At 40.9% G+C, this 57,671-nt stretch carries 39 protein-coding genes and 1 pseudogene (2 of these 40 running past the window's edge); 17 read left to right on the top strand and 23 right to left on the bottom strand.

Annotated features, from left to right (window positions below; translation table 11 throughout):
* The 17 genes and pseudogenes from bglX to HW278_RS07365 all read right to left on the bottom strand — a co-directional run.
* Window positions 1–82, bottom strand: partial view of a beta-glucosidase BglX gene (bglX, locus tag HW278_RS07440; protein ID WP_317166216.1) — the beginning only. The gene continues 2,204 nt to the left of window position 1, outside the view; only the first 82 of its 2,286 coding nucleotides appear in the window; the start codon lies at window positions 80–82; its stop codon lies beyond the left edge, outside the window.
* Between the two features lie 10 nt (window positions 83–92).
* Window positions 93–1,736, bottom strand: a complete 1,644-nt coding sequence (locus HW278_RS07435; protein WP_178977441.1) for a family 16 glycosylhydrolase — start codon at window positions 1,734–1,736, stop codon at window positions 93–95.
* Between the two features lie 36 nt (window positions 1,737–1,772).
* Window positions 1,773–3,317 carry a PKD domain protein gene (locus HW278_RS07430; protein ID WP_178977440.1) on the bottom strand — a complete coding sequence of 515 codons (1,545 nt, stop codon included), beginning with the start codon at window positions 3,315–3,317 and terminating at the stop codon, window positions 1,773–1,775.
* 21 nt (window positions 3,318–3,338) lie between these two features.
* Window positions 3,339–4,820, bottom strand: coding sequence for a RagB/SusD family nutrient uptake outer membrane protein (locus tag HW278_RS07425; protein ID WP_178977439.1), 1,482 nt, complete (start codon window positions 4,818–4,820; stop codon window positions 3,339–3,341).
* A gap of 15 nt (window positions 4,821–4,835) precedes the next feature.
* Complete coding sequence (locus tag HW278_RS07420) at window positions 4,836–7,850, bottom strand: SusC/RagA family TonB-linked outer membrane protein (RefSeq protein ID WP_178977438.1); 3,015 nt, start codon at window positions 7,848–7,850, stop codon at window positions 4,836–4,838.
* An 807-nt stretch (window positions 7,851–8,657) separates the two neighbouring features.
* Entirely contained in the window at window positions 8,658–11,462 is a 2,805-nt protein-coding gene (locus tag HW278_RS07415) for a triple tyrosine motif-containing protein (RefSeq protein WP_178977437.1), read from the bottom strand.
* Window positions 11,463–11,581: 119 nt separating this feature from the next.
* A complete protein-coding gene (locus HW278_RS07410) occupies window positions 11,582–12,427 on the bottom strand; it encodes a hypothetical protein (protein WP_178977436.1) in 846 nt (281 codons plus the stop codon).
* On the bottom strand, window positions 12,408–13,967 hold the full coding sequence (locus HW278_RS07405; protein ID WP_178977435.1) for a hypothetical protein: 1,560 nt from the start codon (window positions 13,965–13,967) through the stop codon (window positions 12,408–12,410). Before HW278_RS07405 ends, HW278_RS07410 begins: the two co-directional genes overlap by 20 nt.
* A gap of 11 nt (window positions 13,968–13,978) precedes the next feature.
* Window positions 13,979–14,467 (bottom strand): hypothetical protein, encoded by a 489-nt coding sequence (locus tag HW278_RS07400; RefSeq protein ID WP_178977434.1) that lies wholly within the window; start codon window positions 14,465–14,467, stop codon window positions 13,979–13,981.
* Between the two features lie 116 nt (window positions 14,468–14,583).
* The gene (locus tag HW278_RS07395; RefSeq protein WP_178977433.1) at window positions 14,584–14,742 is read right to left on the bottom strand and encodes a hypothetical protein; all 159 of its coding nucleotides are present in this window, start codon (window positions 14,740–14,742) and stop codon (window positions 14,584–14,586) included.
* Between the two features lie 333 nt (window positions 14,743–15,075).
* Window positions 15,076–16,458 carry a glucoamylase family protein gene (locus HW278_RS07390; RefSeq protein WP_178977432.1) on the bottom strand — a complete coding sequence of 461 codons (1,383 nt, stop codon included), beginning with the start codon at window positions 16,456–16,458 and terminating at the stop codon, window positions 15,076–15,078.
* A gap of 150 nt (window positions 16,459–16,608) precedes the next feature.
* Window positions 16,609–16,753, bottom strand: a pseudogene (locus HW278_RS12830) (phosphinothricin acetyltransferase).
* Window positions 16,754–17,209: 456 nt separating this feature from the next.
* Window positions 17,210–18,073, bottom strand: coding sequence for an alpha/beta hydrolase-fold protein (locus tag HW278_RS07385; RefSeq protein WP_255493556.1), 864 nt, complete (start codon window positions 18,071–18,073; stop codon window positions 17,210–17,212).
* Window positions 18,066–18,890 (bottom strand): LamG domain-containing protein, encoded by an 825-nt coding sequence (locus HW278_RS07380; RefSeq protein WP_178977431.1) that lies wholly within the window; start codon window positions 18,888–18,890, stop codon window positions 18,066–18,068. Before HW278_RS07380 ends, HW278_RS07385 begins: the two co-directional genes overlap by 8 nt.
* Before the next feature lie 87 nt (window positions 18,891–18,977).
* A complete protein-coding gene (locus HW278_RS07375) occupies window positions 18,978–20,516 on the bottom strand; it encodes a RagB/SusD family nutrient uptake outer membrane protein (protein ID WP_178977430.1) in 1,539 nt (512 codons plus the stop codon).
* 23 nt (window positions 20,517–20,539) lie between these two features.
* Window positions 20,540–23,554 carry a SusC/RagA family TonB-linked outer membrane protein gene (locus tag HW278_RS07370; RefSeq protein WP_178977429.1) on the bottom strand — a complete coding sequence of 1,005 codons (3,015 nt, stop codon included), beginning with the start codon at window positions 23,552–23,554 and terminating at the stop codon, window positions 20,540–20,542.
* Window positions 23,555–24,294: 740 nt separating this feature from the next.
* Window positions 24,295–25,692 carry an alginate export family protein gene (locus HW278_RS07365; RefSeq protein WP_178977428.1) on the bottom strand — a complete coding sequence of 466 codons (1,398 nt, stop codon included), beginning with the start codon at window positions 25,690–25,692 and terminating at the stop codon, window positions 24,295–24,297.
* A 186-nt stretch (window positions 25,693–25,878) separates the two neighbouring features.
* On the opposite strand from HW278_RS07365, the gene nrfH reads away from it, so the two are divergent.
* The 13 genes from nrfH to HW278_RS07300 all read left to right on the top strand — a co-directional run bounded on the left by nrfH (window position 25,879) and on the right by HW278_RS07300 (window position 41,206).
* Window positions 25,879–26,496 (top strand): cytochrome c nitrite reductase small subunit, encoded by a 618-nt coding sequence (gene nrfH / locus HW278_RS07360; RefSeq protein WP_009409942.1) that lies wholly within the window; start codon window positions 25,879–25,881, stop codon window positions 26,494–26,496.
* Window positions 26,497–26,522: 26 nt separating this feature from the next.
* Window positions 26,523–27,989, top strand: a complete 1,467-nt coding sequence (gene nrfA / locus HW278_RS07355) for an ammonia-forming cytochrome c nitrite reductase (protein ID WP_178977427.1) — start codon at window positions 26,523–26,525, stop codon at window positions 27,987–27,989.
* Between the two features lie 83 nt (window positions 27,990–28,072).
* The gene (locus HW278_RS07350; protein ID WP_178977991.1) at window positions 28,073–29,287 is read left to right on the top strand and encodes a cytochrome c biogenesis protein ResB; all 1,215 of its coding nucleotides are present in this window, start codon (window positions 28,073–28,075) and stop codon (window positions 29,285–29,287) included.
* 46 nt (window positions 29,288–29,333) lie between these two features.
* Window positions 29,334–30,128, top strand: a complete 795-nt coding sequence (gene ccsA, locus HW278_RS07345; RefSeq protein ID WP_178977426.1) for a cytochrome c biogenesis protein CcsA — start codon at window positions 29,334–29,336, stop codon at window positions 30,126–30,128.
* Window positions 30,129–30,898: 770 nt separating this feature from the next.
* Window positions 30,899–31,363, top strand: a complete 465-nt coding sequence (locus HW278_RS07340; RefSeq protein WP_410493730.1) for a glycosyltransferase — start codon at window positions 30,899–30,901, stop codon at window positions 31,361–31,363.
* A gap of 43 nt (window positions 31,364–31,406) precedes the next feature.
* Window positions 31,407–33,647, top strand: coding sequence for a GH92 family glycosyl hydrolase (locus HW278_RS07335; protein WP_178977425.1), 2,241 nt, complete (start codon window positions 31,407–31,409; stop codon window positions 33,645–33,647).
* 201 nt (window positions 33,648–33,848) lie between these two features.
* Window positions 33,849–34,628: a hypothetical protein gene (locus HW278_RS07330; protein ID WP_178977424.1), complete on the top strand. Its 780-nt coding sequence runs from the start codon at window positions 33,849–33,851 to the stop codon at window positions 34,626–34,628.
* A gap of 66 nt (window positions 34,629–34,694) precedes the next feature.
* Window positions 34,695–35,930 carry a WG repeat-containing protein gene (locus HW278_RS07325; protein WP_178977423.1) on the top strand — a complete coding sequence of 412 codons (1,236 nt, stop codon included), beginning with the start codon at window positions 34,695–34,697 and terminating at the stop codon, window positions 35,928–35,930.
* Window positions 35,931–36,029: 99 nt separating this feature from the next.
* The gene (locus HW278_RS07320; RefSeq protein WP_178977422.1) at window positions 36,030–38,186 is read left to right on the top strand and encodes a PepSY domain-containing protein; all 2,157 of its coding nucleotides are present in this window, start codon (window positions 36,030–36,032) and stop codon (window positions 38,184–38,186) included.
* A gap of 19 nt (window positions 38,187–38,205) precedes the next feature.
* Window positions 38,206–38,853, top strand: a complete 648-nt coding sequence (locus tag HW278_RS07315; RefSeq protein WP_178958215.1) for a CBS domain-containing protein — start codon at window positions 38,206–38,208, stop codon at window positions 38,851–38,853.
* Between the two features lie 31 nt (window positions 38,854–38,884).
* The gene (locus HW278_RS07310) at window positions 38,885–39,673 is read left to right on the top strand and encodes a porin family protein (protein WP_178977421.1); all 789 of its coding nucleotides are present in this window, start codon (window positions 38,885–38,887) and stop codon (window positions 39,671–39,673) included.
* An 18-nt stretch (window positions 39,674–39,691) separates the two neighbouring features.
* Window positions 39,692–40,423 carry a porin family protein gene (locus HW278_RS07305; protein WP_178977420.1) on the top strand — a complete coding sequence of 244 codons (732 nt, stop codon included), beginning with the start codon at window positions 39,692–39,694 and terminating at the stop codon, window positions 40,421–40,423.
* Between the two features lie 18 nt (window positions 40,424–40,441).
* The gene (locus HW278_RS07300; RefSeq protein WP_178977419.1) at window positions 40,442–41,206 is read left to right on the top strand and encodes a porin family protein; all 765 of its coding nucleotides are present in this window, start codon (window positions 40,442–40,444) and stop codon (window positions 41,204–41,206) included.
* 80 nt (window positions 41,207–41,286) lie between these two features.
* Here HW278_RS07300 and HW278_RS07295 read toward each other — a convergent pair whose 3' ends face one another.
* The 3 genes from HW278_RS07295 to HW278_RS07285 form a co-directional block, all read right to left on the bottom strand.
* Window positions 41,287–42,333, bottom strand: a complete 1,047-nt coding sequence (locus HW278_RS07295; RefSeq protein ID WP_009419258.1) for an endonuclease/exonuclease/phosphatase family protein — start codon at window positions 42,331–42,333, stop codon at window positions 41,287–41,289.
* Window positions 42,334–42,472: 139 nt separating this feature from the next.
* A complete protein-coding gene (locus HW278_RS07290) occupies window positions 42,473–45,196 on the bottom strand; it encodes a penicillin-binding protein 1A (protein ID WP_178977418.1) in 2,724 nt (907 codons plus the stop codon).
* A gap of 109 nt (window positions 45,197–45,305) precedes the next feature.
* Window positions 45,306–46,265, bottom strand: a complete 960-nt coding sequence (locus tag HW278_RS07285) for an IS30 family transposase (protein WP_255493554.1) — start codon at window positions 46,263–46,265, stop codon at window positions 45,306–45,308.
* A gap of 364 nt (window positions 46,266–46,629) precedes the next feature.
* On the opposite strand from HW278_RS07285, the gene HW278_RS07280 reads away from it, so the two are divergent.
* Window positions 46,630–47,451: a leucine-rich repeat domain-containing protein gene (locus HW278_RS07280; RefSeq protein ID WP_178977416.1), complete on the top strand. Its 822-nt coding sequence runs from the start codon at window positions 46,630–46,632 to the stop codon at window positions 47,449–47,451.
* Window positions 47,452–47,693: 242 nt separating this feature from the next.
* On the opposite strand, the gene HW278_RS07275 is transcribed toward HW278_RS07280, so the two are convergent.
* From HW278_RS07275 to HW278_RS07265, 3 genes are read right to left on the bottom strand one after another with little or no spacing between them, the layout of a single operon-like run.
* Window positions 47,694–49,865, bottom strand: a complete 2,172-nt coding sequence (locus tag HW278_RS07275) for a glutamine synthetase III (RefSeq protein WP_178977415.1) — start codon at window positions 49,863–49,865, stop codon at window positions 47,694–47,696.
* 25 nt (window positions 49,866–49,890) lie between these two features.
* Window positions 49,891–50,754, bottom strand: a complete 864-nt coding sequence (gene dinD, locus HW278_RS07270; RefSeq protein WP_178977414.1) for a DNA damage-inducible protein D — start codon at window positions 50,752–50,754, stop codon at window positions 49,891–49,893.
* A 49-nt stretch (window positions 50,755–50,803) separates the two neighbouring features.
* Window positions 50,804–51,226, bottom strand: coding sequence for a hypothetical protein (locus HW278_RS07265; protein ID WP_178977413.1), 423 nt, complete (start codon window positions 51,224–51,226; stop codon window positions 50,804–50,806).
* Window positions 51,227–51,513: 287 nt separating this feature from the next.
* Between HW278_RS07265 and HW278_RS07260 the strand changes: the two genes are divergently transcribed.
* The 3 genes from HW278_RS07260 to leuS all read left to right on the top strand — a co-directional run.
* The gene (locus tag HW278_RS07260; protein WP_178977412.1) at window positions 51,514–52,749 is read left to right on the top strand and encodes a hypothetical protein; all 1,236 of its coding nucleotides are present in this window, start codon (window positions 51,514–51,516) and stop codon (window positions 52,747–52,749) included.
* 872 nt (window positions 52,750–53,621) lie between these two features.
* The gene (locus tag HW278_RS07255) at window positions 53,622–54,272 is read left to right on the top strand and encodes a hypothetical protein (RefSeq protein WP_009411537.1); all 651 of its coding nucleotides are present in this window, start codon (window positions 53,622–53,624) and stop codon (window positions 54,270–54,272) included.
* 190 nt (window positions 54,273–54,462) lie between these two features.
* Window positions 54,463–57,671: the 5' portion of a leucine--tRNA ligase gene (leuS, locus tag HW278_RS07250; protein ID WP_178977411.1), read on the top strand. The gene runs 151 nt beyond the window's last position; the window shows 3,209 of its 3,360 coding nt (coding positions 1–3,209); the start codon lies at window positions 54,463–54,465; its stop codon lies off the right edge, out of view.

Here is a 57,671-nt window from a genome sequence, read left to right as displayed (position 1 = left end):
GGGTTTTATCGTCGGTTTTTGACGAATTGTTACAAGCTACTACAGCTAATGCCATAGCGATACAATACGTTATTTTCTTCATAATAATTAATTTACTGATAAATTCTTACATAATCGATTTCAAGGCTATCTTCGGTGAAATTATTAGCTACCTGACCTCCCAATGTTCCTCCTATCGCGACGTTTAGGATAAGGAAGAATTTTTGGTTGAATGGCAATTTAGCGTTGTTGTCCATTTCGAAATAGTTCTTATTATCGACTGCAAAGATAATCTTTTTTTCTGTCCACGTCATCGTATAGATATGAAAATCTACAGAAGTGTTTGCAAATTCAGTTTCTTTGTCGTAATCGCCCTGATGGTTGCTATCGGTGTCGTACCAATGACAAGCGCCGAGAATATGAGTCTTTTTATTACCTTTTTGCTCGAGCATATCTATTTCGCCACATTTAGGCCAGCCATCGGTAGCGAAGTTATTGCCCAAGAACCACATTGCAGGCCAGGTACCTTTGGCAGCAGGTAATTTAGCTTTGATTTCCACTTTGCCGTATTTGAAACCGTACAAACCTTCAGTTTTGAGTCGTGCAGAAGTATACCCTCCACTGCCATCGGCTTTGGCTGTAATCTTGAGCACACCATTTTCCACTTTCACATTTTCGGGGTCTTTGGTGTATGTTTGCAACTCGTTATTACCCCAACCATTGCTACCTTTGCCCAAATCATACGTCCATTTTGTCGTATCGGGGGTGCCCGCTTTATTGAACTCATCAGACCACACAAGGTTCGTAAAGCTATTTTCGGAAGGTTTGGTAGTAGTGAAAATGTGATACCAAGCAAACTGACTATTAGGTTGCATCACGCGCACGACAAGTTGTGTATCGGTAAGGCTGATGATATCATAAGTGCTTGCTCCTACCCACCAGCCGAGCATACCACCATTGGAGAGCTCGATAGCTGTACCGCGATAGGCTTTGTTGTCGTACTTACCTTGGGTAGCGGCTTTAGAAGTAGAAGGCACGAAGGACACTTGTTTCTCACCTGTAATCGTAGGTACTACATCGGTGCCGTGACATTGGTCTTTAGCTACACCTAACACCTCAGCATAAGCTCCTGGTATGAACACGTGGTTGGCAGTTTGTTTATAGGTAATACCATTAGCTGTACGGGTGAAGATAAAGGAATTTTCGAACATACAAGTACGAGTAGGGTCAAACGGTGTTGCTTGCCACCAAGCGGGGTAGCCATATTCGCCATTATCGCCACTTTCTTGAGGGCCTAAGCCTGCATATCCCGCTACATTTGCAGCCCAATACCAAGTTTTAATATCGCCTACATTCTTACCAGCAAGCATATTTTCAGCTTCAGCATCGGAGAAGGAACTATATACTTCCAATTCTAAAGACACAGAACTCATAGAGCCTCCTGCACCTACAGCACTTACTACCGCTGTGAATTTGTTGGTACCTACTTTGGTATAGCGGTGTTGGATTTTACCAGAAGGAGCCATTTCGGTCTTGCCATCGCCAAAATCGACACGGTAAGAAATGGCGTTTTGGGCGGTTACTACAAAGTTCACCAAGCCCGTGCCGTCGCCGTGAGGATGAGAGTTATCAGCCCCCATGATACTGAATGAGGCATTTACATTAGAAGGAGGTGTAAGGTCTCCAAACTCGTGCTTATCTTTACAACTTATAAAGACAAAAGCTACTAATAGGGTTAAAAGATTTAAGGTTTTCATTTTAATTTGTCAATTTAGTGCGAGCCGCACGGGTAATTAATTAAGTGTTATTTCATCATAGTAATAAGTGGTGCCATCTCCTTTTTCACCAAAGTCGAAGAAGACGACTACTTTGGTATAGGTAGCGCTGGTATCGATACCAGTAAAGTCAAACGAAAGTTCTTCCCAAGTGTTCTTTTTGGTGATACGAGCATCTACTTCTTTAGCTTCATCGCTAGTAGCTCCTTCTAATTTCACTTTTACGGTAATACCTGCCTTAGGAGAAAAGGCTTTTAGCTTCAATACCTTGTGACTTTTCATATCCAAACTTTCGGAAGTAAAGAACGCACCTGCCCATGTTTCACAACCTTTAGTACGTACCATTTTGGCTACTTTAGCAGAAGTATTGCCTGTAGTATTAGGGTTGGCTACTACTTCAACATCTGCCATATTGCCAAAGGTAGTAAACTCGGGAGCTGTACCCTCAAAGTTTTCGATTATCACGGTATTCGATTTTTTGTAGAAATACAAGTTGTCGATAAATACCGTGCCTTGTCCTACTAATTTGATTTGGTGTACATCGGTGATTACAAATCCTTGTTTGGTGTAGTCGCTTAGCGGAATATCGATGCTTGTCCACTTATCGGCAGTGAGGGTCTTTTTGACGAACTTCTCACCGTCAGCGCCTTTGCTTTTGCTAATCAAATAGATATCTAAAGCTGTAGCATCGGCAGTCCAAACGTCTAAATGTAAGAACTCCATCGCTGATAGGTCGATTTCTCGGGCAAATTGGATACCTTGATAATTGAGGTGAGCGTATTGCAAGATTTCATCGGTGCCCAACTTAAAGAGGTTGTAAGCAGTGGCTTGACCCCAATTAGGGTTGAAATCAGTGCCTGCCACATTGGTATATCGTCCGCTGAAAAGCGAAACGACCTCTTGTGCTTTGCGGATTGGAGGTTGAGGAGCTACAGTAGTAGGCTGTTGCAAAGCAATTACTCGTACCGATTTTTGTACTTTGGTAGTTTGTTTACCAGCACCTTTCACCTCTATCGTAAGGGTGTAATTACCTGTTTGTTTATAAATGTGTGAAACAACTTCACCTATATTACCAGATACCGGTTTTTCATCGGCGCTTTCACCGAAATACACATCATAGGTAATCGCAAAATCGGCTTTAGCAGTTACATTCACTTTCTTAGAAACCGATTGGTCGTTAGCTACGGTTACTTCTACATTCTCAGGGGCGCGGAAAGACACCTCTAAAGGCAAAGTCGCTTCAGCTTCCTTGCCTGCAATGTTCACGGCTACTATTTTCACTTGGTAACTACCTTCAGCATAAGTGTGTGTTACCGAACCTCCTGCTTTTACCACAGTGGGGGTTGCAGTGCTATCGCCAAAGTAGACCTTATAAGTGGCGACCCCCGTAGCTAAAGGTGTGATGGTTACTATTCCCGTGTTATCGGTGCTCACCTGAAATTTAGCTGAGACATCGGTAGGTGCAGTGGCATTTTGGACGAAACTGAGGTCGTCCTTATCTTTTTCGCAAGCTACCATTCCAATGAGGAGCAGTAGTGCTATTAGGTTTTTGAGTGTTTTCATTTTAATTTAGATAAGAGGTAATTAGTATCCTTGGTTTTGTTGCCAATTACCATTAGCAAAGCGTATTTCTTCGTAGGGTACGGGAAACACTTCGTTTTTATTAGCAGTAAAGCCTTGTATTTCGGTACCTTTACCCGTGCGGACTAAGTCGAAAAAGCGCAAGCCTTCGCCTAAGAACTCTACACGGCGTTCTTTCCATATCGCTTCGGTAAGAGCAGAGCCTGACACCGTAATGTTATGATTTTCATCGCCAAAGGCACGTTTGCGCACTTGGTTGAGATAGTCACGAGCACGTTCATCGCTGATATTACCACGGTTAAGCGCTTCGGCAGCCATTAAGAGCACATCGGCATAACGAATAGCACGATAGTTATTAGGGTTGGTAAGGTTGGGGTCGGGGCTATTGAGATCGCCTTTGCGAGCAATATATTTTCTATTGAAATAGCCCGTATGTTTGTAACCTTCGGCATAAGTAGCGTTGTTCGCTGCTGCCCACGCTACGATATCCAAGATAGCTACATCTTTGCGGAGGTCGCCTGCTTCGAAAGCATCGACTGCCTCTTGTACGGGTACGTTAAAACTATAGCCAGAATCGAACACAGGACCATTGTAGTTGCGGATACTGTTAAACCCTACCGCTACATTTCCTTTGCTACATTGCAAACAGTCAAAACTAGCACCTTCAGCATCGGTGTATTGTATCTCGAATACCGATTCAGCACCATTTTCACCTTCTTTTTCAAAGATAGACGCATAGTCGGTTACAAGTGAATAGGTATTGCTGTGTATCACGGTTTCTAATACTTGAGCTGCTTCGGCAAATTTGTTTTGGTATAAATACACCTTGCCGAGTAGTGCTTGAGCGGTGCCTTTGGTAGCACGCCCTACTTGTCCGTCGGGTGGTGTTGTAGGCAAGTGAGGAATGGCTGTCAAAAGGTCTTTCTCAATAGAAGCATATACCTCACTCACAGGGGAACGGGGTATTTTTTGTTCGTCGCCACGTTCAAAGCGTTTGTTTTCTTTGAGTGGAATTGCCCCAAACCATTTCACGAGTTCAAAATTGTAATAAGCGTGAAGGAAATGCGCTTCGGCAATAATCATTTCTTTGCCCTCAAAAGCTGTTTTGTCTTGGAATTCCAAGATATAAGCCGAGCGGTTTACACCGGCAAACATCCAGTCCCACAAGTTTTTGAGTTGGCTGTTGATAGGCGTGTGAATCATCTGGTCTATTTGTTGAAAACCAGGTACATCGGAAGCACTTTCACCTCCGCAAAGGGTATTATCGGAGGCAATTTCGCCCATAAGCACATTTATATACGTAGAATGTAACAAATTGTAAGCTGCAATCAGCGCATTTTGGTAGTCTTCCTTTGAATTGAAATAGGTCTCCGAATTGATTTCGTACTGTTTAGTCTTGTCGAGAAAATCGTCGGAACAAGCAAAGGCAAAGACAAAAAGCATAAGCCCTATTGTCCATTTCTGTATGTTATATATCGTTTTCATTTGTTTGTATGGGTTTTAGAATGATGTATTAAATCCTAAGATAAACTGACGAGCTTGTGGATAGAAGCCGTAATCAATACCTCCACCAATGGCATCACCAGAGGTAGCTGAAGGGTCATAACCTTTGTACTTAGTAAACGTAAAGGCGTTGTTTACTGAAAAATACACGCGGAAGCTTTTCATCTTCACACTCTCCAATACCGATGCAGGAATCGAATAGCCCAACTGTATATTCTGAACGCGCAAGAATGAGGCGTCTTCTACAAAGAAACTTGAGAATAAATTATTGGTAGTTGCGCCTGTGGTTACACGAGGCACGCTATTGCTGGTGCCCTCACCACGCCAACGGTCAAGATATAAACGCTGACGGTTTACGTTAGGTTGTGAACGCTCGTAGTTGCGCACCATCTCTTTGTCTAACTCGGCATACATATAGGTCGAGAAATCAAAGTTTTTATACTTAGCATTGAGGTTCAAGCCCATATAGTAAGTGGCGGTAGGCTTACCCAAATAAGTACGGTCTTTAAAATCGATTACTCCGTCGCCATTCACATCTTTATACCTGATATCGCCAGGTTTGGCAGGAGCCCCTAAGGCGAGTTGTGAAGGGTGTGCATCTACCTCAGCTTGGTTTTGAAAGATTCCATCGGCTTGCAAACCGTAGAAGTAACCAATAGGTTGACCCACTTCCATACGTGCAGGCGCTAACTGACCTACGCTGAAAGCCCCTCCCTCAGGAATCACATCACCATTGATTGATACTACTTTGCCGTCTAAACGAGTAATATTGTAGTTAAAGCCCCAAGAAAAAGGTTTTGTTACATCACTTCTATAACCTAAGGCTACCTCAAAGCCCTTATTTTGAGTATTACCAGCGTTCACGGTGGGGTTTGATGCTCCTGGTGCAGCTGTTCCTATAATACCTGAGACAGGAAAATTAGAAATGAGCAAATCGTTGCGGTTTTCTATAAAGTAATCGAATACTAACGACAAACGGTTCTTCAAGGTATTGAAATCAAAACCAACGTCTAACTTTTCAGCTACTTCCCATTTGGCACTTGGGTTGGGCAATTTGCCTACAGCTTTTCCACGCACTATCTGTCCGTTGAACACGTACACAGCTTCCCCGTTTAAAATCGCCTTATAAAGGTTTTTACCGGCATTGTTACCTAGCGTACCGTAACTACCGCGCAATTTGAGAAAGTCTATCCATTTGCTGTCTTTCAAGAAGCCTTCATCGGATACTTTCCAACCTGCTGTTACTGATGAAAACAAGTCGGCACGGTTGTCTTTCGGGAAGTCTGAAGAAGCATCACGCCTAAGCATCGCCGATAGCAAGTATTTACTCTTATAGTCGTATTGTAATCTACCAAAGAAAGAGGTAAGACGCGAATCGTTCATATACGAGTTATCAGTTTTGCTGTTGTTAGTACCTGTAGTGAGACCTATATCGGCAAAATCCCAAGAGTTGTTAGGCACATCGTAACCCGTAGCACTGAGTCCACTGCCCCAGTTCCGTTGCGCACTGGTTCCCACAGTGAGTGAAGTGTTGTGGTTTTTCCAGAAAGTTTTGTTATAAGTAGCAAAAGTCTCCCACGTATAAGCGTGTGTTTCATTCTTTTCCTGAGTTACCGTACTGCGACTGCGGTTAAAGATTTTGCCCGTACCAAAGAAGCTCAGAGGTTGAAAATCTTTCTTCTCATCACTATAAGTCTTAAACCCAATACGCGAAGTGAGGTCTAAGCCTTCTATGAGATTATAGCTCAACTGGAAATTCCCCTCCAATCCATTACCATCGTACTGATTATAGGTATTGTCTATTTGTGCCAAAGGGTTAATCACCTCATTACCCAAAAAGCCCGTTAAATCCTCATCGTGCAAGCCGTAAGTAGGCGAGAAGTTCAAAGCGTTGAAAAGCACTGCTCCCAAGCCGTTTTCCTCAATGGTTTTGCGCTTGTTGTTGTAATAATTGGCAGTGAAGTTCATCTTAAGTTTTGGTGAAATATCAGCTCCCAAACTCACTTTCACGTTATTGCGTTTGAAGTTGGACTTTTCGGGGGCTACAATACCGTCTTGGGTAAGATGTGATGCCCCTAAGTAATAACTAAATTTCTCACCTCCACCCGAGATACTAGCTGTCATATCTGAAATAACAGAATTCTTAAACACCTCGTCTTGCCAATCAATGCCTTTGCCCAAAGAAGCCAAATTGCCAAAAGGCAACGCCTGTCCGTTGGCAGCATAACTCTCGTTGAGTAAGGCAGCATACTCGGTAGCGTTCATATAATCCAACTTTTTGGTAGTTTGCTGAATACCGGTATAAGAGCTAATTTTCACTTCCAAAGGTGTGTTTTTGCGTCCACCCTTAGTAGTTACGAGTACTACCCCATTCGCGCCTTTAATACCGTAGATAGCCGCTTGAGCGTCTTTTAGTACGGTAAGACTCTCGATGTCCTCAGGGTTGATACTGTTCAGTGCCCCTTCGTAACCGTCGATAATTACCAAAGGCTCGTTGCTACCGTTAGAACTCACTCCGCGAATGAGAATGTTTATCTTCCCTCCAGGTGAGCCCGAAGCCTTGTTTACGCTCACCCCTGAGGTAGTACCTTGTAGGGCAGTAGCCGCATCCACAGGCTTTAGTTCGGTAATGGTTTTAGCATCAACTACTGATACCGAACCTGTTACGTCCTTTACCTTTTGAGTTCCATACCCGATAACTACCACTTCACCGAGGGTTTGGGTATCTTCTTTCAAGGTAACGTTCAGCGCATTGCCATTGTTCACAGTGATTTCTTGAGTGATGTAACCCACATACGAAAACACCAGAACCTGACCTTTCTTCACGTTGTCTAAGGCAAAATTTCCCTCGAAATCGGTAGAGACGCCGTGGGTAGTGCCTTTTACAACCACCGAAACCCCCATCATCGGACTGTTAGGAGCTTCTTTCACATTTCCTTTTATGTTATAAGTTTGTGCCACTGCCAAACTCGTACATAAAAATAGCAACATTGGTAAAATAAATACTTTCATCTGAATTGCTCTTTTTAAATGGTATGTTAATGTATTATATTAGGTTTAAACTGTTTCTAACTTGCTCTTTTCTTTCCTTTACTTTCGCCTCACTACCTATTACTGATATTACTGGCATTGTTGTATTGTATTATTAATCAACTATTTATACACCCTTTCTATACCAATCGTCCAAGATTCGTATAAGCTTCCTATAAGCTCTCTATAAGCTAAGTCCATCATTCATCTAGTAAAAATCCCTCTCTTTTTTTGGATAAAGTTAAGAATAATTTTCGTGCGCTTTCGTTCTTTCTTTCCCCGTGGTAACTTTTGATAAGTTTTATCTCAAAAAGGATAAATTACAGCCTTAATTTCAAAACAACAAATCACCTTTTTCAGTTGGTTTTTCCTACTCTCTCTAAATTTATACTTTTCAATCAGTATTATTGGCATTATTGGTATTAACTCAGTATTACTTTCTCTTTCCTTTATTTCTCTTTCAATCACGCAACAAAGATAAACGCAATTATTCAACACACAAAATATTTTACCTATACAAAAAATATACAAGGAGTATTTTTAATGTAAACGTATAGTTGCTATTAACGAGAATTACAAAACAAACTATTGTAAATCTTACATTTAAACTTATATACAAAAAATCTATGTAAAGGTAACAACAAATAAAAAACACCTCTTAAAAAGAGGTGTTGTATAGGTAATGTATATATTTTTTTAAGAAAATCAATTTATGTTTTCTACTCGCTCGTACAACTCACATCTGCTTGTGCGGCTCGCACCATTAATCATTAACCATTAATCATTAATTTAGAGCTTTAGAATATAGTCAGTAAGGTTCTGGTTGCGCTCTAAACGCATCTTTTTGCGCAAGCGGTAGCGTTTTATCTCTATACTTTGGGTAGAGATGTTCAGTAGTGGAGCAATTTCTTTACTCGAAAGGTTCAAACGCAGGTAAATACACAGTTTAATGTCATTAGGAGTAAGGTCGGGGTGAAGTGATTTAAGCCGATTAAGGAAGTCGCGGTCAGTTTGATTAAAGATTTCTTGAAAATGCTCCCAGTCACCTTCGCTGTTTATGTTATCTTCCACAATGTGTAACACTTCTTTGCTATTGCCTCTATTCAAAAGAGCCTCTTTGATGCTCATCAGCAGTTCATTCTTGCGCACGATGTTCATCGTAGTCACCGCCAGCTCGCGGTTCTTGCTCTCCACTTCACTCTGGAGCTTATCGTTTTGGAGTTTCATTACCGTACGGTCGTTCCCCAATTGCAATAGGGCGAGTTCTTTCTCTTTTTCTTGTTCTACCTTCTTCTTATGACGCTTGTAATGAACTCTATACACTCGGTGAATTATAAAAAGCAAAAGCAGTAAGAGTCCTATATAGGTAGCTATCATCACATTAGTGGCATACCAAGGTTTTTCTATTACAAAGTGAAAAATAGCCGTATTGGTCGAAACAGCATTTCCCACTCTGGCTCTTACCAGAAAGGTATAATCACCTGCAGGCAGATTATCAAACTGCACTCTTGCCTCCTTACTCCAGTCACTCCAGTGCTCGTAGAGTCCCTCTAATTTATATTGATATACAGTTTGAAACATCGTATTATAGGCAGGCACACTATAGCTAAAACGCAGATTGTTCTGGTTGTATGCCCAACGGTTATCAGTGCTGTTAAGAGCAATAGGTTGCCATACGCCTTCCACTTTGCTTTTGTATATATGGTCTATATGCACTTCATAAGCAGTATGGTGCGACGGATTAAAAGCAAAATCCATAAAGCCGGTACTCGTACCTAAGAGGCAATCCCCTTCTCGGTACTCATTGAGGTTCTCAAAACCTACCAAATCCTTGCGAAAAGCAGCCGAGAGAGGCATCTTTTTCAGCTGAAGTGCCTTGTCTAACTTACCCTGACTCACCTTCACTATATTGTATTGGGTAAAAAACCACAATCCGTCCTCTTTACCCTGTAACATAGTGCCCGATAAGTAGGCATCTTGGTCGAATAGCCGATGGGTAAGGCTTTCATCTTGGACAAACTTACGTGCGGTAAAATTGTATTTAAACAAGCCTTTTTCGGTGAAATACCAAATCTCATTGCGGTATTTAGCAATCGCCGACTTGCGTCCCATTGGGGCAGAAGTCTCTTTGTGCACTTGGAGTACTCTGGTAAAATCAGGGGAGAGTTGTAACCGGAACACGCCTTTGTACTCGTGGCTTACCAATAGTTCAGTAGGCGAAATAAACTCAAAAAACCTACTCGATACGTTGAATCCTGTTATCTTATTGCGGTATTGCCAACGCCCTTCTTTCAGTTCCAAAAGGTATAAACCTTCATAATTGCCTTGCAAGAGCCAATTAGGATGTCCTTCCACAGGTTTAATATCCCAAGTACCCAAAACATTACACACCAATTGTGCTCGATGGTTGTTTATCACAAACGTACCTGAATTGTGCCCACAAAACAAAGTGCCTTGTAGTTCTTTCAGTTGCCACACTTGCCCTTTAGTACCTTCAACCAACTGAAATGGCTGACCTGCTTTCAAAGGAAAGGACGCATAAAAAAGCCCCTGATTGGTACCCAAATACAAATCACCTTGGTAAACAATAGACGTATAAACGGCTCCTAACACTCCTTCGTTATCTTTATACTGGCGGAAAGGCGAAAAGAAATTCACCATACTAATGCCATTGTCTAAGCCTAACCACACATTGTGTTCTTTGTCCTCAAAGATAGAAAGCACCGTGTTGTTTTGCAAGCCTTGCTTCTGATGAAGGTGCTCCCAGAGTTGTCCTTCTGGCGATAATCGGTATACACCATTGGCAATCGTCCCCAGCAAGATAGAACCGTCTGAGAGTTGTTCGCAACTGTAAATATTTAGGGAAGAAGTAAGCGCTCCTGTACTCACTTGCCAAGGTTTCACCTCAGCAGGTGTTCCTTCGTAAATACCTTTATCTTGGGTAACAAATAGAAACTTACCTTTATATGGGAAGATATTAATAACAATATGTTCGCGGAAAAGAGATGCTTCCGAACGTAATTCTTCTTTACCATTCACAAGAGCAAAAAGCCCCTCATTCATCTTTTGAAAGAAAATATGCTCGCCCACTTTGAAGATTTTAGGTAGGTTGTTTTGCGAATGCACAATGTGAAAGCGGTCGTGCTGAGAGTCGTAAATATAAAGTTTGTGCAACGACTGGAAGAGCACCCAATGGTCAAAAAAAACAATTTTCCATACCTCTTCGTCTTCTATATCCTTAGGCGGCAAGCGTTTACTTAGTGAAGTATATTGCAAACGGTTGAAAGCATCTGCTTGCCAATAACCAAATTCAGCAAAACCTCCCGTATAGATAGTGTTACCTTTGGCGTTTACGGCGCGCACTATCGCTCCATTGGGCAAGGGGTAATGTTGCCATACCACCCCATTGAACTCCAATAGACCTATATTGTTAGCAAAATATATCTTTTGATTTATCGCTTGACATATTTTCCAATTCTGACTCTCACCCGAGTATACCGAAGGAGCGTAGTTATAGATAGGTGGCAATAACTGAGCGTGTATCGTCCCTACAAAACACCCCATCAAAACACACAGAAAAACACGCATACGCATAAGGTATTAAAGTTTAGTTGCTGGCAAAGATAATAATAATTTCATTCTTTTGTAATTTCTATCTTTTTTTCTTTATACTACAATAAAAACTATTTTAAATATGGTGGTATTCATCGTTTCTATTCATTTTCTTTTATTTCTACATCATTTTTGTAATAGGCTTTTATAATATCTTTTTCTCCTTCTGCTGGTGGAACAAATTCTATCACTAATACTCCGTCTTTTTCATAAGGTTTTTTATAATGCCCCTCGCTTGGAAATTCTAATAACCACAAACCTTCTCTTTTTCCTTTTTCATAATAGCCCTTACTTGTACAAACACGACCATCTTCTATCCAGTAACCTTCCTTTTTCCCATTGACATAGTAGCCTATTCCTCTTGTATGTCCTATTGTTTCATCCCAATAGCCATCTTTTATCCCATTTTTATAACAACCTTTTGATTTTTGTCCCCAGCCATCACTTTCTACCCAAAAATCTTCTTTTTTTCCATTAGCGTTTAACATCCCTTTTCCTTCATAATTAAAGCTTCTCAAATCTACCCTCTCTCCTTTTATTCGTATTTCATAGTCCAAATAAGAGTATAAAAACCGATAGTAATCACTTGTTTCTGAACTCCAATTATTGGGGCTATTTACTATATATCCTTCTTTGAGGGTGTTGTTTTCAAAATTGGCATAAAAAAGAGTATCCATTTCCCCTCTATAAAAATTTAAATTATCATCTAATTTTCTAGGGGCATAACTCAACAAAAGTTCTCCGTTAAGTTTCCCCTTAACTACTGAATATTTACATTTAATAGTAGGGTAATCGTAATTCCCTGTTTCCTTATGTAATATAGATCTATGCATATCATAAAGGAAAACTCCTATATCATTCGTGTCTCTTGTATAAGTTTTTATTCCACAAGAAACGAGCGTACACAATACAATAATAATAGCTATTTTAAATATGGTGGTATTCATCGTTTAGCTTTTTAATAATTTCAAACTGAAACTCAAAGAATCCAAATTTCTGATTCGTAGAATCCATTATACTATCTGAAGTCCCTTCTGCAAAATAAATCTGGTGATAACGTTTCATTTTTTGCAAGAATTCTAACATCTGTTCTTTTATGGGGATATTTTTTTGCTCAGCTTTTATCCTTTTTTCAAGTTCAGCCTTAGTAATGGTTTCTGTTCCAAAAACAATTGTATTACCTTTCATTTTTTGGTACTTAGAAATCCATTCTTCACAGTTTTCCTTAGAGGTTTTTACACTTTTTATAGTCCTCCCAATAGATTCATCTATATATTGATCTTCAAAGATATGAGGTAATCCCATTTTGTGAGCGGTCTCGTGCAATACAGATTCCGATGAAAGAATATATACAATCATAGAGAACATATATATATTATCATAGGATATAGCAGCTCCGTGATTACTATATTCTAACGGACTTAAAAATACTAAAACAAGATTTTTATACTCTTCTTCTTTTAGCTGTTTTTTATCTATATACAGGTGTCGTATCTGTTTGTAAAAATTTTCATCTGCAAATGAGATATCCTCAATTTCCATCTCTTCAATCTCTATTTCTGGAGGATAAACAACCCTTAGCCTGCTATAATAATTATTGCAAAGATATTTATAGAATAGCCTTATATTCTCATCAAAGTCATTAGGAGTCTTAGTAAGCAACTCAAAGTCTATAGATTTATACTTTTCATCCCTTACATTTTGTTTTAAAATATCTCTATTAATCTTTCTAAAATCATTTTCTTTGTGTGATTTGCGAAAAACTTTTATAAACCTAAATTTCCTTTTAGAATGATAAACTTCGGTAGTAGGCTTTATGATTAAAAGCCCTACTTTTTGCCCTTTCTTATTTAAAAAAGTTACTTTTTGCTCCTCTGAAAACCCTTTTTTACATCTGATAAGCAATTTGTGTATCATAAAAGGTTCTTTATCTGTAGGATCATTACTTGTTGGGGCGAATACATCAAAAACATTTTTTCTATCTCCATTTTTCACAGGGATAGTATAAACATCTTCAGTAAAATATTTCTTTTCGAAAACAAATTCTTTAGTATTTATAGTTGCACCATCATCAGTGAACCCTATTTCAAACAAAGAGGCGTCATAGTCCAAGGTTATTTTGTCTTTTATTAATTTATCCCTATCGTTATAAGTTATTTTAAGAGACAATAACACCTCTTTTCCTGTCTTTTCCTTATGTTTTTCAAACATACGAAGATAAGAAGGAATATAATCTTCAGAGCCTATTCTTATTCTGTTTTTCAGGTAATATTGGTCGTAAAGTTCTCTTCCTCTCGTGCATTTAGTAATACTACCCGCTTGAGTATCTTCTTTAATATAGCGGTCAAGATTATAATTAATACTTTCTGGTTCAGAAAGGAAAGGTTCTGTAAAGACTGTGAAATTAGGTTTCTCATTCACTGTCAAAGATATTGTTTTTTCATACCCTGTACTGGGTACTTTAAGGGTAAATGTTGTAACTGGCATAATTCTATTTTTTAAGGTTTTACAACTTTTAGTTCTATTCTCTCTTCATCGTATTGTACCAAATAGTCTTTCAAAGTATTGTCTACAAGTCGTTCGCCATTATATTCATAACCTATTTCTGGGGTGCCTAACTCTATTGTAATTCTTTGTCCCTTCAAACCATAGGTATTCACTTTTAAATATATCATCTCTTCGTATTCAGTATCTCTTATTTCATCTGAACTTCTATCAGCAGCATAAAATTCTACCACTTTAGGTTTTGTTGTATAAGCAAGAAAAGTTGCGTCTGTCGTGTCTATCCCTTCAAAACTCTTTTTCTGTCCTGATTGTATGCATTTTGCTTTCCCTGTCTCAACTGTGTTAGACCCTGGCATTTGTCCTGCATAGCTAATTTCTGAGCCTTGCAATATCACTGCGTTGTTCTGAAATTTCACCGTGCCATATTTCTCCCATTGCCCCAAGGAAATCACTTGAAAACCATCGGCAAAAGTAAAGTTCATCGGTTGTCTCTCTACAATAGTACCTACAAGTTTTTCTTGTATCTTAGATGTTTTCGTAAGGGGTTTAAACGTTGCTAAATGTGCTCCAAACTGAAATTGTGCTCCATCTATTACAATCAGCTTATCTTTTTGTGATTGTACTTTTTTTTCTGTGCTTCTTCTATCTGTTGCGCTTCATCTGAGTTGAGGCAACTCTCATAAAAAGCCATCTCCTTTTCGCTAAAATCATCATCAGTATATTCTGATAAAGACTTGTTTATTTTATCTTTTGACATAATAATGATACTTATTCTAATTTTTAGTTGATATTATAAATATCGCAACAAAAGTAATTATTTATTTCGAATATTCCAAAAAACATCGTCTATTTTCAATGAAAGTCTCTCTTCGCATATTTCTCCCTCATCATTCGTCTCTGATTTGGTATTATTGGCATTTTTAGTATTATCGTATTAAAATTGATGCTCTTTATTTTTAGTCATTAATCAAACAAAGGGCGATGAGTGAACATCGCCCTTTGTTAAAACCCAATTTTCAAAACACTGTTAGTAATAAACTTCTGGTTAGGTTAGATATAAGATAATGTTAGGCTTTATCTTTTATCTTTTTTACTGTACTTTAAAATTCAGTTTCTTTAATCCCTCCTGTACTTCGGGGCAACTCATAAATAGTTTCCAAATGAGACCCGTGCGGTGATTTTCTATCATCGGGGCAATAGTAAGCTGGTCGATAGCCAAATAACGCTTAGGATACCATACCGCTTGCTCGCTAAAAGCGTCATAAAAGCCGTATTTACCCCAAATAGTATCGCCCAAATCATAATAGAAATGCTTGAGCGCAGCCATTGATTCTTGAGGGGTATAAGGAAAGCTGGAAAGTGCGGCAGTAGGTGCTATCACCCCTAAATCTTTGCTAGGACTGTGGGCATCATACCCTTTCACTGAATAACTGGCGGTAAGTCCCCAGCAGTTCGTCCCATAACCTTTATAACCTTTCGGGTTTTCTAAGCAATATTTGTAGTTGATAAGGGTGTGATTGCGATTCAAATCCCAGTAATTGGCATAATCATCGCTGAGCCCTTTGGGGTTCAACCCTATGTACGAATAATGCGCCCAAAATAGCGGACCTCCATATTGTTCTGCGCCGTTGTGTTTGAGAATCAATGGCAAATTGTAAGTTACCTGAGTGCTTTTAATAGCTCCTCCACGTGCCCAACCGTTGTGATAAGCCGAAGCAGGAATGGTGTGGGTTGGCGAAGAAGCTGCCAAAATATAGGTAATCAGGCACTCGTTATAACCTTTCAGAGGAAAATTCATCTGCCAAGCATAATCAGGACTCCAATGCCAATAGAGCACATCCTGTCCGTTTAGGTACCAATCCCATTCCATTTCGCGCCATAGTTTATCAATGCGAGAAGCTAAGGTTTTTTCGGTATCGTTCCCGTCTTTGAAATACTGACGTACACAAAGCAATCCTTGCATCAAGAAAGCACTTTCCACAAGGTCACCCCCATTGTCTTTTTGTCCAAAAGGTTTGGTCTTACCCGTACGCCCGTCTATCCAATGCGACCATACACCGTGATAACGGTCGGCTTTCTCCAAGAAAGTTACGATTTTAGTAAATCTTTCTACGGCTTGTGCACGAGGGATAAAACCGCGCTCTACACCCACCAATAGCCCTGCAATCCCAAAGCCCGAACCTCCCGTAGTGACGATATGAGCATCATCGGAAGGCACGTCCATATGATTGCGCTCAGGGGCTAACCCCGAGTTAGGTTCTGCACCCTCCCACATATAGTTGAGGTGCGAACGCTGAATATAATCCAAGAAAGCATCGTCGGAAGCAAATTCCATCGGGCGGTTCTTTTCAACAGGTGGTTTAGGAGTAGGCGTATTACCGCCTTTCTTACTGTCCTTACTGCAACTGCACGACGCGCAGAATGCAATAAGAAGCACAAAAAGTGTTCTGTTTATCTGTTTGATATGCTTCATATTTTGTATATTTTTCTATTTTAACATCAATTCAATATAATATTAATACTGATTTACAGTTATATTTATATTGCAATCTGTGCAATCTAGCAACATCAGCTACTTATCTCCCCGCTAGTGCAAGCTCGTAGCTCGTGTTCCTATCCATCACTAATTTCCCCCTTTGAAAGTAGCCAGCAATAGCTGGGTATGTGCCCCACGAAAGCAAAGTATGTGTAAAGGCGGAGGTTTGTCTCCTTTTACAGCTTGTCCCCTTCGGGGGTTCGGGGCTTACCGAATAAATGACTCTCCACATTCTCCCTCATTGAGGGGGCTAGAGAGAGGTTTCTTTTGATTTCCCGTCACACTCCCCCCTATTCTATTGCCTATGGCCTAAGGCCTATCACCTATTCCTCTTTCTTTCGCCTCGAAACCCCTTTTTTGCCATTTTTTATATCGCTGTATTATACTATGAGTCAACTACTTATATACCCTTCCTATACCAATCGTCCAAGATTCGTATAAGCTTCCTATAAGCTCTCTATAAGCTAACCCCACCCTCCTTACAGCCTTTTTTCGCCAAAATCTCTCTTAACTCTCTTCCGAACTTTTCCGTTTCCTTCCGATAGCTCAAATATTTCACTTTTAAGGGTACACACTTTGTCAAAGTTTTGCCTGTGTGGCTCGCACCTAATTCTCTCATTTTCTCATTTGCTAATTTTTCCCCGCCTGCCGTGCTACGGCTGCCTGTGCGACTCGCACCTCATTTCCCTTACTTAAAACTCCACTCCAAAAAGTCTTTGGTGTTAAAAGCAGGGTGCCAAGCGTTGTGATTAGCTCCGTAGAACTCTATGTATTCTACTTTCTTGCCAGTGCTTTTCAACGCCTCATAGGCTTCGCGCGAGTAAGTCACCGGTATCACATCATCGATATCACCGTGATAAAAGCGGAATAGAGTTTTCCCTTTGAACTCACGCATACGCTCTATATTAGTCGCCCCACATATCGAGACAGCTTTGGCAAAGGTATCGGGGAAGCGATACACCATATCCAAAGTAGCAATCGCACCCATCGAAATGCCCATAATGTACACCCGCTTAGGGTCGATAGGATATGTAGCCAAAGTCTCGTCTAAAAGTTCCTTCACCAACCGCAAATGACTGGTAATAGGAGCGTCCTTTGGTAAAGGATTACCGCTTTTGTAACCTTTTTCAGGACGCTTTTCAAGCGACCAGTATGCACCCTCAGGGCACTGCGGAAAGAGCACAAAGCAAGGGTACTTATCTCGGTTCGCAGGATTGCTAAACACTGTACCCCCATTGCGCAACTGGCTCTCATTATCGTTCCCTCTTTCGCCTGCTCCGTGTAAGAAGAGCACTAAAGGGTATTTCTTGCCTTCTTTTAGTTGCTCGGGCTGCAAGAAACGGTAAGGCATTGTATCTTGTTGCGCCGTGATGTAGCGCTTTTTAGCAAAGGCTTCATTTTGAGCAGAAAGAGAGAACGAAAGAAAGAAAAGTAACAAGCATAGTTCTAAAAGTTTTGTATTCAGTCCTCGAACCTCCAAAGAGGGACAAGCCTTAAAGGAGATTGAAGAAAAAGGGTTATTTTTTATGTAAATATCATTCTTTTTATTCATTATACAAGGCTTTTATCTGTTCATCGGTAAGGGCTTGATTGTAGAAACCAAAGTTGTCTAACTTGCCAGGGAAGGATTGTGCCCAAGCTTGTGCTTTAGTAGACGATTGAGGAGGGTCGGTTTGGAAAGCATAAGTACCTAACACCAAATCGCCCGTATCGTTGTAAACAATTCGTCCCCAACCTGTAAGGACACGCGTAAAGACAATTTCTCCATTTTTGAAAATGTGTAACATTTCCGTTTTGTGGTTGTAACGGAAGGTCATAAACACCCAATCACCAATAGTACCAGGGATTTTGGTCTCTACCCAATTTTCTTTAGTACCATTGAAGAGGTGCATTTTAAAACGTCCTTCGCCAGCAGTACTGTTGCCATCTAAGAAAATATCGAGGTTACCCCAGAACTTTTTAGTATTAGGAATTGAAAAGATACCTGTTCCTTTATTCACTTGAGGGGAATTCATCCAGAAAGCTACCGTAAAACTACCGAGGTTAGCTATCGTATCTTTCAGAGATATATCGCCTGCAAAACGCGCTGTGCGAGGGGAGATAAAAACATAAGTACCTTCACCCCCTTGGTAGGCTTTGCCTTTTTTGCCGTCTGTATAGGTGACATTGCCCTTAGGGAGCGTAGGAATCTTGTAAGTACTCACATTTTTTGCATTGCCCTCAAAGGTAAACAAGAGCTTTTGAGGGTTGTACTGAGGTATTACCTCCTCAGGATAATCGAAAGGCGGGTCTTGGTCTAAATCTTGATAACAGTTAGTAAAAGCTGTAAGACCTGCCATAAAGCTGATATAAAATATATATTTTTTCATTTTTAGATAAGAGATAAGAGGTAAAAGGTAAAAGATGACGTGATGTACCTAACAGCTGACACCTAATACCTAACACCTGTTAGCTAATTAATAATTAGGGTTTTGGATAAGTACTCCGTTGGAACGGTCGATTTGCGCTTGAGGTAAAGGCAAAAGGCGGTGTTTGGTTTGGTAAGCGGTTTTGCCCGCGTTGTGCAGGGTTTCCACATCAATATTCCAACGCACTAAATCGTAGAAACGATCGAATTCCATAGCGAGCTCTATACGGCGTTCGTGACGAATAGCGTCGCGCAAATCGCTTTGAACGGTGGTTGTAACGGCAGGTAAAACACTGTTATTGCCTGCTCGTGCTCTTGCACGCACTTGCTCTAAATAGACGAGTGCTTGGGCACTGTTGCCGAGTTCGTTAGCGGCTTCGGCAGCCATTAGAAGTACATCGGAATATCGAATGAGACGAATATTGAACCAATAACCAAAACGACTGTATGACCTACGCAAAGCAGGGTCGGTATAGGCTTTTTTGTTGTAATATTTATTTACTACGCCTGCTTGTGCAATTGGTTTTTCGTCGTAAGGAGTATTGGGTTGCATAGTAGCAGCTTCGGCTTCACTTTTGGCAAAATAGAGCAAGGTTTCATCTTTGCGAGGGTCGCCTGCTTCAAAAGCATCGGCTAAAAGCTGGGTAGGGCAATTCCATCCCCAACCTAAATCCCATTGTCCAGAGCCACGCACCCCTTGTACTTGAGCAAACTGACTACCTACTTGGCTGGATTGAGGATAGGTGGCATTGGCAGTGCACTGTACTTCTAAGATAGATTCGGGAGCGTTTTCGCCACTTTCGCGGAACAACTTATTGTAGGGTGTAGTAAGGTTGTAAATTCCTGAATTTATCACATCGGTAGAGGCGTTGTACATTGCTTGCCAATTAGAGCGCATCATATAGGTTTTGGCGTGCAACGAACGGGCAGCCCCCCAAGTAAGTCTACCGATGTAGATAGCACTCCACGAGCGAGGGAGTACGCTTTCGGCAGCAGTAAGGTCGGCATCGATGAGTTCATAGATTTTATCAACGCTTACCTTAGGTTTATTGGCATCTTCATCTTTATAGATGCGGAAATTGATAAGAGGTACTTCGCCAAAGGCGCGCACTAAGTTAAAATAGGCAAAGGCGCGGAAAAAGTGTGCTTCACCGCGGTTTATCTTATCGGAATCGGTGAGAGTACTTTGGTCAGCCTTATTGATTTTGTCGAGCACGGTATTGGAGAGGTGAATAACTTCGTAGTTAGCGGAATAGTATCCGTTAATTAAACCATTAGTCGCTACATAATTGAAATTATCGAACATATTGGCGTGATCAACTCCATCGCTGGCAGTAGAGCCTTTTTCGGCATCTTCACTGCGGAAACTGTGGATTGCCAAAGCAGGAACACCCGCTACCAGATCAGAGCCTCTCAGTTTTCCGTAGAGGGTGAATATATCGGCTTCAAAAGAGCCTGATACATTCCCTTGGTCGCCATCGACCCATTCGCCTTGTGGCTCTTGGTCGAATTTATTGCAATGGGTAAAGAGGGCGAGGCTCGCTACCATCCATCCTATTGCTATGATATGATATATATTCTTTTTCATAATTGTTAATTATCAATTGTTAATTAAAATGTAAGGTTCACCCCGTAGGTAACAATCATTGGCATAGGGTAGGTGCCAGTATCGATACCGAAAGATAAGGCACTACCTCCTATTTCGGGAACATAGCCTGTGTTTTTATGCCAAGTTTTGAGATTTTGTACGTTGGCATAGAAGCGCAATTTCTGTACTTTGAAGCGTTGTACTACTTCTTGTGGCAAGCTATAGCCCAATTGCACGTTGCGGAGGCGGAAAAAGCTACCGTCTTCAATGTAATAAGAGGAGTTTTCACGGTTGATAGCGCGACCGTTATCTATAATAGGCTCCCAATTGGAAGTGCCTTTGCCGTGCCAACGGTTTAAACGGTGGGCTTGGTAGTTGAGAATTGCATAGCCTACTTCGCCCCAACCGCGGTAGATTTCGTTGCCATAAGCTCCCATAAATTCGGCAGTGAGGTCGAAGCCTTTGTAGCCGAGATTTACACTAAATCCATAAGTGAAATCGGGGGTAGGGTTACCTATCATCGTGCGGTCTTTGCTATCGATTACACCATCGCCGTTCACATCTTCAAATTTGAGATCACCAGGTTTTACGGTAGCGATATTGTTGGTAGGTGAGGTGTCGATATCTTCAAAAGTTTGATACACGCCCTTCACTTTATAGCCGTAGAAGTGCCCAATAGGGTAGCCTTCCAACGTGCGCGCTACGTTTTGATAGCCTTCGTAAAGTGCATCTTTTTCTCCTCTACCAAGTGAAAGCACTTTGTTATCAATTGTGGTGATATTGGCATTTACACCATAGCTAAAACCACTTTCTTTGCGTTGGTCTTGCCAAGAGGCTGAAATCTCCCACCCTTTATTTTCAATTTCGCCGAGGTTTTCCAAAGAGTTTTTTGCTCCTGCTAAGCCACTGAGTAGCACGATAAGGTCTTTGGTTTTCTTGTGATAGTAAACAGGTTCTACACTGAGGCGATTGCCCAAGAAGCGGAATTCAGCACCAGCTTCCCACGCATAGGTCTTTTCCCAACCTAAGTTTTGCACTAAATAAGCAGGTGCATAGCCCGTAACGATACGGTCGCCGAATACAGCACTGCCCGAATTGGTGAGCAGAGGGTAAGTAGGATAGTTACGTCCGCCAGTGTTTTGGTTACCTAAAACGCCCCAAGATCCTTTAAGTTTGAGGTAATCTACCACTTTTTGGTTTTTCATAAAGGCTTCTTCGCTGAGCACCCAGCCAGCCCCGAAGGAATAGAAGTTATCCCACGTATTGCCTAAGCGGTGAAATACGGAGGCACCATCGCGGCGGAAAGAAGCATTGAGGAGATAACGGTTGTCGTAATTGTACAAACCACGTACTAAATACGACATTGTAAAACGCCGATACTGACCAGAACCATTGCTCATATTGCTACCCCCAATTGATGACAACCACCACTTATCGGTATTTTCGGGAATGCCAAACACTATATCTTTGATATTTTGATAGCGAGAGCCTGATAGCGAACTGTGTTCGGTGTAATTGGTGGTAAGCCCTCCCATAAAGGTAAGGTTGTGTTTTGCCACTTGTTTTTTGTAGGTAAGGATATAATCCTGCTGGGTAGCAATGGTGGTAGATTTACTCTGATTAATCGTTTCGCGTTCGTTGAGGTTTTCTTTCTTTTGGGTATCGGGGTTATAAACCCAGATGATAGGGGAATATTCGCGGTTTTCGCCTATGCGGTAATCCATAGAAAGGGTAGCCTTAAAGGTGAAGTTTTTAAGGAAATCGAGTTCACCATATACATTGCCCGCCAAACGGTGATTCAAACCTTTGTTGTGATTGGCACGTGTTTCGACATCGATAAGCGGATTCCACACTTGGGCACGCTGGAAGTTAGGCATTATATTTAGCAAACCCGATTGAGTGTCGTAAGGGGCTACAATAGGAGCCGCTTTTAGAGCACTTGCTACCCCTTTGGCATCGATAGGGAGGGTGCGAGAACCATTGGCTTGGAAGCCAAAGCGCAGATAATCGGTTACGTTGTAATCGCTGCTGAGGTTGAGGGTGAGTTTAGAGAGCTTTTCGTGCTTGATAGAGCCCTCTTCATCGGTATAGCCAGCGCCCATATAGAAGCGTCCTTTTTCACCAGAAGTGGCGACACTCACATTATGGTTGTACACCCAGGCACGCTGGAAGATTTGGTCTTGCCAATCGGTATTGGCTTGATAGTGCGTATAATCAAACGGTGTAGCACCTTTATTAGCCATATCCTCGTTGTAGAGAGTTTTAAAGCCTTCGGCATCAGTCATTGCAATACGGTCGTTGATAACTTTTAATCCTACGGAAGAATTGATGTTTACGACTGTTTGTCCTTTTTTGGCTTTTTTGGTGGTAATGATAATCACCCCATTGGCACCACGAACCCCGAAGATTGCGAGAGACGAAGGGTCTTTGAGGATTTCCATAGACTCGATATCCTGCGGGTTGAGGTAGTTGATATTATCGGTAAAGAGCCCATCGACTACGTACAGAGGTGTATAGCCATTGATAGAGTTTGTACCGCGAATACGGATTTCGGGGTCTTGCCCTGCACGCCCTGTATTGACGATTTGTACGCCAGCTACCTTCCCTTGTATAGAGGCTAAGGGGTTGGCAGATGGACGGTCAGCAAATTCATCGGTTTTGAGGCTAGCGATAGAGCCCGTGAGGTCTCGTTTCTGAGCGGCTCCATACCCAATCACTACTACTTCTTTGAGCTCTTGGGTATTTTCTCTTAAAGTAACATTAATGCGGGAGCGTCCTGCTACTTTTACATTTTGGGTCTGCATACCTACGAAGCTGACTTCTAAGACGGCATTGGAGGGCACATTGGGAAGTGTATAGTGCCCTTCGAAGTCGGTAGAAGTACCCTGGGTAGTACCCTTTACAATTACGTTTGCTCCTGGAATGGGGTTTTTAGTCCCTTCTTCATAAACGGTACCTTGTACGGTAATTTGCTGAGCGTGCAGGGTAACGGTTAGAGAAAACATCAGGAAGAAAAACAATATTTTCTTTATTTCCATATGTTGTTGATTTTTTTCACCGCAAAATTGCTAAAAGTTTCTTTTGTCTCCAAAAAAAGAGCTACGTCAAAACTACTACAATGAAAAATTAACGAAATGACGTACTACGTCAAAAGTACTACAAGAAAATGCAATATTTTGATTGTTAGATATTTCTGAGAGCAAAAAAGAATAAAAAATTGAGGGAATTAGAAAATGAGAGAATGAGTAAATATTGTTAGTTCATTTAACTTTGGCAAAGTTTAAAACTTTGCCAAAGTTTGAGATGAAAAAGCGATATGTTGGGACTATTAGGAGGATTCGGAAGGAAACGGAAATTTTCAGAAGGAGACTAAGGGGTCTTTTGATGAAAAAAGGCTGTAAGGAGGGTGTGGTTAGCTTATAGAGAGCTTATAGGAAGCTTATACGAATCTTGGACGATTGGTATAGGAAGGGTGTATAAAGAGTTGATTCATAATATGATACAACAAGGTTAAAAATAGAAAAAACAGGGTTTCGAGGCGAAAGAAAGAGGAAGAGGCACTAGGTCTTAGGCCATAGGCACTAGGGGGAATATGACGGAAAAGAGAACGAATGACGAGGAACGAATGACGAATGACGGAGGTAATAGGGGGAATGTAGCGACGGAAAGGAGAAGGTAAAGCGAAGATAGGAGAGAGATGTAGTGAACAATTTAGCAAAAAAGAAGAGGTAAGAATGCTATGGCAATTCTTACCTCTTTTTATTATAGTTCAATACAATTAAAATATCGCAGAGAACAATTTAGGATTGATGTTTAGGCTACACCAGAACCAGTCTTGGTAACCGCGTTGGTTAGCAGTACCTTTGAGGGCTTTAGTGCCATCGTTAGCAAAATAAGTAGAGTAACCTACTTGCAATCCTATAAAAGGTTGTACTTTTAAGCTGTACACTAAGTCGATTTCACTACCGAGACTACTGTGCTTCTTATCAGTTTCGAACTTAGCTGCGGGTGCAAAGAAGTGATAAGTAGCGCTGAGGTTGCTCTTTTCGCCAGTACGCACATTGGCAGTGAGATAAGGATTGAGCAAACCTACAGAAGAAGTGAAACCTACATAGTAATAATCCATAAAGCCGTAGAACTTGTGGTTGGTACCGCTGAATGGATTGAATTTCTTGTCTTTACCCGAAGTGTCATCAGAAGCGTTGCCACTGAGGTAATCTACTCCAGCAGTTAAGCCAAAGATAGGAGAAAACTTGTAGCCAGCATTTACTGCAAACATATAAGCACTCTTTTCAGTGCCTCCTGCATTTTTACCCGTTTGCAAATAAGCCGAAGCACCATAGCTCAACTGGTTACTTTTGCCAGTGTAGTGCGCACCGAAAGTTTGCATATTTTGGTCAGCACTATCATCAGTACGGTAACCTAAGTTAGCAAACAAGAGCGACAATTGGTGCGCTTCACTGATGCTATAGTGCGCGTGAAGAGCTTGCAAGTGTTGATAATCCTGACCCAATCCTGGAGTAAAATTCTGTCCGCTCGGAGTATTTACATTTAGAGTAGGGGTCGTGGTACTTCCCGATTGGTTATAAGCAAAGAAACCGCGAAGTGTCCACTTTTCGGAAGGTGTCCAATTGAGGTTCACTGCATCGTGGCTACGTCCGGCAGGGTGCCAATCGAGAGAGCCGAAAATACGGTCGTCGTCCAGTGCAATCACTTGTCTACCTACTTTTGCGCTAAGGGTGTTAATGAGAGGGAATTCGGCGTAAGCCTCGAAAACCGACATACCGCCTGTTTTATCGACGGCTTGTACTTGTTGCGCTTGCCCCCAAACGTTCACGTTTTGGAGAGAAACGTACAAATGTAGGCGGTCGCTATGCTTATAGTCGAAGTTTAAGCGCACGCGGTTGTTGGTGAGGATAGCAGGCGATTCACCTTCTACTAAAGGGCGATATGCCCCATTGCGGTACTCGAAACGCGGACGAATTTGTGCTGATAGCGTGAACTCGTTATCGGCAGGTGGCGGAGGAGGTGGTGTCATCATCTCTTCCATAGGAGGTTGTGGAGGAGGAACACCTTCATTAGGAGCAGGAGGATTTTCTACCTGCGCAGTTGCTAAAGAGGGGTACAAAACGAAAGCGGTACCCAAAGCAAAAAATGATAATAAATGTTTTTTCATTGGTATAGTGTTTTTAAAATATTTTACGTTTAAAATAGGTTAAAATGCTGAAAATAAGTCATAAATACAAGTTTTCTTATTTAGAATTACAATAAAATAAGGATATATCTTTATTTTCTTTTGCAAATGTAAGGAAACTATTTTACATTTGCAACGAAAAGCAACGAAAAAAATATTTTTTATATAATGGCGACAACAGATAACAACACCCCATCTACTAAAAAAGGACGATGGTTTCGTTTCTTAATTCCCTCGTTAGTAGGGATACTGATAGGGCTTTGCGGGTATATTTTCTATATATCCAAAGCATATACCTATCTGTCTGACGACCCCAAGGCGTGTGTGAACTGCCATATTATGGAGCCTGAGTACGCTACGTGGATGCACTCTTCGCACGGTCGCAATACTGTGTGTAACGATTGTCACGTGCCTCACGACAACGTTTTTCGCAAATACTATTTCAAAGCGAACGACGGACTTCGCCACGCTACAATGTTCACCTTCCGTATGGAACCACAAGTGATTAAGATGCACACTCCAGGGCAAACAGTGGTACAAGAAAATTGTATTCGTTGCCATAGTACTTTGGTAAGTGAAGTGCAAGCGGGCAAGGTGACTGCTAAAATGGCACACGCTGATAACGGTAAATTGTGCTGGGACTGCCACCGCGAAGTACCTCACAGCCGTGTGAGAGGGCTTAATGCTGCTCCTCATTCACCTGTGCCTATTGTAGACAATATGCCGAGCAACACTCCCGATTGGCTTGACAAAATGGTGAAAAACAGAGAAAAATCAAATAATTAAAAAAACGAAATATAATTTATACAGCGATGAAAAAGAAACATTGGTTAATTGCAGGTTTATTAGCAGTGGTTACCTTTTTATTAGGTCTATTGGCTAATTCGATAATGAACAGATCTACAGAAGCTCAGTTAATAGCTAGAGGTGGTAATAACCTTAAAGAAGGTGAATGCCGCAACGAGCTTTACGAACCGTTCTATCCTCGTGAATACGCTTCGTGGGCAACTACTGCCGACACTACTTTCCGCTCTAAGTATATGAGTAGTAATGATGATGATTTGCTCGCTTTGCGCCCCGAAATGGTAATCCTTTGGGCTGGTTATGCTTTCTCTAAGGAATATAACGCTCCACGCGGACATATGCACGCTATTGAAGACGTTACTAAAACCCTCCGTACAGGCGCTCCTACCGATTCTACCCACTCCCCTCAACCAGGTACTTGCTGGACTTGTAAAAGCCCTGATGTGCCTCGCTTAATTAAAGAAGTAGGTGCTGAAACTTATTACAGCGCTCCTTGGGATCAATGGGGTAGCCAAATCGTAAATCCTATCGGTTGCGCTACTTGTCACGATACTAAAACTATGAAATTGCAAGTAAGCCAATTGGCTTTACAAGAAGCCTTCAAACGTCAAGGTCGCGATATCAATAAAGCTACTCACCAAGAGATGCGTTCTCTTGTGTGTGCGCAATGCCACGTAGAGTACTACTTCAAAGGTGATAAAAAATATCTTACTTTCCCTTGGGATAAAGGTATGACTGTTGAAAAGATGGAAGAGTACTACGATGCAGAAGGTTGGACTGACTATGTACATTCACTTAGCCGTACTCCTATCCTTAAAGCACAACACCCCGACTATGAACTTTCTCAACTCGGTATTCACGGACAACGCGGCGTTTCTTGTGCCGATTGCCATATGCCTTACAAAACTGATGGTGCTGTGAAATTCACCGATCACCAAATCAGTAGCCCTTTGCGTAACGTATCAGCAAGTTGCCAAACTTGTCACCGCCAAAGTGAAGAAGAATTGGTGAAAAACGTATACGATCGCCAAGATGCTGTATATGGTATGCGTATGAAACTCGAAAAACAATTAGCAAAAGTACACTTTAAAGCTAAATTCTTGTGGGATAACGGTGCTACTGAAGAACAAATGAAACCTACTTTGGCACTTATCCGCAAATCACAATGGCGTTGGGATATGGTACACTCTTCACACGGTGCCGCTTTCCACGCTCCTATCGAATCTGAACGCCTCCTTAGCGATGGTCTTATCTATGCTTATCAAGCTGAAAATAATTTAGATGTGCTTAAAGAAAAACTAAACATCAAAACCGCTTTCGTGATGCCTGATATCAGCACTAAAGCTAAGGCTCAGAAAGAAATAGGCTTAGATATCCCTAAAGAAGAAGCTGCTAAGAAAAGATTCTTAGAAACTATCGTTCCTAAATGGATTAAAGAAGCTAAAGAAAAAGGACGCTTAGTAACCCAAAAGTAATTAACGAATTACGAATGACAAATGAACGAGTAGGGGCGAATTACATTCGCCCCTATTTCTTACCTCTTATCTCTTACCTAACTATGAAACAATATCCCTTCGCTATTCTCGTAGCGTGCATTTCCCTTATCATAGGGCTGATACTACAACTTACCTTAGGAAGTATCAGCAAAAGCTGGTTTAGCTTTCCTTACAATGTAATAGGAGGCTTTGCCTTTGTGGTACTCACTACAGCTGTATATTTTATTTTTAGAAAAACAAATTTTATCGTGCGCTTTTCATCAGCGCCTTTTGCTATTGTTACGGTCGTAACCCTTGGGGTACTCACCATTGGTTTGGGGAGCATCAACGTAAATCCTCAAGAGGTAGCTCATAGCTTTGTGGGCAAATTGGGCTTAGACGACCTTACCAAAACTTGGTACTTCGGCATTATCTTCGTATTGGCACTGATGAACCTCTGGTTTTCTATCCTAAAACGCTCGATGGTCTACCAACGCAAAAACATACCTTTCCTTCTTAACCACTTTGGCTTATGGCTTACAATGTTCGCTGGCGTATTAGGTCAGGGAGATATTATACGTCTGAAAATGAACCTCTATAAGGATAAACTCGAATGGCGCGCTACTACCGAAGATAATCAAATGGTAGAACTCCCCATTGCAATGGAACTCAAAAAGTTCAGTATTGATATTTATCCTAACAAACTATTTGTAATTGATAGTACAGGTTCAGCACTACCTCACGAAAAACCTCAAGGCTTTATGTTAGAAAAGGAAGGTGACTATGCAACCCTGTTGAACTGGAAAATTACTCTTCACCAATATCTCGAAAAAGCTATTCCCGATACCGATAGTACTTACATCAATCACACGATGTGGGGTGCGACCAATGCGGCTAAGGTAACCGTAGAAGACCTTCGTACTCACAAAAAGAAAACCGATTGGATTTCTGCAGGTAACTTCCAATTTTCACCTCGTGCCATTCATTTGGACGATGAACATACCTTGGTAATGGCTCCTGCCGAAGCACGTAAATTCCAATCTGAGGTATTAGTATACCAAAAAGGGAAACAAGAAGTTTTAGAAGAAAAAATAGAGGTGAATCACCCTATCAGTGTAGATGGTTGGCGTATCTACCAATTGAGTTACGATGAACGTATGGGACGTTGGTCAGAACTTAGTGTCGTCGAACTCATCTCCGACCCTTGGTTACCTGTCGTTTATGTAGGAATTTTCTTACTACTTGCTGGCGGTATTGCTCTACTCTTTGAAGTAAAAACTAAAACAGCTAACAAGTAACGGCTAACGCTGTTGTTAATTATTAATTGTCAATTGTTAATTAAAAATGTGGCATTATTTTAATCTTATAACATATATCACAGTAGCTTTGTGGCTACTTTCAGGTACGCTTATCTACAGCAAGAGCAAAGCGCTTAGAGGAGTGAGTATTGCAGCTCACTTGATAGCTACCTTAACCATAGGAGGTTTTATTGTTGCCTTATGGCAAAACTTAGACCGCCCGCCCTTGCGCACACTTGCCGAAACGCGTATTTGGTATGCATTCTTTATGGGGCTCATAGGCTGTGCTATCTATTGGCTCTATCGCCAAAAGTGGATGCTCAGCTATTCGGCTGTAATGGGGATTGTGTTTGTAGTACTTACCTACACCCACCCCGATACAATGAACAAAGCCCTAATGCCTGCCTTGCAGAGCGTGTGGTTCATTCCACACGTAATCGTGTATATTTTTGCTTATGCGATGTTGGGTATGGCTTCTCTCACTGCTTTTTATGGTATTTATCGCTATAAAAAAGGACAAGAAGTACAATCAATTTTCATTGTTATCGATCAACTTGTAAAAATAGGTTATGTATTCCTCACCTTTGGATTGCTTTTTGGAGCCCTTTGGGCAAAAGAAGCTTGGGGACACTATTGGACGTGGGACCCTAAAGAAACTTGGGCGTTTATCACTTGGCTCGGCTATTTGGTATATCTCCACCACAAGTACAATCACAAAGAAAAGAAACCCTTTCAGAGTTTTATTATCGTAGGGCTCGCATTCATACTGTTGCTCATCTGCTGGTTTGGCGTTAACTACTTGCCAACGGCACAAATGAGTGTACATACCTATTCAGGATAAATAATAAAAAAAGCTGTTAAGCCCTCGCTTAGCAGCTTTTTTACTTATTGTGCTACGATTTTTGCCGAAAGTTATAACTGCCCGTGTAGCCTATTTCCCCCTAGTGCCTATGCCCTAAGGCCTATCACCTCTTCCTCTTTCTTTCGCCTCGAAACCCTACTTTTAACATTTTTAGCGCTGTTGTATCACAGTATGAATCAACTACTTATACACCCTTTCTATACCAATCGTCCAAGATTCGTATAAGCTTCCTATAAGCTCTCTATAAGCTAACCCCACCCTCCTAACACCCTTTTTTCACCAAATTTTCTCTCAGCTCTCTTCCGATTTCTTCTGTTTCCTTCCGATATACTCAGACTCTCTCTGAGAAGTTGTTTATCAATACTCAAAAAATAAAAATACGTCCTTTTTGTTAGATTTTAAATAAACGGTGCCCCAAGTGCTAAAAAAAGGTAATGTTCAGCTGGTTGATGGCAGGATTAAGTAGTATAGGTACTCCTTTTTCGGTATTTTTACTAATAGTTGCAGGGCTTTTCTACGGAATCATAGCCTATGCTTTGAAAAACCTAATTAATAAATACCAAACGAATGCTTTTTTTTGTTTTTTTCTCCTTCGTGTCATTGTTTTTTGCAGAGAGTTTAGCCATTAATATTATCAGACAAGGACTTTCTTTAGCTTTTTTAATATTTGCTTATAGCTTATGGGAAAGAAAACAATACACAGCTTATCAGAATGAAAACAAAACTATTTAGAACAGCCACCTTGCCCTATAAAACTGCTATTGGTAGGCAGACAAGAAGCACATTTAGACCCCCCGCAAACTAAAACATTAAGCGCCGTAGATACAGACCCTGATATTATATCCGTAGGAGAGCAAAAAGACGTACACCCTTATTTAGCAATAGCCAACTGTTTTGTATTCCCAAGTTATCGCGAAGGCTTCCCCAATGTAGTATTAGAGGCAGGTGCTATGGAATTGCCTTGTATTGTAACCGATATCAACGGTAGTAACGAAATTATTATAGAAAACAAAAACGGACTTATCGTTCCTCCTAAAAATACAGAAGCTTTTCAAAAAGCAATGAAATTATTATTAGATGATAAGCCGTTGTATCATAAGTTAAAGAGTAATAGCAGACCTTTGATAGAACAACGATATCATAGGGAAATGGTATGGCAAGCCTTGATAGAAACGTATAATAAGTTATTAAGTGTTGCTTCTTCTAAAAAATAGTTGTACATTTGTAGCCTGATTAACCATTTAGAGTTCTAAACGAATGAAGAAACTTCTTTCTTTTGCCACTCTGTGGGTGGCTCTATCAATATACGCACAACAACAACCTGTGGATTATATCAATCCGCTTATTGGTACTTCTAACTTTGGTGCTACGCACCCTGGCGCAATTGCTCCCCGCGGTATGCTTAGCATTTCGCCTTTCAATGTAGCTTTCGATACTACGGGGGTGAAAGCTCCGCTTGAAAAAGACAGTCGTTGGCTTTCAAACCCTTATGTAAATGAAAATAAATTCTTCACGGGGCTTACTCACGTGAACCTCAGTGGTGTAGGTTGCCCTGAACTGGGGGTGATTATCGCAATGCCTACTACTGGTAAATTGGAGGTAAATCACTTAAAATACGGCTCTACTTACCAAAAAGAAGTCGCTAAAGCGGGTTATTACAGCAATTTCCTCACTAAATACAATATCAAAACCGAAGCTACTGCCACCACCCGCGCAGGTATCACTCGTTATCAATTCCCTAAAGGAGAAGCTAATTTGCTCATCAATCTCGGACTCGGACTCACCAACGAAAAGGGCGCGATGCTCAAATTTGTATCGCCTACTGAGGTGGAAGGAATGCGTATGGTAGGGACTTTCTGCTATAACAGTCCAGAGCTAGCTTATCCAGTGTATTTTGTAGCCAAAGTAAGCAAAGTAGCACCTTCCTATGGTGTTTGGCATACGCCCGAAAAACATCAAGGGGTGGAAGCCCAATGGATGTGGTACAATGGCGAAACACGCTTCAAAGAACAATTTGCCCGCGAGGTAGTAGGCGATAGTATAGGGGCGTATTTCCGTTATAAATTCGACAAAGATGAAGTCGTGGAACTCAAAGTGGGTATTTCGTACGTGAGCATAGCCAACGCCCGTGAAAACCTTGAAAAAGAGATAGGCAACCGCACTTTCGATGAGGTGTATGCCACTACTCGCCAAACGTGGAACGATGCCCTACGCGCTACCGTAGAAGGCGGTACCGACGACCAAAAAACGATATTCTACACAGCGCTCTATCACGCGCTTATTCACCCAAATCTCCTCAACGATGTGAATGGCGATTACCCTGAGAGCAAGACTAACAAATTAGGCAAAAATCACCAGCGTTATACGGTATTCTCATTGTGGGACACCTATCGCAATTACCACCAACTACTCACCTTGCTCTACCCCGAACAGCAACTGCAAATGGTGCGCACGATGCTCGACATCTATAAAGAAAGCGGTTGGTTGCCTAAATGGGAGCTTAACTCTACCGAAACCTTTACGATGGTGGGTGACCCTGCCAGCATAGTATTAGCGGACACTTATTTGCGCGGTCTTACCGATTTTGATATACAAACAGCTTACGAGGCGATGCTCAAAGGGGCGAATACCCTTGAAAATAACCCTATACGCCCAGGGGTGAAAGAGTATTGGAAATTGGGTTACCTGAGTGTAGATGGAGGGGTAAGAGGACCTGTATCTACTACCCAAGAGTACAATGCTGCCGACTTCGCTATTGCGCAAATTGCTAAAAAATTAGGTAAAAAAGCCGATTACGAGAAGTTTAACAAACAAGCCTATTCGTATAGAAAATTATTTGACAAAGAAACCCATTTATTGCGTCCGCGTCACGCCAATGGCAAGTGGTATACACCTTTCAACCCCGAAAGTGGGGCTAACTTTGAAGAAAATGTAGGCTATATCGAGGGCAATGCGTGGCAATACGTATATATGGTAACCCACGATGTAAAAGGAATGATCAAGCTAATGGGTGGTGAAAAACCTTTTGAAAAGCAACTCGACCATATTTTCGACAGTAAACAGTACGATATGGCAAACGAACCCGATATTGCCTATCCTTATCTCTACAACTTCCTAAAAGGCAAGGAGTGGAAGACCCAACAGAAAGTAGACCAACTCATCAATGAGTATTTTCAAAACAAACCTGCGGGACTCCCAGGCAATGAAGATACAGGCGTAATGTCGGCTTGGCTCATTTATGGAATGGCAGGCTTTTATCCTATCACCCCAGCTGAGCCTAACTATACTTTCACCTCGCCTAAGTTTACCAAAATCACCCTCAAACGCAATCCGCAGTATTATCCTGCTGGTGATTTAGTAATAGAAAGTAATGCTTCGCCTGAAAACATTTACATTAAGAATATTTACATCGATGGGAAGCCTTACAAATCCTATTTTATCAGCCACGAGGCACTAAAGAATGCAAAGAAAATACGGTTTGAGTTAGGTAAGAGATAAGAGGTAAGAGGTAAGAAAAGCGTCACTACACTTTGGCAAAGTTTCACACTTTGCCAAAGTTGAAAATGAAGAATTGTACAAAAATAGGTTTAAGATTGAACAAGCCAATGATTGGCTTGACGGATATAAAAGTTTGATAATGAGATATAGGGTTTATCTCCAAGTTCCTCAGAAAAGTTTAAACACGTTTTGATAACAATAATGATCATACAAAAATTCCTTTATAGATATGTTATATACCTACTTTTAGTATTTATTATATCTTGCAATAGCCAAAATAAGAATACTCATACAAATAATCAAAATAATTCTTTACAAAAGCTGAAAGATACTATTATATTAGATGGTTCAACAGAAGGAGAACAAATCTATTTATATGTCAATAAAATCACTCTTGATTCTATTATAGAGAGTGAAATTTTAGGTGAAACAGGAAAGGAGAGGTATTCATTTACCTTCAATGATCAACTAAAAAAAGCTAATCATATTCTTTATTCTTATGAAAAACCTATATACCTTTCAAAGAATGTAAAACTTAAGGTGAGTAAAGAAGAAGATTTATATTCTTCTAAAGAAGTAAAACAAAAATTAAATGAAAAATTTATGTTATATCATAACATCCTTTTCCGAAAAAAGATAGATTGTAAATGGTTTGGAAAATACACTTTAACACTCAATCAAAATAATGATGATTGGAGAGAAATTTATGATATTAAGATTGATATCTCAAAAGATTCTATAGTTTATGAAGCAAAAGGATACCAATTATATCAGAGATTTCTATTATCTGGAATCTCGAAAAAAGATACTTTATTTTTGTATATTAGCAATATAGAGGACAATATAGGAGGTGTTAATTTTGACGAAGAATCCAAAATTATAATGAAAGGAGAACAATTCTTTATAAAAAATGCGTATATTAATTCTTTATCAAAAAAAACTAATTCATCTTATAAATTGGAAAAAGAGAGACATAAGTAATTCACCGCTGGCGCGAGCTTATAACTTGTGCCAAACAAATTAATAAATCAGTAAATAAAAAATACTATGAAAAAAATCCATTTTTTATTAAAATTAACCTTGTTGCTGTGTAGCTTTACGGCTTTGGCACAACCTAAATACTTTATCTTTGAAGAAAAGGGTAAGTTAGGATTGGTAGATTTGCAGGGAAAAACAGTGTTAGCCCCTACTTTTAATTCTATAAAAGAAAAACAACCATACATCATTGCTTGTAAGCAAGCAAAAGGCTGTTCGGTGTATAACGAAAATTTACAACCCATTCTTAAAGGAACTTATAACTCTATAAGATTTGGTTGTGAAGGTCAATTTATTGTTGAGAAGAATGAAAAGTATGGGGTAGTTTCTGAAAAGGGCACTATAATACTCCCCTTAAAATATTCATTTATAAACTCTAACAAAAATGGGTATACCGTAAAACTTAATGGGAAAGTAGGTCTTTTTAACCTTGAAGGAAAAGAAATTATCCCTATAAGCTATCACTGGATTTACACCGATGAAATAGACGACAATATTCTTATTGTAGCAGAATTGAACGGCAAAGAGGGATATATCAATACTAAAAATGAATGGGTGATACCTCCTACCTACAGAGATGCTTTTGCCTTTCGACAAGGTTTGGCTAAAGTAATGGAAGTGAGAGATTACATATATATCAACCTTAAAGGAGAACCTGTTATCCAAGATTTTGATGCCGATGTGATTGAACCTTCTGACAACACTTACATAGTAGGTGTACGTAAGAAATGTAAGTATATGGTCTATGATTTGAATGGTAATTTGTTAGACACCTACAATCTTTTAAGAAACAATTTGAGTGATGATGCTATTTTCGCGGTTAAAAAAGGGGGTAAATGGGGCTATATAGATGGCTATGGCAAGGTAATAATTCCGTTAGAATATGAAGAAGTCGGTAATTTTAGCGAAGGATTGGCTCCAGTACGCAAAGATGGTAAATGGGGGTATATCAACCTAAAAAATGAGGTAGTGATTCCGTTTGAGTTTACTAATAGAGGGGTAAGCTCCTTTAAAAATGGGGTAGCCAAATACTATACTGATGGCGGTATAGGTCTTATCAATCTGAAAGGAGAAATAATAGCTGAACCTAAATATAATAGTATAGAATATGTAAAAGGGAATATTGCTATAGTATCTTTTGATGATTATTACTATCTATACGATTTTGTAAAAGAAAAGAAACTCAAACGCCTTGAAGAAATAAAAATTGAAGAAACCGATATAGCTATAGCACCAGATTGCGACTAATTGACCCTCTGCTGGTGCGAGCTTGTAGCTCGTGCCAAACAAATTAACACATCAACAAATCGCCTTTGCGTAATTCGTCTCTCGTAATTCGTAATTATTATGCGTAAACTTCACTTAATATTTTCCCTGATAGCAGGGGTATTCATACTGCTGGGGGCTCTTACGGGAGCTATCTTGGCTGGTGAATCGGTGTATAATCAAACGTTACCTTACAAAAGTGCAGCGTTTGAAAGCACTACCCTTGCCCAAACCATTGCCGTTTTAAAGGAAAAGAATATAGAAGTGCTCAAACTCTCTATCGACCGCAATCACTTTGTGCAAATAGAGACAGCTGAGGGCGAAAAACTCTTTATCCATCCGCAATCGGGGGAGGTTATCAAAGGGGATTACAAACCCTCGAAGTTTATACAGTTTGTCAAAACGCTACACCGCTCGCTCTATATGGGCAAAACGGGACGGGTGATTATGGGGCTTACAGCCTTGTGTTTGTGTGTAGTAGCCTTGTCAGGTATATGGCTCATCGCCCGCAAACAGCAACGCTGGGGCAGGTTCTTCCACAAACTTCCTCAAGAGAAATTCTACAATCATTACCACAGTGCTCTGGGGCGCTGGGTGCTCGTGCCTATCTTTATCATTGCCCTCACGGGGGTGTATATGATGCTCGAAACCGTGAAAGTGTTTCCTAAGTTCAAAGCTGAACACAATTACGATGTTAGCACACTACAAGAAACACCCGTAAAACCCGCTAAAGACTTCCCCGTTTTCCAAGTACCTCTCGCCGAAGTACGCCAAGTGGAATTCCCTGCTTTTGAAGATGTAGAAGAGGTCTATAAAGTAGATTTTATCGATAAAAATATAGTAGTCAATCAGTTTACGGGTGAGGTGATTAGCACCTCCACTTCTCCTTACAAAGGCTTGGCGTATTTGGTGCGCACCCTGCACATCGGCAAAGGGCATTACCTCTGGGCAACCGTCTTGTTGCTCTCGTGTGTGGCGCTGTTGTTCTTCCTCTACTCTGGTTTTGCGATGACCCTCAGAAAACGAAAGAAAGGCATCAACAATCCGTTTGATAAAAGCGAATGTGAATACATTGTGTTAGTAGGCACTGAAGGAGGCACCACCCGCAGGTTTGCTATCCTTTTCCATAACGAACTCCTCCGTTTAGGCAAACGTTCTTACCTGACCGATATGAACGCCTACACTCGTTTTGCTAAAGCAGAGCAACTCATTGTATTTACTTGCACTTATGGCGATGGCGAGGCACCTATCAATGCGACTCACTTTGCACACTTATGGGCGAAATATCCCCCCGCACAACCTTTGGCGTATAGCGTACTCGGCTTTGGCTCTGATACTTACCCCGATTTCTGCAAATATGCCAAAGAAGTAGACCAACTATTGTCGGCTACTGCACAAGCAGAATGTGTGCTGCCTTTGCATACCGTAAACGACCAAGATTTTGGTCAGTTTAAAGCGTGGGCAACGGCTTGGGCTATGACGCAAAAGCTCTCTTTGGCTTTGCCTGATGATTTCAGCGTACAACCTCAGCGCAAACCGCTCTCTTTTACGGTAACAGAGAAAACGCCCGTAATGGACGACGATATTTTCCTAATAGCGCTACGCCCGTCCCAAAAAAGTAGTTTTGTATCTGGCGACCTCTTGGGCATTACCCCTGAAGATGGACGCGAACGACTCTATTCGGTTGCCAAATACCAAGGAGATGTGTGGTTGAGCGTGAAGTTACATTCACAAGGGGTGGTGTCTAACCTGCTGAACAATTTGCAAATAGGCGATACATTGCAAGCTGCTTTGGTAGCCAACAAACACTTCCATTTTCCTAAAAAAGCACCTCAAGTGGTCTGTATTGCCAATGGTTCGGGGATGGCGCCCTTTATAGGAATGATAGCCGAAAATACCCAAAAGAAACCTATCACCCTGATATGGGGTTGTCGCCGTGAAGCCTCTTTGGAAATCTACCGCCCTTATATAGAACAGTTTACTCGCGAAGGAAAGATAGCCAACTATTGGCAAGCTCTCTCGCGTGAAGGGGATAAATTCTACGTGCAAGACATCTTGCGAAGAGAAGCCTCTTTCTTTGCTAAACTCCTTAAAAACAAAGGAATTATAATGATATGCGGGTCGGTTGCAATGAAAAAAGCGGTGACCGAAGTCTTAGAGGCGATTTGTAGAGAGCATTTAGAAAAACCGCTGAGCTACTACCAAAACAAAGGGCAAATCAAAACGGATTGTTATTGATTAGATAAGAGCAAAGAATATGACAACACATTTTTTATACATAGAACCTAATACTTCAATAGAGGAAGTAAAGTTGCTTTTTGAGGCGCATTTGCTTTCAGCTTTGCCCGTGTGCGAAGGCAATACTTTTATAGGGGTACTCCGTAAAGAAGCAGTAGATGAGGAAGATAAAGAAACTACAGTAGCCGATTATCAGTATGCGTTAGAACGCTTTTTTGTGCCGCTAACTGCTACGTGGGATACCGTAATAGAAGCTTTCGCTTCCTATCACACCGATATGCTCCCCGTAATAAATGAGACTCAGCAATTTATAGGTTATTACTACTTGGGAGACTTTATACAACAACTCACCAAAACGCCTTTTATACAAGAAGCGGGTCGGATACTCATCTTAGAGAAAAGTGCTCACAATTATTCTTTTACTGAAACTAGTAAGATAGTGGAAGGAAATGGAGGTAAGGTATTAGGGATTTACCTCTCTAATCGCACGGAAGACAACGTGCATATCACACTCAAACTCGCAAGCGAACGATTTTCGGATATACTACAGGACTTCCGTCGTTATGGCTATGGTATCCTTACCGAAAAAGACGACGATCACTACCGCCAAGAACTCAAAGACATCGCTGATTATTTTGAAAAATACTTAGACTTAGGTAACAGATAAGAGGTAAGAATAATCTTTAACTAAATATATTATGAAACGTTTTTTAATCACTGCTATGCTTTTAAGTATTTCGGTATTTAGCTATAGCCAAATAGCCGTAGGGGTGAAAGTTGCTAATCCGTTTGTAGCAGTTAATGTAATGAAACATCAAATTGCAAATACACCTAAGGGGATTAGAAACGGAGGAGGTATTTTTGGTGAGTTTTATATAGGGGCTTTTAATATAGGAGCTTTTATGCGAATGCCTCTAAAAACACATTGGGCACTACAAACCGAAGTGTTGTTCAAGCGTGAAGGGGTTTGGTTTTTTCATCAAGAGGAAACAATAGAAGAACTTCTCTCTGATCGCGGAGTATATAAATTTTGGTATGCTGAGGTCCCTATCTTGTTACAATGGGAAGGAAAGCGCACCGTAAGAGGGTTTGCCCAATTAGGAGTGGCTCCTAAATTCTTAACTTCAGCAAAGTATTCTGCTGTTTTGGAAAAAGGCGACCATAATGTTACGAGCTCTTTTAATAGGGTTGTTCTCAATTTAAATGTTGGGGGAGGTGTTTCATGGAACAGAAGAGATTGGGTTTTTACTGCTGATGGAAGACTCGCTACCAACCTTACACCACTTACTTCTGAAAAGAACACCCCTGATATTGATTTCACTAAGGCACAAAGCTATTATTTTGCGTTTTCTTTAGGGGCAGGTTACAAGCCTTTTAAAAAGAAAGTATTGCCTTTAGAAAGGGCTACTCCTCAAGAAGAGCTCCCAATTATTATCAAAGATAGTATTCCTGCTGAGGTGAATACATCACAAGAACAAGATTTTTAATTTTTAACAACATATATTATGAAATGTTTTTTAATCATCATCATTTTTTTAAGTGTTACTACATTTAGCTTTGCGCAAACGGCTATAGGGATAAAAGTAACGGATCCTCTATCAGCTGTTAGCCTAATAACTCCTTTATATACAACAGTCAATGTTGATCTGAAAACCTACAATGCCTTTGTTAGCCTTGGAGGCTTCGTTCGTATTCCTTTAAAAGAGCGTTGGGTATTACAAAGTGAATTGCTTTTTAAGCACGAAGCTGTGCGTTTTAGAATAGAGAACAGCAGCAAAGATTCTTATTATAGGTTTGAATACTTGGACGTGCCTTTCTTAGTACAATACGAAGGTAAGAAAGCGTTTAGAGGTTTTGGTTTTGTAGGTTTCTCACCTAAAATTCTCTTCTCTTCTTCTTTTTATGATGCCTCTAAAAATGTTACTTACGGAGGGAGTTCCCAATTTAATACAGTGATGTTGATAGGACATATTGGAGGAGGTGTGCTATTTGAGCGCCCTAAATGGATTTATACAGTTGATGCCCGTTTTTCTACCAATATAACGAACTTAGCATCGGGAAGCCGTACAGAATATATCAATTTTGATAAAGCGAGAACATTTGTGTTTGGTATTTCGTTAGGCGCAGGCTACAAACTCTCTAAAAAGATGAGAACTATTCCTCAAGAAGAGCTCCCAACAATTACTAATGATAGCATTCCTGCTGAGGTGAATACATCACAAGAACAAGATTTTTAATTTTTAACAACATATATTATGAAACGTTTTTTAATCACCATCGTTTTTTTGAGTGTTGCTACACTCGGTTTTTCTCAGACAGCCATAGGGGTAAAACTTAATAATCCTTTGGCAACGGTAAGCGTTATAACTCCTAAAACAGCCAATGAAAGCTATAATATAGAGTACTTTGGGCATTCAGGAGTTTTTAATACAGGCGTATTCTTCCGCCTTCCGCTCAAGACCCATTGGGTATTCTTACCCGAAGTGATGTACAAACGCGAAGCTATTCCTTTTCGTCCTGAAGGTTCTGATTTAAAACTATCCGACCGTCATTTTATTCGTTTTGATTGTTTGGAAGTACCTATTTTACTACAAATAGAAGGTAAAAAGAAATTTAGGGGCTTTGGACAAATAGGAGTAGCTCCTAAATTCTTACTTTTAGCCTCTTATTCCGAGAAACAATACAGTGAAAAGTATGATATCACCTCACATTTCAGTAGTGTTGTGATGAATTTGCATTTAGGAGGAGGTGTAATGTGGGAATTTCCTAAAATCATCCTTACCGTAGATGGTCGTTTTTCTACCAATCTATCGCCTCTCACCAATCAAGAACCTACACCTTATCTAAACTTTAAAGACGCTCAAAGTTATTACTTTGCCATTTCGGTAGGTGTAGGTTTTAAACTTTCTAAAAACAGACCTTTACAGGAGCAAGAGCCTCCTATAATTGCACCTCAGCCTGAGAGTACAGCACCTGTAGAAGCACCTACTCAGGAGACAACAGAGGTGAGAGAAGAATAGAAAAGTTCGAGAGGCTACCCGAAAATATTTTAAACTCTTCGGGTAGCCTCTCAATTGCTAACATAAATATTCTTATAGCCTTATTTCAGTTCTCTGATAAGGTACATATACACCGGGAAGTGGTCTGAGTATCCCCAAGTGTAATTGCCATTGCTCATACTGCGGAAAGGATATCCCTTATAGCGCCCTTTGGGGTTAGCCAAATACGAGCGATTGAATATCCCCGTTTTCCAGTAGCGGTAACTGCTCTTGTCTTCTTTTAGCAAATCATAAGTAAAGTAAAACTGGTCAAAAAGATTCCAGCCGTCCTGATAGGCTAACGTTCCCATTCCTTTTTTCAGCATAGCCTCCATAGGGTTAAATAGCTCTCCTTGTTTTACATCTTCTTTTTTGTCTTTGGTTTTTAACACATTCTTAAAGCCTGAGTTAATAGGATCGTCGTTAAAGTCACCCATTGCTATCACTTTAGCATTAGGGTCTTTGCTGAGGAGTGAATCTATAATTTTCTTGTTCAAAGCCGCCGCTTTTTCACGACTGGGTCTACTTTTAGCTTCTCCTCCAAAACGTGAAGGCCAGTGGTTTACTATAAAATGAATCATTTCACCGTCCAATTCACCACTTACTAACAGTTGGTCGCGAGTGTAAAGAGGCTTCCCGTCATCTTTGGTGAGGTATAAAGGGTGTGGAAATGAAGCAGTAGGTTTAAACACGCTTTTTTTGTAGATGAGAGCTACATCCACCCCACGAGCGTCGGGTGATTCGTAATGTACAATCCCATAATTATATCTCTTCAAATATTCGGTATTGATAAGGTCTCTCACTACCGCTTCGTTTTCTATTTCGGCAAGACCTACTATATCGGGGGCGTGTTTGGTAACATCACTTCCTATCTCCGAAATTACTTTGGCTATCTTGTGTACGTGGTCGTTATACACTTTACTCGTCCAGCGGTCAGCTCCCTCAGGAGTGCGGTCATCATCAAACTTATGAGGGTCATTAATCGTGTCGAAAAGGTTCTCAACGTTGTAAAAAGCAACGGTTCTCACAGCAAACTTCTTTTTCTCTTGTGCGTTTATGTAAGGTGTCATCAAGATGAACGACACCATTAAAAATACTATTCTTTTCATCTATATTAGTTTTAATTTGTTAGTCTTTAGTTATCTCAATATTTTATTGCCTCTCTTAAAATCTTATCCTTTCTCATTTCCTCATTTGCTAATTTTCTCATTCCCTAATTTCCTCATTCAATTGTCTGTCGTGCTACGACTAATCGCCTGTCGTGCTACGACTAAAAATCCTATCCAAAAGCCCTTTTTTCTTTTCTTTTCCCTCCTGTGTAGCTGTTTGAGTGCTTGGTGCTGGTGCAGGTGCATTTGCAGGATTTACCACATCGTCTACCGATATATCTTCCTCATCTTCCACATTGTGTAGCTTACCTTTGCGCTCATAAATCCGATAATGCACATCTCCTGCTCTTATGGTATCTTTGGCAGTACTGCTCAAAAGGCGGTCAAAGAAACCTTCGCGTACAGTAGGCTCACATTCAGTTACCTCCGTACGTATCTCTTCGCTTACCTTAAAAGTAGCTCGCGTTAGGTCTTTATACTTGCTGTTGCGGTTCAGTTGCGATACAAATAAGGCAGCAATAGGCAATGCCGAGTTAGCTCCTTGTCCCAAACGCGTACTTTTAAAACCTATCTGCTGGTCGTTACCCACCCACGTAATCATTACAAGGTTGGGGAGCATTCCCGCAAACCAACCGTCTTTATTGTCTTGGGTCGTACCTGTTTTACCCGCAAGGTCATTGGTAAGTCCGTATTGTCCACGCATACGTGATGCGGTACCTTCGTTCACGGTCGAGCGCATCATCTGTATCATTATTTGCGCAGTGCGTTCACTCAGTGCAGGAGCTAAAACCTTAGGTTTGCGTTCCCATATTACTTCTCCTTTTTTGTTCTCTATTCGGGTGATAAAATAAGGCTCTACAGGCACTCCTTTGTTCGCAAAAGCCGTATAAGCCTTAGCTACTTCTATCACCGATAGTTCAGCCGAACCCAATGCTATCGAAGGCACATTCGGTAGGGGAGAAGTGATGCCTAACTGTCGTGTTTTCTTTATCACATTCTTTAGCCCCGCATAAAAGAGCGTTTGTACAGCTATGGTGTTCAACGATTCTCGTAATCCCTTGCATACTGAGTAATATATGTTAGGGTCATCGTCAGTCTTAGAAGCGTTGCGTGGCGACCAATATTCGTAATCAGCATAGGTCAAAGGCAGAGGCGAAAAGTGCGTGCACACAGGCATTCCCATCTCTAAGGCAGTAGCGTATACTATCGGTTTAAAAACTGAGCCCACTTGGCGACGGCTTTGTAGGATATGGTCGTACTTAAAGTAGCGGAAGTCTGCCCCACCCACATAAGTTTTAATTGCCCCTGTTTGAGGCTCTACACTCACAAATCCCGTGTTTAATATGCGTATAAAACGCGACAAACTGTCCAATGTACTATGCCTTTTGATGCTGTCTTCGGTATAGAAAGATAAATCCATTGGCTTCTTCTCACTCAGCTTCGCCCATATCTGCGCTTCCGAGAGTTTTTGCTCTTCAAGTTCTTTATAAGCAGGCAACTTCTTCACTTCCTCCTTAAACCAGTCACTGTCCAAGTTCCAAGGAGCACGTTTGCCATAGGTCTGTTCAAAATCTTGTTGTAACGATGTCAAATGCTTTTCCACTGCTTTCTCAGCATATTCCTGCATTGTCTTGTCAATGGTCGTATAGATGCGCAATCCATCTTTATAGATATTATAAGCCGAACCGTCTGGCTTCTTCACGTCTTTCAGCAGTTCAGGTAATAATAAGCGTATTTGCTCTACAAGATAAGGCGCTACACCATCTTTTTCAGCGGTAGTTGCCGTAGTTTTAAGAGTGTCTCTTGTATGAACTTTAAAGTCGTCTTCGGTCAGCAAGTTGTTTTTCTTCATCTGTGCCAACACCACATTCCGACGCTCTTCACTGCGCTTGGGTGAGGTACGCGGATTATAGCTATTCGTCGCTTTAAGCGTACCGATAAGCGTAGCCGCTTCATTAAGCGTAAGGTCTCTCGCCGATTTGTCAAAGAATCGTTGCGCCGCACTTTCTATCCCGTAAGTATTATCGCTGAAAGGCACAGTATTGAGGTAAAGCGTCAAGATTTCCTCCTTGCTGTATACCTTTTCTATGCGTCTGGCTATAATCATCTCTTTGATTTTGTGTATAGGCATCGAAAGTTTCCCGTAGCGCTGTCCACGCCCATAAATATTTTTAGCCAACTGCATTGTAACAGTACTTCCCCCTCCCGATGAGTCGTCTTGCAAAAGCAGTGATTTAAAGAACACCCTAAACAAACTCTTCGTGTCTACCCCTTTGTGCAAGTAAAAACGCTCGTCTTCGGTAGCGATAAGAGCGTTGATAAGATAAGGAGGAAAGTCCTTGTATTCTATTTTAGTACGGTCGAAGATATAAAATTTCCCTATCAATTGGTTCTCGTAATCGTAAACAAGACTCGCTTCCGATTGGCGCAACTCTTTCAAATCCTCCTCTGAGGGTAACCTGCCAAAAGCCCCAAAGTAAATTAACAAGATGAGCAACAGTATACCTGCTACGCCTATCCCAATCGGTATACCTATGCATTTGAGGTAAAACTGATAAGGTTTAGCCCGCAACCATTGCCAACTGCGGTGGAATATGTTGCCCGTATATACTATCTGTTCCTGTTCCTTTTTCGGAGCGTTTTTTCTATTCTTATATCCTTGGTAAAGTCTAAAGATACCATAAGGAATTATAAGCAAAGCGAAGATAAATACCGCCCAGAGCACTTTTAAGGCATAACGTAGTAATTTATATACCATCGAAGCCAAAGCGATACAGCCTTCTAACAACCGTGATAGCAGGGTAGCAAGCGCAAGACCGCCTTGTGTAAGTAGCTTCTTAAACGATATATTTTTCAGATTCATACTTAGTTTTAATGATGTTTAAAGTACAAAAGTACGATATAATTTTCAATTAACAAAGAATCCCACCGTTTTTCTTATTCCCGCCAATTCCTTTATCAAGTGCAATTTTTCAGATTACTTTCTGATAGAATAAACCTTTTAGTTTTTCAAAATCTAATACTTTTCTTGGTCTATTATTAATTTTATATTGATATTCTTTAATTTCTTTATCTGTAATATTTTTAAAATCAGTGTTTTTTGGTATGTATTGCCGTACAAGACCATTGGTGTGTTCACTAAGACCTCGCTCCCAAGAACTATAAGGATGAGCAAAGAAAAATTGTAGACTCAATTTCTTTTCAACTCGCTTAAAATCAGAAAATTCATTACCATTGTCAGCAGTAATTGTCTTTATATAGTTTTTGTAAGGCAAGGTCATATCTATAAGTTCATCTGCTAATGATTTTGCTTTCTTTCCTTCTTTTAACTTTTTCATAAATAACATTTTAGTAGTCATTTCAACCAATGTAAGTATCGCTCCTTTATTTCCTGCTCCTACAATTAAATCTATTTCCCAGTGTCCAAACTCTGTTTTCTGACTTATAACCTCAGGACGTTCTTCAATAGACTTTTTATCTTCTACTTTCTTTTTACAAGTGTACAATGCTCTACTTCTATGCTTAAGCTGATGACGAGTGTGTTTGTATAGTTCGCCTCCGTTTTCTTTGTCTTGGTGAATGAAATTATAGATAGTTGTTTTTCCAACCATTGGTATTCTATTTTTTTTACAATACCCTACAATTTGCTCAACAGACCACTGTTCTTCAGTGATATGCTTAATAACAAAAACTTTCATTTCTTTAGTAAATTTACATTCTTTCCTAAAACGTTCTTTACGCTCTTCTGAGATTTCTTGAGCTACTTTTGGACTGTATTTTCCTGTCTTTGTTTTGTTTCTTGACAGCTCTCGACTGACGGTAGAGGGATTACACTCTGCATAAAGAGCAATATCTTTTTGTTTGATTCCGCTTGCTTTTAAAGCAGAAATTACCGACCTTTGCAACAAATTTAAATGCTTATATTCTTTCATTGTCATTTACAAAGAAAAGCATTTATTTTGAAAGAGAAAAGACTTTTATAGTTTTTTCTCTTTTTTTATTTCTCAGAGGGTTTTGCCTCTAAGGGGCAACCCTCTGAAAAATAAAAGTTTTACTAAAAATTACTACTTAAAATTGCAATTATTAGTGGAACTTACAGGTTATAAATCTTCCTTACAGTTTTGGTTTTAAACTTTGGCAAAGTTGAATAAACTGACATTTCCTTTGCTGGCGCTTTTCTTGTAGCTCCTGCCAGTTTGATATATTGGATTGGTTATACTAAAAAATATCTTTATAATTAATTGTTTATTGATAATTATTTTGTAGCTTTGCACTCTAAACATCAAAAAAAACACCATGAAAAAATTTTTATTTTTAACCTTAGCTGCTACTGTTTTTGCAAGCTGTAGCAAAGACAAAACAGAGGAACCCGTAAACAACGACATTCCTGCTAGCTACTATGAACTTAGTGCTGACGGTTTGACCCTTGTGAAGTGGACTAACACTAGTACTACTTCACTAGATATGCAAGCCGATAGCAAACTACAAAAAGTAAATACTATTAAAGCAAATGCTTTTAGAAACACCAAACTACAAAGCATAAACCTGCCTGTTAACTTGAAAGAAATAGGTGATTATGCTTTTATAAACTCATCTATTAGTACAGTTACTTTTAATAGCGCATCCAATATTACTTTTGGGGAAGCTGCCTTTGAAAATACCGATATAACTTCGATAAAACTCCCCAACACTAAAGAAATAACAAACTTTCTATTTAAGGGTTGTTACAAACTAAAAGAAGTACAGTTTGGCAAGGTAGAAAAAATAGGCGATTATGCATTTAACACCTGCACAGCTCTTACCCAAATTAATTTAGATAACACTGGGCTTATTGAAATAGGGGAAGCAGCTTTTGCTTCATGTGAAAAAGCTGAAAAAGCTATCTTACCTGAAACCATATGTATAATAGGTTCAAGAGCTTTTTCAGGTTGTTTTGTGTTAAGTAATATTACAGTTAAAGCTTTTTTAGAAGTTCCTACTTTGAAAAGAGATAGTGCTTTTTTTAGTGGATCATCAATAAGAAGAAATATTTATGTGCCTTCAAGAAGAGTAAACGATTACAAGAATGCTCCTAATTGGAGTACTTGGAAAGATGAAATTACTGCTATTATCGAATAAATTAGCAAATTAGTATTTAGAAAATGAGCCAATGTGCATACCTGCACATTGGCTCATTTTGTATTGATTTACTTTATCAAAGTCTAAGATTTCAATTACGAATTACAAAAAAATCAGTTTTGTCTGACGAGCCCGACTCGGCTGATAAAGCCGATTGATTTATTGCCTGTGTGGCTCGCACCTTTGGCAAAGTTGAATAAACTGACAATCTTCATTTTCTCATTCTCTAATCTTCTAATTTGCTAATTAAAAAACAATTCGCGGTATTTCGTCAGTGTCCAAAGCTCGTCGTCTACCATAAGTTCGAGTTTATCGCAATGGTAGCGTATTACCTCAAAGAAAGGTTTTACTTGCGTGCAATAAGCATCGGCTTTGGCTTCAAAATCGGGTAAGTGATTGGCGTGCTTGCGCGCCTCTACCATTGCCTCTACCTGACTGTGGATCACCTTGATATGCTCGGAAATATGGCGTATGAGCTCTAATTGCTCAGCAGCTACTTCTTGATAGCTATCGCCAAAGATTTCTTTTAAGCCCTTTACGTTCTCAATAAGGGTGTTTTGGTAACGCACGGCAGTAGGTACCACGTGATTGCGAGCAATATCGCCTAATACACGCGATTCTATCTGCACGGTTTTTACATATTCTTCTAAGCCAATTTCATAACGCGCTAAAAGTTCTACTTTGCTTAGTACTCCTGTACTTTCAAACAAAGCCACAGCCTTCTCACTGATGTTTTCTTTCAGCGCCTCAGGTGTCGTCTTATGATTACTCAAACCACGGCTGGCGGCCTCCGCCTCCCATTCTTTGCTATAACCGTCGCCTTCAAAGCGTATTTTCTTACTTTCCTTAATGTAACGGCGCAATACTTTAAAAATAGCATCTTCTTTCTTCTTGCCCTCTTCTATAAGCGCATCAACTGCTTTCTTAAACTCGGTGAGTTGTTGGGCTACTATGGTGCTCAGTACCATTGTAGGCTTGCCACAGTTGGCTTTAGAGCCCACCGCGCGGAACTCGAACTTGTTGCCCGTAAAGGCGAAAGGAGAGGTGCGATTGCGGTCGGTAGTATCGAGGAAAAGGTCGGGTATTTTGCCTACTACATTCAGTTTGAGTTCGGTTTTTTCCTCAGGAGATAGGTTATCGGAGGATACTTCTAAGGCGTTCAGCACTTGGGTAAGCTGTTCGCCTATAAACACCGATACGATGGCAGGCGGTGCTTCATTAGCACCTAATCGGTAATCGTTAGTCGCTGATGCCACTGAGGCTCTTAACAAAGGTTCATATTCGCATACTGCCTTGATAGTGCAGATGAAGAAAGTGAGGAATTGCAAGTTCTTGATAGGTGTTTTGCTAGGTGCTAAGAGGTTTACGCCCGTATCGGTTACAAGCGACCAGTTGTTATGCTTGCCCGACCCATTCACCCCTGCAAAGGGTTTTTCGTGGAAGAGGATTACAAAGTCGTGACGCTCGGCTACCTTGCGCATCACGTCCATCAGCAAAGAGTTTTGATCGACTGCAAGGTTGGCTTCTTCAAAGATAGGTGCCAATTCAAACTGGTTAGGTGCGACCTCATTATGGCGCGTTTTCACGGGGATACCGAGCAATAGGCACTCTTGTTCCAAATCACGCATAAAAGCCAACACACGGCTCGGAATCGCCCCTAAATAGTGGTCGTCCAACTGTTGCCCTTTCGCCGCTTGATGTCCTAAAAGCGTTCTGCCGGTAATCATCAAATCGGGGCGGGTATTGGCGAGGGCTTTATCAATGAGGAAGTACTCTTGTTCACAGCCTAAGGTAGTGGTGACTTTGCTCACATTTTTGTCAAAATAACGGGCTACCTCGGTAGCTGCTTGGTCGAGAGCGCTAAGAGCTTTGAGCAGTGGCGTTTTGTTATCCAACGCCTCGCCAGTATAGGCGATGAATATTGTAGGGATACAAAGCACGGTGCCGTAGACAAAAGGCGGTGAAGAAGGATCCCAAGCGGTGTAGCCACGCGCCTCAAAAGTATTGCGGATACCGCCATTGGGGAAGCTGGAAGCATCGGACTCTTGTTGTACGAGCTGTCCGCCTCCAAAGCGTTCGATAGCGCGGTCGCGGGTAACGGGCTCAAAGAAAGCGTCGTGTTTTTCGGCAGTGCCCCCTGTAAGAGGTTGAAACCAGTGGGTATAGTGGGTAGCGCCTTTGGAGATTGCCCAATCGCGCATAGCGGTAGCCACTTGGTCGGCTACACGGCGGTCGATTTTAGTGCCATTGTGAATGGCGTTCATTACAGCAGCAAAGGCATCGCGGGTCATCAGTTGGCGCATAGCCTCTTCGTTGAATACATTTTGGGCAAACAGTTCGGAGCGTTTGCCATTTTCGGGTACCGCTACCGGTTTACGGTTTTGTGCGGTGGTAAGAGCGGTGAATCTTAGCATAGGTAACAGGTAAGTTATTATTATTTTAGTTTTTAGGCAATTTTTGAGAGTGTTCAGCTATCATTTTTTCATCACGCGCTACTTTGCGCTCTAATTTCTTAATATCTTCGGCGGGAGGTAATTCTTCTGGCTTGATACCACGTTGCCCTAACATTTGTCGTACAGTTTGGTTATTTTGTACGTGCTCGTGTGTGATGGCAGATTCGCCGTGCAAATCGTTATTCTCTACATTGTAATTGGTCATTTCGGTAGCGAGGTTCTTAGCTGCAATCGTAAGCGTTGGTAAGAAATCTGCCAAAGGTCGGTTGGCTTTTATTCCTAACCGCAGCTTCATATCGTCAGTAGTATGTCCGCCAAAAAGAGCGGTATCGCCTTTGGAGCGGATACGCGCAAAGCCTTTATCATCAACGCCACGCTCATAAATATTCTGTGAGAGTTGCTTTTCGGCACTTCTGAGTTTGTCGCGTGTTTCTAAACGAGAGAGTAAATTGAGCCGTTCTTCTATGAGTTCCGCCTTACGGGTTTGTACAGCAAAATAACTCTGAGCAAAGGCTACTTCCTCTTTTTTAGGGTCGCCATTCTGTGCAATGAGATAGCAGGCGTAACGAGTAAGCATAAAATCCATAATTTCACGCTTGGAACCACTACCTAACTCGACCATTTTCGTGACCTCACGAAAATGGTCATCTACATTGATTTGTTGCGACTTACACGAAGCAACTGCTCGGTGTATCGCTACCGAAAAGTTCTCCCATCGGGCATAGCCCAATATGGTTTGTAACTCACGGGCAAACCACACTTCTATTTTCTCTTTGGCATCTTCACTTTCTATATAATGAGTAATGCCGTCAAACAGATTTTTGTACTGTAAAACACTGTTCTTATCCATAATGTTTTAGCGTTTTTAAGTTTCAAGGGGCAAACCTGTCCGATAACTACTACAACGTAATTGTAATCGTTGATTTTTCTTTCGCTTTAAGGGTAACCGTTTTCACTGTCTTCAAACTGTTCTTAGTAATTTCAGTGCCCGAAAGATTCTTTTTCCCTGCGTTGTCCTCAGTGTAATACACCACAAACTGATACACTTCTTGCTCATCAATCACATCTACACTCAGTACAAACGAGGCTATCCCCTCATCATCAGTCGCCGACCGCTTCGCGTGAAAAGTAGGGTGCGAGTCACTTTTGTGTTCCCACGCCCATTCATCGTAAGCATATACCTCCCAATTCTTTAAGGGCGTACCGTTGTTGTCTTTTACGTAGACGGTAACATCTACCTTACCTTCTAATCTCTTAATATCCTCTTTACTACAAGAGAGTGCTCCAAAGGCAATAAGGAGCATTAAAATCGTTCTTTTCATTGTTCTTTTATTTAGTTCTAAATTTTTGCTCGTGAGTTTTTTGTTCTCAAATCGTTTTTCTTTTGCCTTCCGTGCTACAGATGCCTGTGTGGCTCAAACTATATATATGGTTCACATTTCCTCATTTGCTTATTTACAAATTTGCTAATTTTTCACCTGTGCGACTCATACTGCTTGTCGTGCTACGACTTCTCTTGCGACAAAAGTAATCATTTTCTTTCATATTGTCACCTTTTTTACAATTTATTTTGTATTTTTGCACTATCAAGACCATAAACATCACCCAAATGAAAAGATTTCTTTACATCACTTTAAGTGCTTTATGCCTTTTCACAAGTTGCCAAAAAGACAACAACAGCGAAGATAATGGCACTCTTATCTCCAGCAACACCCCCTTTCCAATGATGGCGTGGATAGGACTCTCCCCTCAATCCTCTACTGAAGCCTATCAAGAGATGAAACAAGCAGGCTTAAATTACAATATGTACCCCTATTATTCCACCCTTTCCCAAGTGAAAGAGGCTTTGAATAAGATGCAAAACCTACAAATGAAGAGTATTGTAAGTTGCTCAGAACTCTCTACCGATACCGAAGCAACCATTAGAGCCCTAAAAGACCACCCTGCTGTGGCGGGCTGGTTTATGGCAGACGAACCCTCAATGAAAGATTTAGATAAGATAGCAGCGAAGATGAAACGCTTTCAGCAAATCGACAAAAAAGGTATCTGCTATGTGAATTTCCTCTCAATAGACACTTCCGAAAAGCAATTAGGTGCCTCCTTTAATGCTTATCTTGAAAAAGCTACCCGCACCCTCCCTCTGCAAATGCTCTCTTCTACCTTCTACCCTATCGTACTGAACAAAGGAGCAAAAGAGAGAACCGTAAACGGATTGTGGTATAAAAACTTAGAAGTTTTCTCGGCAAAAGCCAAAGAATTACGCATTCCTCTATGGACGCTCGTGCTATCATCGTCCCACCCTCTCGGTGAAGGTGGATACCCAGAACCTACTCTTGCCGACCTGCGCTTGCAACTGTACACCAACTTAGCCTATGGTTCGCAACTGATGCAGTTCTTCACCTATACCACCCCTCCTGATAATCTAACTTACAAAGCGCCTATTGCGCCCGATGGCTCTAAAAATGCCACCTATTACCGATTAGCGCAAGCCAATGCCGAAGTACAGAAACTTTCCGGCGTGTTCGTAGGAGCAAAGATGCTCAACGTATGGCATACCGGCAAAAGCATTCCCGCAGGTACAAAAAGATTGGTATTGCCCAAAAACTTTGAAGTCCTCAAAACAGGCGATATAGGGGCAACTGTTTCGCTTTTGCAGAACGGGTCACGCTACTATTTGATGATTGTAAACCACAGTCCTCTCAAAACGTTGCCCTTAGAGATAAAAGCCACTGCCGAAGTACAAGAAGTAAGCAAAGAAGCTCGCTTGCTCCCCGTCGATTGGACAACCTCTAAAACATACACCTTAGAAGCAGGAGATATGCGCCTTTTCTCGTGGACAAAATAAAAGACTTTCTATCTCATAAACTTCACCCATCTTACCTTCACCTTTCCGTCGCCACATTCCCTCTCAGAGAGGTAGCCAGCGACAGCTGGGTATGTGAATAGGGGGAGGTTTCCTTCGCTGGTGCGAGCTTGTAGCTCGTACACACTTTGCCAAAGATAATTTCCCATTATGCTACGACCCTACATTACCTTTTCCTTTCCGTCGTACTCCCCCTAGTGCCCGTGGCCTAAGGCCTAATGCCTATTCCCTTTTCTTTCGTCTCGAAACCCCCTTTTTGGCATTTTTGGCATTGTTGTATTACACTATTAATCAATTTTTTACACACCCTTTCTATACCAATCGTCCAAGATTCGTATAAGCTTCCTATAAGCTCTCTATAAGCTAACCCCACCCTTCTTACAGCTCATTTTTTACTTTTTACCTCAATAAGCCCTTCCGAACTTCTCCGTTTCCTTCCGAATTCTCCGATGTGTCACTTTTTGTAGCACACACTTTGCCCAAGTTTCAAACTTGGGCAAAGTTAATAGCCCGTCGTGCTACGACTGCCTGTGCGACTCGCACCTTTGGCAAAGTTGATTAGTGGTATTATTGACATTTACTCCATTTACTAATCTGTTAATTTCCTCATTCTCTAATTCTCTCATTTTCTAATTTTCTCATTCTCTAATTTCTCCCCCGCCCGTCGTGCTACGACCCTTGTAATTACTGACGTTTAGAGGGTAGTTATCAAAATCATTTATAACACTATTGATAAAAATATAAGTTAAAATAGTTGCATTTGGCATTTTTTTTGTAATTTTGCCCCCGAAATAATTTTAAGCAGGTGTACTTCTTCTGAAGAACAGATGTAAGTCTTAAAGAAAACAATTTTTATGAAAAATATAAAAAAGAGGTATTATTGTGCCGTAATGATGGCCGTATTTTTTATGTTGGGTTTTACTGTAAAAAGTGACGAAGAGAGAACTACCGTAGTACCGCCCAGCTTTGTAGTAGATATACCTCGTTTGGTTACCGCTATGCCAAAAGAAATAACAAGCGAACCCAATCTGTTTTCCTTAAATCCACCACAAGTAGGAAAAAGTTTTATAGGCTTTAAAGAAGCCTTAGCCTACCGCGAGTCACGAGGCAATTATTTTATAGTAAATAGGTTTGGCTATATGGGGAAATATCAATTCGGAAAATCAGCTTTGCAGTTCTACGGAGTAAAAGACGCTCAGCAATTCCTCAATTCCCCCGAACAACAAGAACGACTTTTTACCCTTAGTCTTCAGCGCAACAAATGGTATTTGCGCAATGAAATCAAGCAATACGTAGGCACTAAAATTAACGGTATAGAAATTACCGAGTCAGGCATTTTAGCCGCAGCTCACTTAGTCGGAGCACAATCAGTAAAAAAATATTTGAAGAAAAAAGGACGCTATGCCTTTGCCGATGGCAATGGTACTACGTTGCAAAACTACCTAAAACACTTTGCAGGGTACGACACAGCACACATTATCCCTGAAAAACTCCCACGTTTTTAGAAACATAAGTTAATCGAAAAACATAAACTTTCTTCATCTTTGCCAAGGTTTTATAATCTTGGCAAAGATTTCTATTTTCTTACTTCTCAGCATTTGCCAATCCCTAAATTTGCTCATTTGCTAATTACTTCATACCTTTGCACCATAATTGGCAAAGTTGCTAATTGACAAATCCACAAATTAACGACGAATGGTTTACAATCACAAAGAAATAGAAGCCTTTTGGCAAGAATATTGGGCTAAACACCAAACTTTCAAAGCCCAGAATAACAGTACCAAACCTAAGTACTACGTGCTCGATATGTTCCCTTACCCCTCAGGAGCGGGCTTACACGTAGGGCATCCTCTCGGCTATATCGCCAGCGATATTGTAGCGCGCTACAAGCGTCACAAAGGCTTTAATGTATTACACCCTCAGGGTTATGATAGCTTCGGTTTGCCTGCCGAGCAATATGCTATCCAAACAGGGCAACACCCAGCCCTCACTACGGCACAGAATATCGCCCGTTACCACGAACAATTAGATAAAATGGGCTTTTCTTTTGATTGGAGTCGCGAAGTAAAGACCTCCGACCCCGATTACTATCGTCATACCCAGTGGATATTCATACAGTTGTTTAATTCGTGGTATAACAACGCAACCAACAAAGCAGAGCCTATCGAAACGCTTATCGCTCTCTTTGAAACAGAAGGCAATAGCAAGGTAAATGCTGCCTGTGACGACGATACCCCAACCTTCACTGCTGCCCAATGGCACGCAATGACAGCTGAAAGCAAACAACGTCATTTACTAAAATACCGACTTACCTACTTGGCAGAAACCGAAGTAAACTGGTGTCCTGCCTTAGGAACTGTTTTGGCTAATGACGAGATAGTCAATGGCGTATCTGAGCGTGGTGGTCACCCTGTTATTCGCAAGAAGATGACCCAATGGAGTATGCGCATCACCGCCTATGCTGAACGCCTCTTGCAAGGCTTAGACACCATCGATTGGAGTGAGAGTATCAAAGAAAGCCAACGCAACTGGATAGGAAAATCAGTAGGAGCCTCTATCGACTTTGTGCTTAGCCCCCTATCCCCCGAAGGGGGAAAATCCGCAAATGCAGCGGATGAGACAATAGATATGGTTTCAGAAGTGATTTCAGATGGGAAATTTGGTTATATGACATCTGGAGATAATTTTCATTTCTTAGAACAGAAAGCGAAAGAAATGAGAGAAAATATGACTGAAGCCGAAACAGTTCTTTGGGAAGCTTTAAAATCAAAACATATAGGAGATAAGTTTAGAAGACAACATATTATAGGCAATTTCATTGCAGATTTTGTATGTCTTTCTAAACGTTTAGTAATTGAAGTAGATGGAGGCTATCATACTGATTACACTCAACAAGGTTTAGATGAAGGAAGAGCAGAAGAACTCAAACAATTAGGTTTTGAAGTAATTAGATTTACCAATGAAGAAGTATTAAACAACCTTGATAAAGTTATTCACCAAATCACTGAAAAACTTTCTTTTCTTCCTAATCAAAAGGAATTGAGTAAGGCTATTGCATCAGGTTCTACCATCGCTACTGAGGCTTGTCCCCCTTCGGGGGAACGGGGGCTTATCACAGTCTTCACCACTCGCCCCGATACTCTCTTCGGTGTTACTTACCTTACCCTTGCTCCCGAGCACCCCTTAGTATTGCAAATTACTACTGAGGAACAACGCGCTGAGGTAGAAGCCTACATCGCAGCTACTGCCAAACGTTCAGAGCGCGACCGTATGGCAGACACCAAAACCGTATCAGGAGTTTTCACAGGTGCGTATGCCGTGCACCCACTTACCGGCAAGCAAATCCCTATTTGGATAGGCGATTATGTATTGGCAAGCTATGGTACGGGGGCTGTAATGGCAGTGCCTGCTGGCGACGACCGCGATTATGCCTTTGCCAAACACTTCAAAGGGGCTAAAGGAATGCCAGAAATGATTAACATCTTCGATAAAGATATTTCAGAAAACGCCTTTACCGACAAAGAGGGAATGACTTACCAAAACTCCGATATTCTCAATGATTGCACTAACTTTGGCGAAGCGGTTGCCAAAGTGTTAGCAGCCTTAGAAGCCAAGGGCGCCGGCAAAGCCAAGGTGAATTACCGTCTCCGCGATGCTGTCTTCTCACGTCAGCGTTATTGGGGCGAACCTTTCCCAGTATACTATGAAAACGGCTTGCCACAGATGATAGGCGAGGAGCACCTCCCTATTCTCCTACCCGAAGTAGAGAAATACCTCCCTACCGAAGAGGGTAACCCCCCGTTAGGCAACGCCACTGCTTGGGCGTGGGATACCGCAAACCACAAAGTAGTGAGCAACGAGTTGATTGATAACCAAACTGTATTCCCGTTAGAATTGAATACAATGCCAGGTTGGGCGGGCTCTTCTTGGTATTGGTTGGAGTATATGATGGAAAAAGACGCACGTGGAACCTTCCCTACCAAAGACGTAGTAGACTATTGGCAAAACGTAGACCTCTACGTAGGGGGTAGCGAACACGCCACAGGGCACTTGTTATACTCTCGTTTCTGGAACAAATTCCTCAAAGATCGCGGTTTTGCTCCCACTGAAGAGCCTTTCAAAAAACTGATAAATCAAGGAATGATATTGGGAATGAGTGCCTTTGCATACCGCTTAGAAGGTACTAATACTTTTATATCTAAAAATCAAGTAAAAGGGCAATCGGTACAACCTATTCACGTAGATGTTTCTCTCTTAAAAGATACTTCTGATGAATTAGACATTGAGAAATTCAAAGCGTGGCGTAAAGAGTTTGCCAATGCTGAATTTATTTTAGAAGAAGACGGGAAGTATATTACAGGTCGTGAAGTCGAAAAAATGTCAAAATCCAAATACAATGTGGTAAATCCCGATGATATTTGCGAACAATATGGCGCGGATACCTTGCGCCTTTACGAAATGTTCTTAGGACCTTTGGAACAAGCCAAACCTTGGAACACGGCAGGTATATCGGGGGTATACAACTTCTTGCGCAAGTTATGGCGTTTGTATTTCAATGACAACGGTTGGCAAGTAACCGATGAAGCCCCTACGCCTGAGATGCTTAAAGCACTCCATAAAACGATTAAAAAGGTAAATGAAGATATCGAGAATTTCTCATTTAATACCTCAGTGAGTCAGTTTATGATATGCGTGAATGAGTTATCATCGCTAAAATGCCACCATAGAGACGTTTTAGCACCTCTTGTGGTATTGGTAGCACCCTTCGCTCCACATATCGCCGAAGAGCTCTGGAAAAGGCTTGGAAATACCGAAAGTGTAGCTTATGCACCTTATCCCGTACACGAGGATAAGTATTTGCAAGAGGACAGCAAGGAGTATCCCGTATCGTTCAACGGCAAAGT

Source organism: Capnocytophaga sp. oral taxon 902, assembly GCF_013394735.1.
GTDB lineage: Bacteria > Bacteroidota > Bacteroidia > Flavobacteriales > Flavobacteriaceae > Capnocytophaga > Capnocytophaga ochracea.
The sequence above is the reverse complement of the archived record's forward strand: the minus strand, read 5'-3'. Positions and strand labels throughout refer to the sequence as shown.

Excerpts from the sequence above, each read along its gene's own strand:
- HW278_RS07300 (WP_178977419.1), top strand. The coding sequence starts at position 40,442 with ATGAAACGTTTTTTAATCACCATCGTTTTTTTGAGTGTTGCTACACTC.
- HW278_RS07265 (WP_178977413.1), bottom strand. The coding sequence starts at position 51,226 with ATGAAAAGAACGATTTTAATGCTCCTTATTGCCTTTGGAGCACTCTCT.
- HW278_RS07370 (WP_178977429.1), bottom strand. The coding sequence starts at position 23,554 with ATGGAAATAAAGAAAATATTGTTTTTCTTCCTGATGTTTTCTCTAACC.
- HW278_RS07325 (WP_178977423.1), top strand. The coding sequence starts at position 34,695 with ATGAAAAAAATCCATTTTTTATTAAAATTAACCTTGTTGCTGTGTAGC.
- HW278_RS07380 (WP_178977431.1), bottom strand. The coding sequence starts at position 18,890 with ATGAAAAAATATATATTTTATATCAGCTTTATGGCAGGTCTTACAGCT.
- HW278_RS07290 (WP_178977418.1), bottom strand. The coding sequence starts at position 45,196 with ATGAATCTGAAAAATATATCGTTTAAGAAGCTACTTACACAAGGCGGT.
- HW278_RS07385 (WP_255493556.1), bottom strand. The coding sequence starts at position 18,073 with ATGAATAAAAAGAATGATATTTACATAAAAAATAACCCTTTTTCTTCA.
- HW278_RS07425 (WP_178977439.1), bottom strand. The coding sequence starts at position 4,820 with ATGAAAACGATATATAACATACAGAAATGGACAATAGGGCTTATGCTT.
- HW278_RS07305 (WP_178977420.1), top strand. The coding sequence starts at position 39,692 with ATGAAATGTTTTTTAATCATCATCATTTTTTTAAGTGTTACTACATTT.
- HW278_RS07375 (WP_178977430.1), bottom strand. The coding sequence starts at position 20,516 with ATGAAAAAGAATATATATCATATCATAGCAATAGGATGGATGGTAGCG.
- HW278_RS07420 (WP_178977438.1), bottom strand. The coding sequence starts at position 7,850 with ATGAAAGTATTTATTTTACCAATGTTGCTATTTTTATGTACGAGTTTG.
- HW278_RS07280 (WP_178977416.1), top strand. The coding sequence starts at position 46,630 with ATGAAAAAATTTTTATTTTTAACCTTAGCTGCTACTGTTTTTGCAAGC.
- HW278_RS07315 (WP_178958215.1), top strand. The coding sequence starts at position 38,206 with ATGACAACACATTTTTTATACATAGAACCTAATACTTCAATAGAGGAA.
- dinD (WP_178977414.1), bottom strand. The coding sequence starts at position 50,754 with ATGGATAAGAACAGTGTTTTACAGTACAAAAATCTGTTTGACGGCATT.
- nrfH (WP_009409942.1), top strand. The coding sequence starts at position 25,879 with ATGGCGACAACAGATAACAACACCCCATCTACTAAAAAAGGACGATGG.
- HW278_RS07410 (WP_178977436.1), bottom strand. The coding sequence starts at position 12,427 with ATGAATACCACCATATTTAAAATAGCTATTATTATTGTATTGTGTACG.
- HW278_RS07365 (WP_178977428.1), bottom strand. The coding sequence starts at position 25,692 with ATGAAAAAACATTTATTATCATTTTTTGCTTTGGGTACCGCTTTCGTT.
- HW278_RS07330 (WP_178977424.1), top strand. The coding sequence starts at position 33,849 with ATGATCATACAAAAATTCCTTTATAGATATGTTATATACCTACTTTTA.
- nrfA (WP_178977427.1), top strand. The coding sequence starts at position 26,523 with ATGAAAAAGAAACATTGGTTAATTGCAGGTTTATTAGCAGTGGTTACC.
- HW278_RS07310 (WP_178977421.1), top strand. The coding sequence starts at position 38,885 with ATGAAACGTTTTTTAATCACTGCTATGCTTTTAAGTATTTCGGTATTT.
- HW278_RS07260 (WP_178977412.1), top strand. The coding sequence starts at position 51,514 with ATGAAAAGATTTCTTTACATCACTTTAAGTGCTTTATGCCTTTTCACA.
- HW278_RS07430 (WP_178977440.1), bottom strand. The coding sequence starts at position 3,317 with ATGAAAACACTCAAAAACCTAATAGCACTACTGCTCCTCATTGGAATG.
- HW278_RS07255 (WP_009411537.1), top strand. The coding sequence starts at position 53,622 with ATGAAAAATATAAAAAAGAGGTATTATTGTGCCGTAATGATGGCCGTA.
- HW278_RS07295 (WP_009419258.1), bottom strand. The coding sequence starts at position 42,333 with ATGAAAAGAATAGTATTTTTAATGGTGTCGTTCATCTTGATGACACCT.
- HW278_RS07335 (WP_178977425.1), top strand. The coding sequence starts at position 31,407 with ATGAAGAAACTTCTTTCTTTTGCCACTCTGTGGGTGGCTCTATCAATA.
- HW278_RS07400 (WP_178977434.1), bottom strand. The coding sequence starts at position 14,467 with ATGAACTTTACTTTTGCCGATGGTTTTCAAGTGATTTCCTTGGGGCAA.
- HW278_RS07275 (WP_178977415.1), bottom strand. The coding sequence starts at position 49,865 with ATGCTAAGATTCACCGCTCTTACCACCGCACAAAACCGTAAACCGGTA.
- HW278_RS07320 (WP_178977422.1), top strand. The coding sequence starts at position 36,030 with ATGCGTAAACTTCACTTAATATTTTCCCTGATAGCAGGGGTATTCATA.
- HW278_RS07350 (WP_178977991.1), top strand. The coding sequence starts at position 28,073 with ATGAAACAATATCCCTTCGCTATTCTCGTAGCGTGCATTTCCCTTATC.
- HW278_RS07415 (WP_178977437.1), bottom strand. The coding sequence starts at position 11,462 with ATGCGTATGCGTGTTTTTCTGTGTGTTTTGATGGGGTGTTTTGTAGGG.
- HW278_RS07405 (WP_178977435.1), bottom strand. The coding sequence starts at position 13,967 with ATGCCAGTTACAACATTTACCCTTAAAGTACCCAGTACAGGGTATGAA.
- ccsA (WP_178977426.1), top strand. The coding sequence starts at position 29,334 with ATGTGGCATTATTTTAATCTTATAACATATATCACAGTAGCTTTGTGG.
- HW278_RS07285 (WP_255493554.1), bottom strand. The coding sequence starts at position 46,265 with ATGAAAGAATATAAGCATTTAAATTTGTTGCAAAGGTCGGTAATTTCT.
- HW278_RS07435 (WP_178977441.1), bottom strand. The coding sequence starts at position 1,736 with ATGAAAACCTTAAATCTTTTAACCCTATTAGTAGCTTTTGTCTTTATA.
- HW278_RS07395 (WP_178977433.1), bottom strand. The coding sequence starts at position 14,742 with ATGTCAAAAGATAAAATAAACAAGTCTTTATCAGAATATACTGATGAT.
- HW278_RS07390 (WP_178977432.1), bottom strand. The coding sequence starts at position 16,458 with ATGAAGCATATCAAACAGATAAACAGAACACTTTTTGTGCTTCTTATT.